At 70.1% G+C, this 45,019-nt stretch carries 39 protein-coding genes and 1 tRNA gene; 30 read left to right on the forward strand and 10 right to left on the reverse strand.

From position 1 onward, the window contains the following. Positions 1 to 197: 197 nt before the first annotated feature. Positions 198 to 692, reverse strand: a complete 495-nt coding sequence (locus tag ACTOWY_RS42470; protein WP_441315252.1) for a hypothetical protein — start codon at positions 690 to 692, stop codon at positions 198 to 200. A 108-nt stretch (positions 693 to 800) separates the two neighbouring features. Next, positions 801 to 1,307 carry a hypothetical protein gene (locus tag ACTOWY_RS42475; protein ID WP_441315253.1) on the reverse strand — a complete coding sequence of 169 codons (507 nt, stop codon included), beginning with the start codon at positions 1,305 to 1,307 and terminating at the stop codon, positions 801 to 803. 303 nt (positions 1,308 to 1,610) lie between these two features. Between ACTOWY_RS42475 and ACTOWY_RS42480 the strand changes: the two genes are divergently transcribed. The 3 genes from ACTOWY_RS42480 to ACTOWY_RS42490 all read left to right on the forward strand — a co-directional run bounded on the left by ACTOWY_RS42480 (position 1,611) and on the right by ACTOWY_RS42490 (position 4,626). Next, a complete protein-coding gene (locus ACTOWY_RS42480; protein ID WP_441315254.1) occupies positions 1,611 to 2,621 on the forward strand; it encodes an ATP-binding cassette domain-containing protein in 1,011 nt (336 codons plus the stop codon). Next, positions 2,618 to 3,421, forward strand: a complete 804-nt coding sequence (locus ACTOWY_RS42485; RefSeq protein ID WP_247758987.1) for an ABC transporter permease — start codon at positions 2,618 to 2,620, stop codon at positions 3,419 to 3,421. Before ACTOWY_RS42480 ends, ACTOWY_RS42485 begins: the two co-directional genes overlap by 4 nt. A gap of 62 nt (positions 3,422 to 3,483) precedes the next feature. Continuing rightward, complete coding sequence (locus tag ACTOWY_RS42490) at positions 3,484 to 4,626, forward strand: glycosyltransferase (RefSeq protein ID WP_441315255.1); 1,143 nt, start codon at positions 3,484 to 3,486, stop codon at positions 4,624 to 4,626. A 68-nt stretch (positions 4,627 to 4,694) separates the two neighbouring features. Here the strand turns inward: ACTOWY_RS42490 and ACTOWY_RS42495 are convergent, their stop codons facing one another. Together ACTOWY_RS42495 and ACTOWY_RS42500 are read right to left on the reverse strand one after the other, a co-directional pair. Next, complete coding sequence (locus ACTOWY_RS42495; protein WP_441315256.1) at positions 4,695 to 5,813, reverse strand: DegT/DnrJ/EryC1/StrS family aminotransferase; 1,119 nt, start codon at positions 5,811 to 5,813, stop codon at positions 4,695 to 4,697. Between the two features lies 1 nt (position 5,814). Beyond that, the gene (locus tag ACTOWY_RS42500) at positions 5,815 to 6,777 is read right to left on the reverse strand and encodes an NAD-dependent epimerase/dehydratase family protein (protein WP_247758990.1); all 963 of its coding nucleotides are present in this window, start codon (positions 6,775 to 6,777) and stop codon (positions 5,815 to 5,817) included. Positions 6,778 to 6,960: 183 nt separating this feature from the next. Between ACTOWY_RS42500 and ACTOWY_RS42505 the strand changes: the two genes are divergently transcribed. From ACTOWY_RS42505 to ACTOWY_RS42540, 8 genes are all read left to right on the forward strand, one after another. Next, positions 6,961 to 7,611 (forward strand): FMN-dependent NADH-azoreductase, encoded by a 651-nt coding sequence (locus tag ACTOWY_RS42505; RefSeq protein WP_441315257.1) that lies wholly within the window; start codon positions 6,961 to 6,963, stop codon positions 7,609 to 7,611. A gap of 71 nt (positions 7,612 to 7,682) precedes the next feature. Further along, positions 7,683 to 8,504 (forward strand): NAD(P)H-binding protein, encoded by an 822-nt coding sequence (locus tag ACTOWY_RS42510; RefSeq protein ID WP_441315258.1) that lies wholly within the window; start codon positions 7,683 to 7,685, stop codon positions 8,502 to 8,504. Positions 8,505 to 8,759: 255 nt separating this feature from the next. Next, complete coding sequence (locus tag ACTOWY_RS42515) at positions 8,760 to 10,211, forward strand: NDP-hexose 2,3-dehydratase family protein (protein ID WP_441315259.1); 1,452 nt, start codon at positions 8,760 to 8,762, stop codon at positions 10,209 to 10,211. Positions 10,212 to 10,287: 76 nt separating this feature from the next. Beyond that, positions 10,288 to 10,590, forward strand: a complete 303-nt coding sequence (locus ACTOWY_RS42520) for an antibiotic biosynthesis monooxygenase family protein (RefSeq protein ID WP_441315260.1) — start codon at positions 10,288 to 10,290, stop codon at positions 10,588 to 10,590. An 85-nt stretch (positions 10,591 to 10,675) separates the two neighbouring features. Then, complete coding sequence (locus ACTOWY_RS42525; RefSeq protein WP_441315261.1) at positions 10,676 to 12,937, forward strand: ATP-binding cassette domain-containing protein; 2,262 nt, start codon at positions 10,676 to 10,678, stop codon at positions 12,935 to 12,937. A gap of 105 nt (positions 12,938 to 13,042) precedes the next feature. Then, positions 13,043 to 14,233: a cytochrome P450 gene (locus ACTOWY_RS42530; RefSeq protein WP_441315262.1), complete on the forward strand. Its 1,191-nt coding sequence runs from the start codon at positions 13,043 to 13,045 to the stop codon at positions 14,231 to 14,233. Between the two features lie 30 nt (positions 14,234 to 14,263). Continuing rightward, complete coding sequence (locus tag ACTOWY_RS42535) at positions 14,264 to 15,307, forward strand: ketoacyl-ACP synthase III family protein (protein ID WP_441315263.1); 1,044 nt, start codon at positions 14,264 to 14,266, stop codon at positions 15,305 to 15,307. 69 nt (positions 15,308 to 15,376) lie between these two features. Continuing rightward, positions 15,377 to 24,544, forward strand: a complete 9,168-nt coding sequence (locus ACTOWY_RS42540; RefSeq protein ID WP_441315264.1) for a type I polyketide synthase — start codon at positions 15,377 to 15,379, stop codon at positions 24,542 to 24,544. 503 nt (positions 24,545 to 25,047) lie between these two features. On the opposite strand, the gene ACTOWY_RS42545 is transcribed toward ACTOWY_RS42540, so the two are convergent. After that, entirely contained in the window at positions 25,048 to 25,485 is a 438-nt protein-coding gene (locus ACTOWY_RS42545; protein ID WP_441315265.1) for a hypothetical protein, read from the reverse strand. Between the two features lie 81 nt (positions 25,486 to 25,566). Here ACTOWY_RS42545 and ACTOWY_RS42550 point away from each other — a divergent pair, with 81 nt between their 5' ends. Genes ACTOWY_RS42550 through ACTOWY_RS42560 form a run of 3 tightly spaced genes read left to right on the forward strand, consistent with a single transcriptional unit; the run spans position 25,567 to position 28,404 of the window. Beyond that, complete coding sequence (locus ACTOWY_RS42550; protein ID WP_441315266.1) at positions 25,567 to 26,538, forward strand: alpha/beta hydrolase; 972 nt, start codon at positions 25,567 to 25,569, stop codon at positions 26,536 to 26,538. Between the two features lie 28 nt (positions 26,539 to 26,566). Beyond that, a complete protein-coding gene (locus ACTOWY_RS42555) occupies positions 26,567 to 27,514 on the forward strand; it encodes an NAD-dependent epimerase/dehydratase family protein (protein ID WP_441315267.1) in 948 nt (315 codons plus the stop codon). A gap of 47 nt (positions 27,515 to 27,561) precedes the next feature. After that, positions 27,562 to 28,404: an alpha/beta fold hydrolase gene (locus ACTOWY_RS42560; RefSeq protein WP_441315268.1), complete on the forward strand. Its 843-nt coding sequence runs from the start codon at positions 27,562 to 27,564 to the stop codon at positions 28,402 to 28,404. Between the two features lie 95 nt (positions 28,405 to 28,499). On the opposite strand, the gene ACTOWY_RS42565 is transcribed toward ACTOWY_RS42560, so the two are convergent. After that, positions 28,500 to 29,129, reverse strand: a complete 630-nt coding sequence (locus ACTOWY_RS42565; RefSeq protein WP_441315269.1) for a GntR family transcriptional regulator — start codon at positions 29,127 to 29,129, stop codon at positions 28,500 to 28,502. 10 nt (positions 29,130 to 29,139) lie between these two features. Continuing rightward, positions 29,140 to 30,156 carry an asparaginase gene (locus tag ACTOWY_RS42570; RefSeq protein ID WP_441315270.1) on the reverse strand — a complete coding sequence of 339 codons (1,017 nt, stop codon included), beginning with the start codon at positions 30,154 to 30,156 and terminating at the stop codon, positions 29,140 to 29,142. A gap of 46 nt (positions 30,157 to 30,202) precedes the next feature. On the opposite strand from ACTOWY_RS42570, the gene ACTOWY_RS42575 reads away from it, so the two are divergent. Beyond that, on the forward strand, positions 30,203 to 31,525 hold the full coding sequence (locus ACTOWY_RS42575) for an MFS transporter (RefSeq protein WP_441315271.1): 1,323 nt from the start codon (positions 30,203 to 30,205) through the stop codon (positions 31,523 to 31,525). Positions 31,526 to 32,509: 984 nt separating this feature from the next. Here ACTOWY_RS42575 and ACTOWY_RS42580 read toward each other — a convergent pair. Together ACTOWY_RS42580 and ACTOWY_RS42585 are read right to left on the reverse strand one after the other, a co-directional pair. Further along, positions 32,510 to 33,175: a YdcF family protein gene (locus ACTOWY_RS42580; RefSeq protein ID WP_441315272.1), complete on the reverse strand. Its 666-nt coding sequence runs from the start codon at positions 33,173 to 33,175 to the stop codon at positions 32,510 to 32,512. Positions 33,176 to 33,187: 12 nt separating this feature from the next. Continuing rightward, positions 33,188 to 33,952: a GntR family transcriptional regulator gene (locus ACTOWY_RS42585; RefSeq protein WP_441315273.1), complete on the reverse strand. Its 765-nt coding sequence runs from the start codon at positions 33,950 to 33,952 to the stop codon at positions 33,188 to 33,190. A 138-nt stretch (positions 33,953 to 34,090) separates the two neighbouring features. Between ACTOWY_RS42585 and ACTOWY_RS42590 the strand changes: the two genes are divergently transcribed. The 14 genes from ACTOWY_RS42590 (at position 34,091) to ACTOWY_RS42655 (ending at position 43,213) form a co-directional block, all read left to right on the forward strand. Further along, positions 34,091 to 34,447, forward strand: a complete 357-nt coding sequence (locus tag ACTOWY_RS42590; protein ID WP_441315274.1) for a hypothetical protein — start codon at positions 34,091 to 34,093, stop codon at positions 34,445 to 34,447. A gap of 500 nt (positions 34,448 to 34,947) precedes the next feature. Continuing rightward, the gene (locus ACTOWY_RS42595) at positions 34,948 to 35,361 is read left to right on the forward strand and encodes a hypothetical protein (RefSeq protein WP_441315275.1); all 414 of its coding nucleotides are present in this window, start codon (positions 34,948 to 34,950) and stop codon (positions 35,359 to 35,361) included. Between the two features lie 18 nt (positions 35,362 to 35,379). Continuing rightward, positions 35,380 to 35,646 (forward strand): hypothetical protein, encoded by a 267-nt coding sequence (locus ACTOWY_RS42600; protein WP_441315276.1) that lies wholly within the window; start codon positions 35,380 to 35,382, stop codon positions 35,644 to 35,646. A 3-nt stretch (positions 35,647 to 35,649) separates the two neighbouring features. Then, complete coding sequence (locus ACTOWY_RS42605) at positions 35,650 to 35,835, forward strand: hypothetical protein (RefSeq protein ID WP_441315277.1); 186 nt, start codon at positions 35,650 to 35,652, stop codon at positions 35,833 to 35,835. Between the two features lie 105 nt (positions 35,836 to 35,940). Next, positions 35,941 to 36,099, forward strand: a complete 159-nt coding sequence (locus ACTOWY_RS42610; protein WP_441315278.1) for a hypothetical protein — start codon at positions 35,941 to 35,943, stop codon at positions 36,097 to 36,099. Between the two features lie 6 nt (positions 36,100 to 36,105). Next, the gene (locus ACTOWY_RS42615) at positions 36,106 to 37,485 is read left to right on the forward strand and encodes an FtsK/SpoIIIE domain-containing protein (protein ID WP_441315279.1); all 1,380 of its coding nucleotides are present in this window, start codon (positions 36,106 to 36,108) and stop codon (positions 37,483 to 37,485) included. A gap of 159 nt (positions 37,486 to 37,644) precedes the next feature. Beyond that, complete coding sequence (locus tag ACTOWY_RS42620; RefSeq protein WP_441315280.1) at positions 37,645 to 38,130, forward strand: hypothetical protein; 486 nt, start codon at positions 37,645 to 37,647, stop codon at positions 38,128 to 38,130. Then, positions 38,127 to 38,462, forward strand: a complete 336-nt coding sequence (locus ACTOWY_RS42625) for a WhiB family transcriptional regulator (protein WP_441315281.1) — start codon at positions 38,127 to 38,129, stop codon at positions 38,460 to 38,462. The genes ACTOWY_RS42620 and ACTOWY_RS42625 overlap by 4 nt, the downstream gene beginning before the upstream one ends. A 367-nt stretch (positions 38,463 to 38,829) precedes the next feature. Beyond that, on the forward strand, positions 38,830 to 39,258 hold the full coding sequence (locus ACTOWY_RS42630; RefSeq protein WP_441315282.1) for a hypothetical protein: 429 nt from the start codon (positions 38,830 to 38,832) through the stop codon (positions 39,256 to 39,258). A gap of 36 nt (positions 39,259 to 39,294) precedes the next feature. Then, positions 39,295 to 39,477: a hypothetical protein gene (locus ACTOWY_RS42635; protein ID WP_441315283.1), complete on the forward strand. Its 183-nt coding sequence runs from the start codon at positions 39,295 to 39,297 to the stop codon at positions 39,475 to 39,477. 40 nt (positions 39,478 to 39,517) lie between these two features. Next, complete coding sequence (locus ACTOWY_RS42640) at positions 39,518 to 40,393, forward strand: hypothetical protein (protein WP_441315284.1); 876 nt, start codon at positions 39,518 to 39,520, stop codon at positions 40,391 to 40,393. Positions 40,394 to 40,498: 105 nt separating this feature from the next. Further along, positions 40,499 to 41,869: a replication initiator gene (locus tag ACTOWY_RS42645; protein ID WP_441315285.1), complete on the forward strand. Its 1,371-nt coding sequence runs from the start codon at positions 40,499 to 40,501 to the stop codon at positions 41,867 to 41,869. Further along, positions 41,847 to 42,026 (forward strand): helix-turn-helix domain-containing protein, encoded by a 180-nt coding sequence (locus ACTOWY_RS42650; protein WP_441315287.1) that lies wholly within the window; start codon positions 41,847 to 41,849, stop codon positions 42,024 to 42,026. The genes ACTOWY_RS42645 and ACTOWY_RS42650 overlap by 23 nt, the downstream gene beginning before the upstream one ends. After that, positions 42,026 to 43,213 (forward strand): tyrosine-type recombinase/integrase, encoded by a 1,188-nt coding sequence (locus ACTOWY_RS42655; RefSeq protein ID WP_441315288.1) that lies wholly within the window; start codon positions 42,026 to 42,028, stop codon positions 43,211 to 43,213. The genes ACTOWY_RS42650 and ACTOWY_RS42655 overlap by 1 nt, the downstream gene beginning before the upstream one ends. 63 nt (positions 43,214 to 43,276) lie before the next feature. Here ACTOWY_RS42655 and ACTOWY_RS42660 read toward each other — a convergent pair. After that, positions 43,277 to 43,352, reverse strand: a tRNA-Lys gene (locus ACTOWY_RS42660). Positions 43,353 to 43,647: 295 nt separating this feature from the next. On the opposite strand from ACTOWY_RS42660, the gene ACTOWY_RS42665 reads away from it, so the two are divergent. Next, positions 43,648 to 44,862 (forward strand): Ig-like domain-containing protein, encoded by a 1,215-nt coding sequence (locus ACTOWY_RS42665; protein ID WP_441315289.1) that lies wholly within the window; start codon positions 43,648 to 43,650, stop codon positions 44,860 to 44,862. Positions 44,863 to 45,019: the final 157 nt, after the last annotated feature.

Consider the following 45,019-nt stretch of genomic DNA (forward strand, 5'->3'; position numbering starts at 1 on the left):
AGTTGGACAACCTCGGCTTTCAGCTCTGCCGAGTATCTCTGCGCCTTCTTTGCCACGTCTCGTTCCCTCCGGACTCTCCGTCAATTCTACTTGGAGACGTGTCCGGAAAACTCGGGGCACCTCATACGCCGGTTCGGCCAACACACCGTCCAGAACGGCCAACACACCGTACGACAACGGCCAACACGGTGGCTTGCTCAGGATGGGCAGGGGGCTGGGAGCAGCGACTGGCGGTTGAGCTGGGCGGAGATGGGGACGGTGTCCTGCTTGTTCCCCTTCGCGTCGTAGAACGTCGCGCTGCCCTGGGAGACGAAGGTGGTCAGGCCCTGGTAGTTCGCGGCCATGGCGAAGGTCAGCGAGCCGGTGGTGGCCCCGCTGCTGTCGAAGAACCGCTCGATCCCTTTGAGGTCAAAGGAAGTCAGCCCGGTGAGCCGCCAGCGGCCCTTGCCCTCCACCCCGTCTTCCGGCTTGGTGAGGTAGCACAGCGTGCCGTTGAGGTGGAAGGAGAGTTTGGCATCGACCTGCATCGACGGAAAGGTGATCTTGCCGGTCCACACGCCGACCGGCGGCCCGATCGCCTCCCGTGCCGAGCCGGGCGCGTTGCCCTGCGCCGCGGCGGAAACCGTTGCGGGGACCAGCATGGTGGCGGCGACCGCCACCGCGGTGGCGATCGTGCGCAGTGTCCTTCTCATCGTCGGTCATCCTTTTCCGGCCCTGGGCGGGCCTGTTCGGCGGGACAAGCAACCGGCGCCGGCCGCCGGCCGCGGCCTGGGAACTCAGGCCGCGGCCGGGGCGCGGGGCTACTGGCAGTTCACCGGAACCAGCGAGATCCGCTTGAAGCGGGACGTGGTGGGGATGGTGCCCAGGTTGTTGCCCTGCGCGTCGAACAGCGTCGCCGTGCCGTCGGCGACGAAGTTGGTCAGCCCCTGGTAGTCGGCGTTCATGTCGAAGGTCAGCGAGCCGGTGGTCGCGCCCGAGCCGTCGAAGTAACGCTCCCTGCCGTTGAAGTTGAAGGAGTTCGGGTCGGTCAGCCGCCAGCGGCCCGAACCCTCGATGCCACCGCCCGGGTCGGGCGGCGGCGCGATTAAGCACAGGGTTCCGTTGAGACGGAAGGAGAGTTTGATATCGACCGCACCATCCGGGAAGCTGATCTTTCCGTCCCACACCCCGATCGGCGGGCCGAGCACGTCCAGGGCCGAGCCGGGCGCGTTGTCCTGCGCCGCGGCGGAAACCGTTGCGGGGACAAGCATCGCGGAGACGACGACGGCCGTTGCCGCGGCCATCGTGCGCAGTGTCCTTCTGAACATCCGTCATCCATTTCCGGCCCGGTCCGGGCCTGTCCAACAAGACAAGTGACCAGCACCCGGCAGCGCGACGGCCCGTACCCATGCCACCGCCCCCCGGATGTGGTGCTGCCACGCTGGCGACGAGCGCTAAGGGAGGGCTGGATTTCCCCTTGACCGCAAGGGATCCGGCTGCATTCGACCGGAGGTCCAGCGAGTGGACCGACACTGGGCTCGCCTCGACGACGAGCCCAACCGTGACAGCACGAACCACCGACCGGTGGTCTGCCTACGCGATCACACGTTTCGCAAGGTGATGGAGGAGTGATGACGGACGCGATCGTCGCCGAGGGCTTGAGAAGGCGCTTCGGCTCGACCGTCGCACTGGACGGGATCGACCTGGCCGTCCAGGAAGGCACGGTGATGGGTTTGCTGGGGCCCAACGGTTCTGGCAAGACCACGATGGTGCGGGTGTTGTCCACCCTGCTCCGTCCCGACTCCGGCCGGGCCACGGTGGCCGGGCTGGACGTGGTGGCCGACGCGGTCAAGGTGCGCCGCCGGATCGGATTGTCCGGCCAGTACGCCGCGGTGGACGAGGACCTCACCGCCAGGGAGAACCTCCAGATGATCGGCCGCCTCTACCACCTCGGTGGTCCGGCGGCCAAGCGGCGGGCCGACGAGCTGGTGGAGCGGTTCAACCTGAGCAAGGCGGCCGACCGGCAGGTCAAGGGTTACTCCGGCGGGATGCGCCGCCGGGTCGACCTGGCCTGCGCGGTGGTGGCCAAGCCCGAGGTGCTGTTCCTGGACGAGCCGACCACCGGCCTGGACGTGCAGAACCGGATGGCGCTCTGGGAGGTGATCGCCGAGCTGGTCCGGGAGGGCACCACGCTGTTGCTGACCACCCAGTACCTGGAGGAGGCCGACCAGCTGGCCGACCTGATCACCTTGGTGCACCACGGAAAGGTGATCGAGCAGGGCACGCCGGCCGCGCTCAAGGCCAAGGTCGGCGGCGAGCGGCTGGAACTGGCCGTGGCCAGTGCGGCCGACCTGCCTGCCGCGCGGCAGGCGCTGGCCGGCCTGGCCCAGGGCGAGATCACGGTGGACGAGCAGGCCAGCCACGTGATCGTGCCGGTGAGCAGCGGCTCGGAGGCGCTGATCGCCAGCATCCGGTTGCTGGACAACGCGCACGTGGCCCTGGTCGGCGCGAACGTGCGCAGGCCCACCCTGGATGAGGCGTTCCTCGCCCTGACCGGGGAGAGCGGGACCGAGGAGTACGAGTCCGGCAAGTCCAGCACTGGCGACGAGGTCGGCGGCAAGGTGAAGGAGCAGGTCCAGTGAACGTGGTCACCAGCGCGATCAGCGATGGCCTCACGCTGAGCAAGCGCAGCTTCCTCAAGAGCCTGCGCAACCCGGACATCGTGGTGTTCTCCAGTGCGGCGCCGATCGCCTTCGCCCTGCTGTTCGGGTTCGTCTTCGGCAGCGCGATCGACATGAAGGGGGCGAACTACCGGGAGTTCATGATCGTCGGCATCCTGGCCCAGACCATGTTGATGACCGCCTCCAACACCGGGGCGGGCATCGCCTATGACATGAAACAGGGCCTGGTGGACCGGTTCCGCTCGCTGCCCATCTCGCAGGCGGCGGTGCTGGTCGGCCGGACCAACGGCGACGCGATCAACAACGTGATCGTGATGATCCTGATGTCCATCACCGGCCTGCTGATGGGCTGGCGGATCCGCGGTTCCTTCCTGGACGCGGTGCTGGGCTACCTGCTGCTGTTCCTGTTCGCCTACGCGGCGTCCTGGATCACCGCGGCGATCGGCCTGACCATCAAATCGCCCGAGGTGCTGGGCAACATCATGCTGATGGTGCTGCTGCCGCTGACCTTCATCTCCAACTCCTTCGTGCCCAGCGAGGTCCTGCCGCCCGCACTGCGGGTGGTCGCGGACTGGAACCCGGTCTCGGCCGTGGTCGAGGCATGTCGGCAGCTCTTCGGCAACATCCCGCCCGGCCGGGTGGCGCCCGAAGTGCTGCCGCTGCAGTACCCGATCGCCGCCTCCCTGCTCTGGGTGGCGCTGATTCTGGCGATCTTCGTCCCGCTGGCCATCCGCCGGTACACGAAGGCCGTCAGCAAGTAGCTGGTGGACCGCTGGGCGCGGTGCGGCCGTGGCTCCCGGTCCCTGATGCACAAGGAGAAACTGTGCGATTCCTGTTCATCACCGGGGGCGGCTCGGCTCCCGTCCACGCCGGCATCCCGCTGGCGTGGACGGCCCGCACCGCGGGGCACGAAGTGATCGTCGCCTGCCCCGAGGAGAACCGCGACCTCATCGCCCACGTCGGCCTGCCAGCCTACGCGGTGACCCCGGTGGGCATCGCGGACGCGATGCTCAAGGACCGGGCGGGCGATCCGCTGCCCATCCCGGAGGACTTCACCGCCCAGCTGGACTTCATCGGCCGCGGCTTCGGCAGGCTTTCCGCGGCGGCCCACCAGGAAACCCTGGCCCTGGCCAAGACCTGGAAGCCGGATGTCATCATCGGCGGCGAGTACAACCACCACGCCCAGCTGGTGGCGCACCAGCTCGGCCTGCCGCTGGTGAGCCACACCTACGCCCTCTACGACCGGGCCGAGGCCGACTGGCAGGGCGCCACCGACGAACTGGCCCCGGAGCTGTCCGCGCTGAGCCTGTCCGCGCTGCCGGAGGCCGAGCTGTTCGTGGACATCACCCCGCCCAGCCTGCGGCCCGATGACGCGGTGCCCGCGCGGCTGATGCGCTGGACGCCGGGCAACCAGCAGGTCGGGCTGGAGCGGTGGATGTGCGCCAAGGGGGACAAGCCGCGGGTGGTGATCACCTCCGGTTCGCGCAGCAAGTTCGTGCCCGCGCTGGGCGCGGACTTCTTCCGTCCGCTGCTGGCCAACCCCGCGCTCAGTGACGGTTCGGTCGAGGTGGTCATCGCGACCACCGAGCCGGTGGCCCAGCAGCTGCGCGCGGAGTTCCCGGACATCAAGGCGGGCTGGGTGCCGCTGGACGTGGTCGCGCCGACCGCGGACCTGGTGGTGCACCACGGCGGCGGGGTCACCGTGATGACCCTGCTCAACGCCGGGGTGCCGCAGGTGGTGCTGCCGGAGATCCCCACCTCCGCGGTGTCCGTGCGCCGGGTCGACGAGCGTGGCGCGGCGATCACCCTGGACGGCAACAACCCGCCGGTGGCCGAGGTGGCCGGGGCCATCACCAAGATCCTGGGCGATTCCGGCTACCGGGCCAGCGCGCAGGAGATCTCCCGGGAGATCGCCGGGCTGACCCCCTCGGCCGAGATCGTCAAGGAGATCGAGAAGCTGGTCTGAGAAACCCGCTCCCCGCAACGGAAAGGGCCACCCGGTCGGCGCCGGGTGGCCCTTTCCACTGTGCGCGTTCACAGCGCGAGCAGCACCTCACGCACCGCCGAGATCACCTTGTCCTGCAGGTCCTCCGGCAGCGCCGGGTACATCGGCAGCGAGAAGATCTGCTCGGCCAGCCGCTCGGTCACCGGCAGCGAACCCTTGGCGTAGCCCAGGTGCGCGAAGCCGGACATGGTGTGCACCGGCCACGGGTAGCTGATGTTCAACGAGATGTCGTACTGCTTGAGCGCCTCGATGATCCGGTCCCGCTCCGGGTGCCGGACCACGTAGACGTAGTAGACGTGCTCGTTGCCCGGATTCGTGCTGGGCAGCACCAGACCGCGCCCGGCCAGTTCGCCAAGGCCCTCCTCATACCGCCGGGCCACCGCGCGCCTGCCCGCGATGTACTCGTCCAGCCTGCCCAGCTTGCGGCGCAGGATCTCCGCCTGGATCTCGTCCAGCCGGGCGTTGTGCGCGGGCGTCTGCACCACGTAGTAGGTCTTCTCCATGCCGTAGTAGCGCAGCCGCCGCATCCGCTCGTCGATGGCGGGATCCGCGGTGAGCACCGCGCCGCCGTCGCCGTAGGCGCCGAGCACCTTGGTGGGGTAGAAGGAGAACGCGGCGGCATCGCCCATCGTGCCCGCCAGCTCGCCGTGGTGGCTGGCGCCGTGCGCCTGCGCGCAGTCCTCCAGGATGGCCAGGCCGTGCTTGGCCGCGAGTTCCCGCAGCGGGGCCATGTCCACGCACTGGCCGTAGAGGTGCACCGGCAGCAAAGCCTTGGTGCGCGGGGTGATCGCCGCGGCCACCTGGTCGACGTCCATCAGGTAGTCCTGCTCGCGGATGTCCACGAACACCGGGGTGGCCCCGGTCCCGACGATGGCCACCACGGTCGGCGCGGCGGTGTTGGACACGGTGATCACCTCATCGCCCGCGCCGACGCCGAGCGCTTCCAGGCCGAGCTTGACCGCGTTGGTGCCGTTGTCCACCCCGGTGCAGAGGGACCGGCCGTGGTAGGCGGCGAACTCCTGCTCGAAGCCACTGACGCTGGGCCCGAGGACCAGCTTGCCGGAGCGGAACACCGTCTCCACCGCGTCGAGCAGGTCCGCCCGCTCGGCCTCGTACTCGGGCAGGTAGTCCCACACGTAGGTAGTCATGTCAGACCGCACTCCATTTCGCGTTTGTCTTGCCCTGTCGCTGGACGAACTCGTGCCAGAACGCCTCCACCGCCTCGGTCAGCGAGCGGTGCGGCCGCCAGCCGAGCAACCGCTCGGCCGGTTCGATGTCCACCTGGGACCACTCCTCGGTGGAGTGCCGGATCGCCGATCCCGGCCGCTCCACGATCACCGCGGGCAACCCGCTGCAAGTGATCAACATTTCCACCAGGGTGCGCACCGGGAAGCTCTGGCCACGCCCGATGTCCACCAGCCTGCCGGACACCGGGGACAGCGCCGCGGCCGCGACCGCGTCGGCGACATCGCGCACGTCCACGTAATCCCGGTGCGCCAGCAACGGATCCAGCTCGATCACCGCCCGCTGCCCCTGCGCGCCCAGCAGCAGGCGGGCCACCCGGCCGAGCAGGCTGACCTCCGGGCTGCCGGGGCCGGCCAGGTTGGCGATGCGCAGCACCATGCCGGCCAGCCGACCGGTGCGGGTCTGGCTCAGCACCGCCTGGGTGGTGGCCAGTTTGGCCATGCCGTAGGCGCCGGTCGGCCGGGCCACCGTGCCCGCGCCGACCGTGGTGCCAGCCTGCACCTGGCCGTACTCCAGCACCGAACCGAGCTGCACCAGCCGGGGCCGCTCGGCCAGCAGCGCCAGCGCGTCCAGCAACCGGAACGTCGGCGGCGCCACCGCCGCCCACATCTGCTCCTCGGTGCGGCCCCAGCTGCTGCCCGCCGCGTTGACGATCACCCTCGGACCGATCACCTCCAGTTCCCGCGCCAGCTCCTCGGCAGGCGACTGGCCGAGGTCGAGGGCCAGAAATCGGCCTGGTGGCTCGTAATCGGGCGGTTTCCGGGCCACGACGACGACGTCGAAGCCTCGGCGGCGCAACTCCGCGCACACGTGCCGTCCGGCGAATCCCGTACCGCCCAGGACCACCGCGCTGCCGTTAGCGGACATGGCGTCCTTCCTCCGCTGCGAATGGGCACTTCGGCCGCATCGTGGACGGGGGCGGTCACGGCTGACTCAAGTCCCGCCCGACGCCAAGCCGGGCTCCGACGTGGTTCGAGCGGAACCGGAGAGGGTCGCACGGCCAGGAGCGCGCCGTCCGGTGCGTGCCCGCCCGTACCTGAGAGGTGCCCAGTGGCCAAGCTGCTGCATATCGACTCGTCCAGCTCCGTGCATTCGGTCTCGCGCAAGCTGGCCGCGGAATTCCGTGCGGTGTGGGAGAAGGAGCACCCGGAGGGCACGGTGGCCTACCGGGATCTCGCCGCCGATCCGGTGCCACACCCCGACCACGACGCGGTGCTCACCCTGATGTCGCCGCCGCGGACCGAGCGCCAGCAGGCCGCGGCCACGCTGCACGAGGAGCTGGTGGCCGAGCTGCTGGCCGCGGACGCGCTGCTGATCAGCGCGCCGATGTACAACTGGACCATCCCGTCGACGCTGAAGGCGTGGCTGGACCAGTCGCTGGTGCTGGGCCGCACCCTGCCCTTCGATCCGAGCCACCAGCCGCTCGGCGGCCGCCCGGCCACCGTGCTGCTGGCCTACGGCGGCAGCTACGGCGCGGACTCGCCGGATGCCGACATGGACCACTGCGCGCCGTACCTGCGCACCGTGCTGGGCAAGGTGCTGGGCTACGAGCTGGAGCTGATCACCGTCGAGCACACGCTGGCCGCCTTCACCGCGAAGGACCCGGCCGAGCAGGCCAAGGGCTTCGCCTCGCTGCGGTCGGCCGAGGCCGCGGTGGCCGAGCGCGCCCAGCGGGTCGCCGAGAGCCTGGTGCAGGCCTGACCGGACGCCATTCCGGGTCCGGATTTTCCGTTGTTTCCCATGGTTTCCAAATAACTGGAGAAGGGTAATCCATGACCATTTTCGTGTCCGGCGCCACCGGCAACGTCGGTCGTCCGCTTGTTGAGGAGTTGCTGGCGGCTGGACACCAGGTTCGCGCGCTCACCCGCAATCCGGCGAAGGCGAATCTGCCCGCGGGTGTCGAGGTGGTGGCAGGCAACCTGGACAACACCGACAGCCTGGCCGGGGTGTTCACCGGTGTCACCGCCGCGCACCTGATCAGCTTCGGCGACAACTACGTGCCGCTGTTCAACGGCGAGGAGATCATGGCGCTGGTCAAGCAGGCAGGCGTGCGCAAGGTGACCGTGCTGCGGGGCGATGTGGAGCCCAGCGCGCTGGACGCGGCGGTGGCGGCGGCCGGGCTGGACCACACCTACCTGGGGCCGGTGGAGTTCATGTCCAACACCCTGGAGTGGGCCGAGTCGATCAGCAAGGACGGCCTCGTCCGGGAGGGCTTCTCCGGTGTCCGGAGCGCCGTGGTGCACGACGCGGACATCGCCTCGGTGGCCGCGGCCGTGCTGACCAGCGACGGTCACACCGGCAAGGAGTACTGGCTGACCGGCCCGGAGGCGCTCACCCCGCCGGAGAAGGTGCGGATCATCGCCGAGGTGCTCGGCCGGGAGATCGGCTACGTCGACCTGACCGAGGCCGAGGTCATCGAGCAGTGGCGCGCGCAGGGCTACTCCGCCGAGGACATCGGGTTCTTCCTTGGCATGCGGCAGAACCCGCCGGAGCTGGGCGCCACCGTGCAGCCCACGGTCGAGCAGGTCACCGGCAGGCCGGGGCGGACCTTCGCCCAGTGGGTGCGGGAGAACGCGGCGGCCTTCGGCGGCTGAGCGCGGCGGGGCCAGGGCCCCGGTGTCCCGATGGCTGACCGCCGCCGGGCGCCGGGGCTCTTTTTCATTGCCAGGGCACGGCATCGATTTGACGGGCATTTCTACGGCAATTTTTTGTCATACGTTTGACGTGTGGGATTCGAGTGCGAATACAGGCGGTGTTGAGTCCGGGAATTGAACATATGAGCCGCGCAACACGATGTGGCTTGCGGGCTGCGTGTCTTTCCCTGCGACCAGAGCCATCTGGAGGCCGCTTTGACCACTTACTCCCGGACCGCCCTACCGGTCGGGACCGCACTGACCGATGAGCCCGCCGAGCTGATCGCGCGTTCCGTGCTGGCCCGCTCCGGCCGCATCGCCGAACTGGAGCACTTCCACCGCTGGATGGCCGATGAGAAGCGGCGCTCGCACATGGACGTCCGCGCCGTGCCGCTGCAGAGCCTGAGCGGCTGGCGGGTCGACGGGCAGACCGGCAACATCGGCCACGACTCCGGGAAGTTCTTCTCCATCGAGGGTCTGGACGTCGTGGTGCCCGGCGGCCCGGTGACCTGGTGGCAGCAGCCGATCATCAACCAGCCCGAGGTGGGCATCCTCGGCATCCTGGTCACCCGCTTCGCCGGCGTGCTGCACTGCCTGATGCAGGCCAAGATCGAGCCCGGCAACTGCAACGGCCTGCAGCTCTCGCCGACCGTGCAGGCCACCCGCAGCAACTACACCCGGGTGCACCAGGGTTCGGCCGTGCCCTACCTGGAGTACTTCCGGGACACCGAAGGCCACCGGGTGCTCGCCGACGTCCGGCAGTCCGAGCAGGGTTCCTGGTTCCACCGCAAGCGCAACCGCAACATGGTGGTGGAGGTGACCGAGGAGGTGGAGCTGCTGGAGGGGTTCTGCTGGCTCACCCTCGGCCAGCTGCACCAGCTGCTCGCGGTGGACGACCTGGTGAACATGGACGCGCGCACCGTGTTGTCCTGCATGCCTTTCGCCGGCCGCGACCTGCTGCCGCTGTTCCAGGACGTGCGCACCGAGTTCACCGCGGCGCTCATCCGCTCCTACTCGGTGGAGTCCGCCACCCGGCACAGCATGGCCGAGGTGCTCAGCTGGATCACCGAGGTGCGCAGTCAGCAGCTCTGCCAGGTCGAGCTGATCCCGCTGCGCGAGGTCAGCGACTGGCGGCAGGAGGACGGCCGGATCCGGCACGACAGCGGGCTGTACTTCAACGTGATCGGGGTCAGCGTCACCGCGGCGGGCCGTGAGGTGCGGGCGTGGAGTCAGCCCATGATCGAGCCCTGCGACGAGGGCGTGGTGGCCTTCCTGGCCAAGCGGATCGACGGGGTGCTGCACCTGCTGGCACAGGCCAAGACCGAGCCGGGCTACGTGGACGTGATCGAGCTGGCGCCGACCGTGCAGTGCTCGGTGTCCAACTACGACGCGCTGCCGCCGCAGGCCCGGCCGCCGTTCCTGGACACCGTGCTGGCCGCGGACTACCAGCAGATCCGCTTCGACGCGGTGCACTCGGAGGAGGGCGGCCGGTTCTTCCACGCCCGCAACCGGTACCTGGTGGTGGAGGTGGCCGAGGACTTCGAGCCCGAGCACCCCGGCTACCGCTGGCTGACCCTGGCCCAGCTGGTGGACCTGTTGCGGCACAGCAACTACATCAACATGCAGGCGCGCAGCCTGATCGCCTGCCTGCACGGGCTGTCCGGCTGAGTTCGATCCGGGTTCGAGGGCGCGACCGCAGACTCCTTTTTCGCCAGGCACCATCCGCACTCCCATGGAGATCGACATGAGCAACGGTGGCGTGACCTTCGTGAACCGGTTCACGGCCAAGGGCGACCCGGAGGAGTTCGAGCGCGCCTTCGCCCAGGTCGCGAAGTTCATGGCGGACCAGCCGGGGATCAAGGGCTACACCCTGTCCCGGCACAGCGAGGACCCGCAGCAGTACGTCAACATCGCGCTCTGGGAGGACGCCGGGGCCTTGCGCGCGGCGGTCTCGCACCCGGAGTTCGGCTCGCACGTGGGCGCGCTGCGCCAGCTCGCGGTGAGCACCTCCGACCTCTACCAGGACCGCCACCGCGTCCAGGGCTGAGGCGGTCGGACCGGCGGTCGCGGGCGCACGGCTATCCCACAGGCAGCTCAAGTGCGGCTTGAGCGGCAGGCACTACCGTGCGCGCGTGACCGATCATGACGACATCCGCATCGTCGGCGCGTGCGAGCACAACCTCAAGGACGTCTCGCTGCGCATTCCGAAGAACAAGATCACGGTGTTCACCGGCGTCTCCGGTTCGGGGAAGTCCTCGATCGTGTTCGACACCCTGGCGGTGGAGGCCCGGCGCCAGCTCTACGGCACGTTCAACTGGTTCATCCGCAACCAGCTGCCGAAGTACCAGCGACCGCACGTCGAGGCCATCGAGAACCTGACTACGCCGGTGGTGGTGGACCAGAAGCCGGTGGGCGGCAACGCCCGCTCCACCGTGGGCACCATGACCGACATCTACTCGGTCCTGCGGGTGCTGTTCTCCCGGCACGCCACGCCGTCGCACCCGCCGTTCATGTTCTCCTTCAACGCCCCGCAGGGCATGTGCCCGGCCTGCGAGGGCCTCGGCCAGCAGCGGCAGGCCGACGCGGACCGCATGGTGGACCGGACCAAGTCGCTGGACGAGGGCGCCATCCAGCTGCCCAATCACAAGGTGGGCAGCCTGGACTGGCAGCAGTACGCCAACTCCGGGCACTTCGACACCGCGAAGAAGCTGAGCGACTACACCGAGGCCGAATGGCAGATGTTGTTGCACGGCAGCGGCGGCAAGGTCACCGTGCGCACCACCAACAGCTCCAGCTCGCTGAGCTACGAAGGCCTGGTGGACCGCTTCGTGCGGACCAACCTCAACCGGGACCTCAGCTCGCTCGGTGAGCGCAAGCGGGCCGCCCTGGAACAGTTCATCCACCTCGGCGAGTGCACTGCCTGCGGAGGCGCCCGGCTGAACCCGGAGGCACTGGCCGCCACCATCGACGGCCGCAGCATCGTGGACCTCGCGCGGATGGAGGTCAGCGAGCTGATCCAGGTGCTCGGCGCCATCGACGACCCGGTGGCCACGCCGATCGCGCGCAGCGTGTGCACCTCGCTGGAGCGGATCGCCTCGATCGGCCTCGGCTACCTCTCGCTGGACCGGGCGACCTCCTCGCTCTCCGGCGGCGAGGCGCAGCGGCTGAAGATGGTGCGCCACCTCAGCAGCAGCCTGACCGGGATGACCTTCATCTTCGACGAGCCCAGCACCGGCCTGCACCCGGCGGATGTGGGCAGGCTCAACGACCTGCTGCGTGCGTTGCGGGACAAGGGCAACACCGTGGTCGTGGTCGAGCACGACCCGGATGTGATGGAGATCGCCGACCACCTCGTGGACGTCGGCCCCGGCGCGGGCGTGCACGGCGGCGAGATCGTCTTCGCCGGTCCCTTCGACGCGCTGCGCGAGTCCGGCACCCGCACCGGCGCCGCGCTGCGCCGCGGCGGTTCGATCAAGGACACCTTCCGCGCGCCCACCGGGAAACTGCCGGTGGACAACGTCTCGCTGCACAACCTCCAGGACGTCTCGGTCAGCTTCCCCACCGGGGTGCTCACCGCGGTCACCGGGGTAGCGGGTGCGGGCAAGTCCTCGCTGGTGGCCGAGGCGTTCGTGCAGGCGTACCCGGGCACGATCTTCGTCGACCAGTCCGCGATCACCGCCTCCTCCCGGTCCACCCCGGCCAGCTACCTGGACGTGATGGACCCGATCCGCAAGCTGTTCACCAAGGCCAGCGGCGCGCCGGCCGGACTGTTCAGCTTCAACTCGGCGGGGGCCTGCGAGGAGTGCAAGGGCCGCGGCGAGCTGATCACCGAACTGGCCTACATGGACCCGGTGCGGATGCACTGCGAGTCCTGCGACGGCCGCCGGTTCAAGCCGGAGGTGCTGGCGCACCGGTTGCGCGGCAAGTCCATCGCCGATGTGCTGGAGCTGACCGCCGAGGACGCGGTGCAATTCTTCACCGAGCCGGAGATCGCGGGCAGGCTGGCCGGGCTGCTCGACGTCGGGCTGGCCTACATCAGCCTGGGGCAGGCGCTGAGCACGCTCTCCGGTGGTGAGCGGCAGCGGTTGAAGCTGGCCGGTCAGCTGGCCGGGACCAGCAACATCTACGTGCTGGACGAGCCGACCACCGGCCTGCATCTGTCCGATGTGGACACCATCGTGGCGCTGATGAACCGGCTGGTGGACCGGGGCAACACGGTGATCGTGATCGAGCACAACCTGGACATCGTGCGCCAGGCCGACTGGGTGGTCGACCTGGGGCCGGGCGGCGGCAAGCACGGCGGCCGGGTGGTGTTCACCGGCACCCCGCGGGAGTTGTTGTCCGCCAACGGCTCGGCCACCGGCGAGCACCTGCGCAGGTATCTCGCGGACTGATCGAGCCGGGGGAGGGGAACCGCTCTAGTTCGGTTCCAGCCGCCTCCAAGGTGCCCCGGGGAGGCTTCGGCCCGATCCAGGACCCAAGCCGATCCGGGGGCACCGATGGCCGCAGAAACCTTTCCCTACGAGCGGAAATGCCCGTTCTCGCCGCCAGCGCAGTACGAGGAGATCATCGGCGTCACACCGGTGTCGAAGGTGCGGCTGGCCACCGGACTGGACGCCTGGCTGGTCTCCGGCTTCGCCGAGGCCAGGCAGCTGCTCACCGATTCGCGGGTCAGCGCCTCGCGCAAGCACCCCGGCTACCCGTTCTACTTCGAGGCGCCGCCGGAGTTCCGCAGCGACACCTCCTTCATCGCCTACGACCCGCCGCAGCACACCAACTCCCGCCGCAAGGTCGCCGCCTCCTTCACCCACCGCCGGGTGCGGCAGCTGCGCGGCGCGCTGGAGCGCAACACCGACGAGTGCATCGAACAACTGCTGGCCGCTGGCCCCGGCGCGGACCTGCACCAGCTGGTCTCGCTGCCCGCGCCGATGATCATGATCTGCGAGCTGCTCGGCGTGCCCCGCGAGGACCAGGGCTTCCTGCAGAAGCACGGCGAGAACCTCTTCGGCGGCAGCTCCTCGCACGCCGAACGCCAGGCCGCCATGGTCGAGGTCGCCCAGTACCTGGACACGTTGGTGCGCCAGAAGATGGCCACCCCTGGCGATGACCTGATCAGCCGCGCCATCGCCGAGCACCGCGCCGAGGACGAGGACTTCGACGTCGCCTCGCTGGTGCACATGTGCCGGATGCTGATCAACGGCGGCCACGAGACCACCGCCAACCACATCACCATGGGGGTGGCCGCGTTGCTGTCCCACCCCGACCAGCTGGCCAAACTCCGCGCGGAGCCTGCGCTGCTCAAGCCGGCGATCGAGGAGCTGGTGCGCTGGCTCAGTCTTGGCGACCTCGCGGTGCCGCGGGTCGCGCTGGCCGACATCGAACTCGGCGGCGAGGTGATCCGCGCGGGCGAGGGCATCCTGTGCCTGCTGCAGGCGGCCAACCGCGATCCCGGCGAGTTCGACCGCCCGGCGGAGTTCGACATCACCCGCGGCAGCCGCAGGCACATCGGCTTCGGCTATGGCGCGCACCTGTGCATCGGCGCGGACCTGGCCCGGCTGGAGCTGGAGGTCGTGCTGTCCCGGCTCTTCGAGCGGATTCCCACCCTGCGGCTGGTGGACCCGGTCGAGCGGATCCCGGCCAAGGAGCGCGCGATCGTCTACGGCCTGTGGGAACTCAAGGTCACCTGGTGAACCCGTCAGCCAACCGGCCGGAGGTGCCCGGTGCGATTTGACGACATTTTCCTGCGCGGCACCGGATCCTGGCTGCCGCCCCGGCGAACGCTGGCCGAGGCGGTGGCCGCAGGGGAGTGCCCGGCGATGCTGCCCGAGCGCACCGGCATGGACGCGGTGGCGGTCTCGGCGGGCGAGTCCGCGCCCGAGATGGCCGTGCTGGCCGCGCGAACCGCCCTGGCCACCGCCGGGTCCGGACCCGGTGATGTGGACCTGATCCTGCACGCCGACACCTACTACCAGGGCCACGACGTCTGGGCGGTGGCCTCCTACATCCAGCGCGAGACCGTCGGCAACCAGTGCCCGGCGATCGAGATCCGGCAGATGTCCAACGGCGGCCTGGCCGCACTGGACCTGGCCGCCTCCTACCTGCTCGCCGCGCCCGGCCGCCGGGACGCCCTGCTCACCACCGGCGACCGGTACTGCCCGCCCGGTTTCGACCGCTGGCGCGCCGATCCCGGCACGCCGTACGGGGACGGCGGCGCGGCGGTGGTGCTGTCCCGGCGCGGCGGGTTCGCCCGGCTCCGGTCGCTGGCCACCTTCGCCGACCCCGAGCTGGAACCCTCGCACCGCGGCGAGGACCCCTTCGGCGACGCGCCGCTGTCACACCGCAGCCCGATCGGCTTCGAGGAGGTGACCAAGTCGTTCAACCGCAAGCACGGGATGTCCTTCGCGCTGCGGCGGGTGGCGCAGGGACAGACCACCGTGCTCAAACACGCGCTGGCCGAGGCCGAACTCGAACTCGCCGAGGCGGACTGGGTGATCCTGCCCAACTTCGGCCGGATCCGGCTGGAATCGCTGTACTACGACCGGTTCGGCATCGAGCAGGCGCGCACCGCCTGGGACTGGGGCCGCACCGTGGGACACCTGGGCGCGGGCGATCAGTTCGCCGGTCTGGACCACCTGGTGCGCACCGGCGCGGTCCAGCCGGGCGAGAAGTGCGTGCTGGTCAGCGTCGGCGCAGGCTACAGCTGGGGCTGCGCTGTAGTGGAAATCGAGGAACCCATGCCCTCGCTGGGGATCAGTGGTTCTTGAGCCGGAGTCCGGCCGGGGTTTTTACCGTCGCCACAACGGCTTTTCCCCCGCCACTGTGGAGACACCAATATGGATGGCATCGCCGTCGTCGGCATTTCCTGTCGCTTCCCCGGGGCCGCGGCACCGGGTGAGTTCTGGCGGCTGCTCCGCGCCGGGCAGCACACCATCGGTGCGGTGCCGGCCCGGCGGTGGCGGGCCGAAGGCCAGTTCGGCTCGTTCCTGGACGAGATCGACACCTTCGACCCTGCCTTCTTCCGCATCTCCCCGCGCGAGGCCGCCGCGATGGACCCGCAGCAGCGGCTGATGCTGGAACTGGGCTGGGAAGCCCTGGAGGACGCCGGGATCGTGCCCGGCACGATCGCGGGCAGCAAGCTCGGCGTGTTCGTCGGCGCCATCTGGGACGACTACGCCCAGCTGTCCTACCGCAACGCCGCGGAAGCCGCGCAGCACACCACCACCGGCATCCACCGCAGCATCCTGGCCAACCGGCTGTCCTACTTCCTCGGTGTGCACGGGCCGAGCATGGCGGTGGACAGCGGGCAGTCCTCCTCGCTGGTCGCGGTGCACCTGGCCTGCGAGAGCCTGCGGCACGGTGAGTCCGAACTGGCCATCGCGGGCGGGGTGAACCTGGCCCTGCTGGCCGAGACCGCGGCCATCTCGGCCGCCTGGGGCGGACTGTCCCCGGACGGCCGCTGCTACACCTTCGACGCCAGGGCCAACGGTTACGTGCGCGGCGAGGGCGGCGGCGCGGTGCTGCTGAAGCCACTGGAACGAGCGGTCGCCGACGGGGACGACATCTACTGCGTGATCCGCGGCAGCGCGGTGAACAACGGCGCGGGCAACGGCCTGACCGTGCCAAGCGAACAGGCCCAGGGCGAGGTGCTGCGCGCCGCCTACGCCTACACCGGCCTGGAACCCGGTGCGGCCCAGTACGTCGAGCTGCACGGCACCGGCACCAAGGCGGGCGATCCGGTGGAGGCGGCCGCGCTGGGCGCGGTGCTCGGCGCCCAGCGGGCCGGGCCGCCGCTGCAGGTCGGCTCGGTCAAGACCAACATCGGCCACCTCGAAGGCGCGGCAGGCATCGCCGGGCTGATCAAGGTGGCGCTGAGCGTGCGGCACCGGGGCATCCCGGCCAGCCTGAACTACCGCGAACCCAACCCCGCCATCGACCTGGACCGGCTGAACCTGGCCGTGCGGCAGGACTTCGGCGACTGGCCGGCCCCGGACCGGCCGCTGGTGGCCGGGGTCAGCTCCTTCGGCATGGGCGGCACCAACTGCCACCTGGTCGTCACCGACTGGCCACAACCGGAAACCCTGGTGGGCCAAGGCGATCCGGGCGGACCGTGGGTGCTGTCCGGGCGGACCGAGGCCGCGCTGGCCGCCCAGGCCGGGCGGCTGCGCGAGTTCGTGCTCGCCGACCCGGAACTGGACCCGGCCGCGATCGGCCGGACACTGGTCGGCGCCCGCACCCTGTTCGAGCACCGCGCGGTGGTGCTGGGCGAGGACCGGGACGAGCTGCTCGCCGGCCTGGCCGAGCTGGCCGAGGGCAGGCCCGCGCCCGGTGTGCTGCGCGGTCAGTTCACCGAGGGCGTGCCCGCGGTGCTGTTCACCGGTCAGGGCGCGCACCGGCCAGGCATGGGAAGCGAGCTGTACCAGGCATTCCCCGAGTTCGCCGCGGCCTTCGACCAGGTGTGCGCGGAGCTGGACCCGCTGCTGGGCCGCCCGCTGCGCGAAGTGATCAACTCCGGCGAGGGACTGGACCGGGCCGAATTCGCCCAGCCCGCGGTGTTCGCGCTGGAGGTCGCGCTGTTCCGGCTGGCCCGCGCACGCGGGTTCGAACCGGCCTACCTGGCCGGGCACTCCATTGGCGAGCTGGCCGCCGCGCACGTGGCCGGGGTGCTGTCGCTGCCCGATGCCTGCACGCTGGTGGCCGCGCGCGGCAGGCTCATGGGCGCGCTGCCGCCCGGTGGCGCGATGGTCGCGGTCTTCGCCCCGGAGGCCGAGGTCCTGCCACTGCTGGCCGGACAGGAGGAGCGGCTGGGCATCGCCGCGGTCAACGGCCCGAACGCGGTGGTGCTCTCCGGCGCCGAGACCGCGGTGGCCGCGGTGGTCGAACAACTGCGCTCGCGCGGGCACCGGGCCCGGCCGCTGCGGGTCAGCCACGCCTTCCACTCGCCGCTGATGGAGCCGATGCTGGCCGAGTTCCGCGCGGTCTGCGCCGGACTGACCCACTACCCGCCACGGCTGCCGATCATCTCCACGGTGACCGGGCGGCCGGTGGCCCCCGACGCCGAGTACTGGGTGCGGCACGTGCGCGAACCGGTCCGCTTCCTGGACGCGGTGCTCGCGCTGCGGGCCGCGGGTGCGGGAACCTTCCTGGAACTGGGCCCGGACGCCGTGCTGGCCCCGATGGCCGCGCGCTGCCTGCCCGAGTCCGGAGTCACGGCCGCCGTGCTGCGCAAGGGAAAGCCGGAACGGGAGAGCTTCCTGGCCGCGCTCGGGCAGGTCTTCGTCCGCGGCGCGGCGGTGGACTGGCACAGCTTCAGCGCGGGCGCGGGCCACCGGGTCAAGCTGCCCACCTACGCCTTCCAGCGGGACCGGCACTGGCTGGACACCGCCGAGACGGCGCCCACCCCCGTCGAGACCGGGTTCGCCGGACGACTCGCCGGTCTGTCCACTGTGGAGCGTCAGCAGGCGGTGACCGGCCTGGTCTCGGCGCAGGTCGCGGTGGCACTGGGCCTGGCCGGTGGCACACCGGTCCAGCTGCGCGCGCCATTCACCGAACTGGGCTTCGACTCGATGATGTCGGTGGGCCTGAGCGAGGCACTGGCCGCGGCCACCGGACTGCGCCTGCCCACCGGCCTGGTCTATGACTTCCCGACCCCGCACGACCTCGCCGCGCACCTGCTGGCCGCGCTGACCGGTACCGCGGCGAGCGCCGCCCCGGCCCGCACCGCCGAGGTGGACGAGCCGGTGGCGATCGTGGGCATGGCCTGCCGGTTCCCCGGCGGGGTGAGTTCGCCCGCGGAACTGTGGCGACTGGTCGCCGACGAGGTGGACGCGATCTCCGGCTTCCCGGACAACCGCGGCTGGCCCGCGGACCTCTTCGACGCCGATCCGGCCCAGGCCGGGAAATCCGCGGTGCGCCAGGGCGGATTCCTGCACCAGGCCGACGAGTTCGACCCCGCCTTCTTCGGGTTGTCCCCCCGGGAGGCCCTGGCCATGGACCCGCAGCAGCGGCTGCTGCTGGAAACCGCCTGGGAGACCGTGGAACACGCGGGCATCGACCCGGAATCGTTGCGCGGCAGCGACACCGGGGTCTTCGCCGGACTGATGTACCACGACTACGGGCCGGCCTACGACCGGATGCCGGAGAACCTGGAAGGGCTGCTCTACACCGGGAACCTGGGCAGTGTGGCCTCCGGCCGGGTGGCCTACCAGTTCGGCTTCACCGGACCCGCGGTGACCGTGGACACGGCCTGCTCCTCCTCCCTGGTAGCCCTGCACAACGCGGTGCGCTCGGTGCGCTCGGGGGAGTGCTCCCTCGCGCTGGCCGGTGGCGTCACGGTGATGTCCTCACCGGGGGCGTTCCTGGAGTTCAGCCGGTTGCGCGGACTGTCCCCGACCGGCCGCTGCCGGGCCTTCGACGCGGCCGCGGACGGCACCGGCTGGGCCGAGGGCGTGGGCCTGGTGCTGCTGGAACGGCTGTCCGAGGCCCGCCGCAACGGACACCGCATCCTGGCCGTGGTGCGGGGATCCGCGGTGAACCAGGACGGCGCCTCCAACGGCCTGACCGCACCCAGCGGCGCGGCCCAGCAGGCGGTGATCCGCCGGGCCCTCGCCGACGGCGGACTGTCCACTGTGGACGTCGACGTGGTGGAGGCACACGGCACCGGCACCAAGGTGGGCGATCCGATCGAGGTGGACGCGCTGCTGGCCACCTACGGCCGCGACCGGCCAGGGGACCGGCCGCTGTGGCTGGGCTCGCTGAAGTCCAACATCGGCCACGCCCAGGCCGCCGCCGGGATCGGCGGTGTGATCAAGATGGTGCAGGCGATGCGGGCCGGGGTGCTGCCGCGCACCCTGCACGTCACCGAGCCGACCCCGCTGGTGGACTGGTCCGGCGGTGGCATCCGGCTGCTGACGCAGGCCCAGCCCTGGCCGCGCCAGGAAGCCCCTCGGCGGGCCGGGGTGTCCTCCTTCGGGATCAGCGGCACCAACGCGCACGTCGTGCTGGAGGAGACCCCCGAACCCGAAGTCCCGGTCACCGACGATGAACCCGCGGTGCTGCCTTGGGTGCTGTCTGCCCGCAGCCCGGAAGCCTTGCGGGCACAGGCGGAACGACTGCACGCCACGGTGACCGATCTGTCCACTGTGGACATTGGTTGGTCGCTGGCCTCGGGCCGAGCGGTGTTCGAGCACCGCGCGGTCCTGCTCGGCGATCGCACCCGGCTGACCGAAGGCCTGGCCGCACTCGCCACCGGCGCCCCGGCCACCGGCCTGGTCACCGCGGACACCGCTGCCAAGCGGCGCAAGGTGGTGTTCGTCTTCCCCGGCCAGGGATCCCAGTGGGCCGGGATGGCCAGGGAACTACTGACTTCCTCGCCGGTGTTCGCCACCGCGATGGCCGAATGCGAACAGGCACTCGCCCCACACCTGGACTGGTCACTGCACGCCGTGGTCCGCGGTGAGCCTGGCGCGCCCGAACTGGACCGGGTGGACGTCGTCCAGCCCGCGCTGTTCGCGATGATGGTGTCCCTGGCCGCGCTCTGGCGGGCACACGGGGTGGAACCCGCCGCCGTGCTGGGCCACTCCCAGGGCGAGATCGCCGCCGCGCACGTGGCCGGCACGCTCTCCCTCGCCGACGCGGCCCGGATCGTGGCCCTGCGCAGCAAGGCCCTGCTCGCACTGGCGGGCAAGGGTGGCATGGTCTCCATCCCCTTGCCCCGCGACGACGTTGACCAGCGACTGTCCACCTGGGACGGTCGGATCTCGGTGGCCGCGGTCAACGGACCGTCCTCCACCGTGGTCTCCGGCGACGCCGCCGCACTCGACGAACTCTTCGCCGAACTGACCGTGGCCGGTGTGCAGGCCCGCCGGATCCCGGTCGACTACGCCTCCCATTCCGCGCACGTCGAGCTGGTCCGCGACGAACTGGCCGACCTGCTCGCGCCGATCGAACCGCGTCGGATGCGGGTGCCGCTGCTGTCCACGGTGACGGGGGAGTACCTCGGCGACCACGAGGCCGACGCCGGGTACTGGTACCGGAACCTGCGCCAGACCGTGCGGCTGGAGGAGGCCACCAGGGCACTGCTCGCCGAGCAGTACGACGCGTTCCTGGAGATGAGCCCGCATCCGGTGCTCACCGTGGGCATCCAGGAAACCGTCGAGGACGTCGGCGCGGACGCCCTGGTCACCGGCACGCTGCGGCGCGATCAGGGTGGCCTCGACCAGCTGCTGACCGCGTTCGCCACCGCCTTCACCCAGGGCGTCCCGGTTGACTGGACCGCGGTGTTCGCCGGCACCGGCGCCCGCCCGGCCGAACTGCCCGGCTACGCCTTCCAGCGCGAGAGCTACTGGCTCACCGCCAGATCCGGTGCGGGCGACCTCGCCGGCGCCGGGCTGAGCACCGCCGACCACCCACTGCTCGGCGCCACCGTGGACAGCGCGACCGGCGGCGACACCCTGCTCACCGGCAGGCTCTCCCAGCACACCCACCCCTGGCTGGCCGACCACCGGGTCCTCGACGCGGTGATCCTGCCCGGGGCCGCGCTGCTGGACCTGGCGCTGCGCGCGGGGGAGCGGACCAGCAGCCCCCGGGTGGACGAACTGACCCTCCTGGAGCCGCTGATCCTGCCCGAACAGGGCGGCGCCGACGTCCAGGTCGTGGTCGGCCCACCAGACGAGTCCGGCCGCCGCACACTGAGCGTGCACTCCCGTCCGGACACCGAGCAGCCCTGGACCCGGCACGCCGCCGGGGTGCTCTCGGCCACCACCGCGCCGGTCACCACACCCGACTGGCCCACCGGCAGCGGCCCGGACATCGACCTGACCGAGTTCTACGCCCGGCTCACCGAACAGGGCTACGCCTACGGTCCGGCCTTCCGCGGCCTGCGCCGGTTGTCCCGCCAGGGCACGGACCTGCTCGCCGAGGTCGAGCTGCCGCCACGACGCGGCCTGACCGGCGAGTTCGTGCTCGACCCCGCGCTGCTGGACGCCGCCCTGCACCCGCTGCTGCTCGGCGTGGCCGAGGGCACCCACCCTGCCGTGCTGCCCTTCGCCTGGTCCGGCGTCACCGTGCACGCGGCCGGCGCCAGGGCGGCCAGGGTGTTGCTGCGCCTGGACACCGGGTCCACCGACTCGGTCTCGGCCGCGCTCACCGTGCTCGACAGCGCGGGCGGCCTGATCGCCACCGTGGACTCGCTGCTGCTGCGCCCCATCACCGCCACCGGCCTGCGCCCGGCCCGCCCGGAGGGCCTGTACCGCCTGGACTGGCCCGCCATCCCCGCCGCCGACCTGACCAGCACCACCGAGACCTGGGCCCTCCTCGGCCAGGACGAGTCACTCACCCCGGCCACCCTCCGCCGGAAGATCACCACCCACCCGGACCTCACCGCACTGGCCACCGCGAACCCCGTCCCCGCAACGGTCCTGCTGCCCATCACCGGCAGCGACACCAACCCGGTCGAGCACACCGCGACCGTGCTGCGCGACCTGCTGACCACCCTGCGGCACTGGCTCAGCGAGGAGCGCTTCGCCGCCTCCCGCCTGGTGGTGCTGACCCGCAAGGCCGTGCCCACCACCGAGGCCGAGCAGGTGAGCCCAGCGGTGGCGGCCGTGTGGGGCCTGCTCCGCAGCGCCCAGACCGAGAACCCGGACCGCCTGGTCCTGCTGGACACCGACGGCCGGGAGTCCTCGACCCGCGCCCTGCCCGGCGCACTGGCCACCGCCGAAGCTCAACTCGCCCTGCGCGACGGCGTGATCCAGGTGCCCAGACTGGCCCCCGCGGCCACCGACACCCTCACCCCGCCCGCCACCGGGCACTGGCGACTGGTCCCGGTGGCACACACCGCCCCCGACGACCTCGCACTGGTGGAAGTACCGCGCGAACCCCTTGGCGCGGGCCAGGTCCGGCTCGCGGTGCGCGCCGCGGGCCTGAACTTCCGGGACGTGCTCATCGCCCTCGGCATGGTCCCGGAGCGGAACGTGACCATGGGCGCCGAGGGCGCGGGCGTGGTCCTGGAAACCGGCCCCGGGGTAACCGGCCTGGCCCCCGGCGACCGGGTCATGGGCTACTTCGACGGCGCCTTCGGCCCGGAAGCCGTGGCCGACCGCCGATTGCTGGCCCCCATCCCCGACGGCTGGACCTTCGCCCAGGCCGCCGCCGTCCCGCTGGTCTACCTGACCGCCTACTACGGCCTGGTCGACCTCGCCCAGCTGCAATCAGGCGAATCGGTGCTGATCCACGCCGCCGCCGGCGGAGTCGGCACCGCCGCGGTGCAACTGGCCCGCCACCTCGGCGCCGAGGTCTACGCCACCGCCAGCCCCGCCAAGTGGGACACCCTGCGTGCCCTCGGCGTCCCCGCCGACCACATCGCCAGCTCCCGCACCCTGGAGTTCCGCGACCGGTTCCACCCCGGCGTCGACGTGGTGCTCAACTCCCTCGCCGCGGAGTTCATCGACGCCTCCCTGGCCCTGCTCACCCCCGGCGGCCGCTTCCTGGAAATGGGCAAGACCGACCTCCGCGAGACCGCCGAGGTCGAAGCCGCCCACCCCGGCGTGACCTACCGGGTCTTCGACCTCACCACCCTGGCCCGCCCCGAACCGGACTTCCCCGGCGCCGACCCGGACCGCCTGCGCGACATCCTCGCCGAGGTGCTCGCCCTCTTCGACAAGGGCGTCCTGCAACCGGCGCCGCTGACCACCTGGGACATCCGCCGGGCCAAGGCAGCCTTCCGGCACCTGGCCCAGGCCAAGGGCGTCGGCAAGGTCGTGCTCACCATCCCGCCCACCAGCCACGGCACCGCCCTGATCACCGGCGGCACCGGCGTGCTCGGCGCCCGGATAGCCCGCCACCTGGCCACCCAGCACCCAGGCATCCACCTGCTCCTGGCCAGCCGCAGCGGCCCCGAAGCCCCCGGCGCCACCGATCTGTCCACCGCTCTCCGCGACCTCGGCGCCAAGGTCACCATCACCGCCTGCGACCTGTCCGACCGCGACGCCCTGAGCACCCTGCTGGCCGCCATCCCACCCAGCCACCCACTCACCGACATCGTGCACGCCGCGGGCGTCCTGGACGACGGCGTGGTCACCGCCCTGACCCCGGCCCAACTCGACAACGTGTTGCGCCCCAAGGCAAACGCCGCCTGGCACCTACACGAACTGACCCAGCACCTGGACCTCACCTCATTCGTGCTGTTCTCCTCCATCGCCGGCATCAGCGGCACCCCCGGCCAGGCCAACTACGCCGCCGCCAACACCTTCCTGGACGCCCTGGCCCAGCACCGCCACCGCCAAGGCTGGGTCGCCACCAGCCTCGCCTGGGGTCTGTGGTCCGAAGCCACCGGCATGACCAGCCATCTCACCCAGTCCGACCTGGACCGCATGACCCGCAACGGCCTGATCCCCATCACCCCCGAAACAGGCCTGATCCTCTTCACCGCGGCCCAATCCCTGGCCGAACCAGTAGTCATCACCACCCCCCTCGACAGGTCCGCCCTGCAAGCCCAAACCGCCCTCCCCGCCCTCTACCGCGGCCTGATCACCCCCACCCCGCACCGCCGCACCGCCACCCCCCAGCCCCCATCCGAAGCCACCCTGCCCGAACGCCTGCTCCCCCTCCCCACCCCCGACCGCAAAAACCTGCTCACCGACCTGGTCCGCACCCACCTGGCCGCCGTACTCGGCCACGACACCCCAACCGACATCACCCCCGACCGCCCCTTCGACGACCTGGGCCTGGACTCCCTCACCTCGGTCGAACTCCGCAACCGCCTCAACGCAGCTACCACCCTGCGCCTGCCCACCGCGATCGCCTTCGAACACCCCTCAGCCGCGGAACTGGCCGACCACCTACTCACCCAACTCGCCATCCCCGAACCAGACCCCGACGCCCCGGTACTGGCCGCCATCGACCACCTCCGCCAACTCCTCACCACCGCAGCGGCGTCCAACCACTCCCTGGCCCACCTCACGGACCGCCTCGCGGGTCTGCTGGCACAGGCCCAAACAGGCTGAGCCCCCGGTGCCCCGGGCCGGATCGCACTGCCCGAACCAGCGCGATCCGGCCCGCCCCTGGCGAGGTGGCCGCACAGCCAGGCCGGTCGCGCTGAGGTTCGTAGCCGATCAGCGGTGCGGTCGACCAAGGGCTGCCACGGCGGCGATCCGACGGTCGCGGTCGGCTTCTTGCCCAGGCGGGCACGAGGATGAAGCGGGCGGGTTGGCGCCGCTCGGTGACCGCACCCGAGTGGATTGGCGCCGCTCGGTGACCGCACCCGAGTGGATCCCGCCCGGATGCCCAAACTCTGTTGTGCCCCAGCCGATCCAGCCGAAGCCCGCCCCACCCTCGCGGCTCGGCAAACACCGCACCGCCGCCGAGTCAACCCATCTTCGCCTGCCACGCAACGTCCGCAGCGAACGCGCCTGCCCTCGCCCAAGTAGCCGGTTCCGGCCACCACCACCGGTTGACACCGCCAAGTGTGAGTGGTTAATTACTCCTCAACGAAAGAGTGAGTGGTCCATCACTCACTACCGAGAGGACGCGTCATGATCGCCGTCAAGTTGGTGGCCGCCGCACTCGCCACCGCGGTGCTCGCCCCCATGCCCGCCGCGACCGCGGCCGCGGCGTCAGCCCCGGCCTCCGCCCTGAGCCCGAAGCCGGCGCCGATTGCCTGGCAGCCCTGCGCCGAGCCGGACTTCAAGGGCATGGACTGCGGCACCATCCGCGTCCCCGTCGACTGGTCCCGCCCCCGGACGGGCGAGATCTCCCTGTCGCTGATCCGGCGCAAGGCCGACGAGCCTGCGCGGCGGATCGGCAGCCTGCTGCTCAACAACGGCGCCGGCGGGTCAAGCATCGAGCAGCTGCGGTACGCGATCCGGTTCGGGTTCGTCTCGCAGTTGCCCGTGGGCAAGCGGTTCGACCTGGTCGCGGTGGATCCGCGCGGCGTCGGCCACAGCACCCCGACGACCTGCGCGAACCGCCCGGAGCGCGCCCCCGGCGTGACCTACTTCCCGCCGACGAACAGCAGTACCGCGCGCTGGTGGCGAACAACCGCGCGCTGGCCGCGGCCTGCGAGAACCAGCAGCTGCTGGCCAACGTGGACCTCGCCAGCACCGCCCGCGACATGGAAGCGGTGCGCATCGGGCTCGGCGAGAAACAGCTCAACTGGTACGGCATCCACTACAGCACCCTGCTCGGCAAGACCTACGCCCAGCTCTTCCCCGGCCGGCTGCGCACCCTGTTCGCCGACAGCGTGCTGGACGACGGCCAGTCCCCGGTCGCCCGCCTGGCCGCCGAGATCAGCACCGCCGAGCAGTCGTTCAACCGATTCGCCGACTGGTGCCGCACCGACTCCCAGTGCGTGCTGTCCGGACAGGATGTCGCGGGGCTGTTCGACCGGCTCGTCGCCGACGCCGACCGGCGGCCGATTCCCACCAAGGACCCCCGGCGATCGCTGACCGGCGAGGACATCCGCTCGGCCATGCAGGACTTCCTCAACATCAAGTTCCCGCAGTGGCCGGAGACCGCCAAGGCGATCAAGCAGGCCGTCGACGGTGACGGGACCGCCTTCACCGTGGTGCAGGACAAGACCCTCAACCGGGTCCAGGCACTGACCCGCGCCTGCCTGGACACCGCGCCCGCCGCCACCGGCTATGCCGAACTCGCCCAGCTGGCGCGGATGGCCAAACAGCTCTCGCCGCACCTCGGCGGCGCCGTGCAGGGCTGGAGCCACCTGGCAGGCTGCCAGGGCTGGCCGGTGCGGACCAAGCAGCCGGTGACCGCGCCGTTGCGCGACCTGCCGCCCGCCCTGATCGTCCAGTCCACCCACCAGTCCTCGGCCGCCTACCAGTGGGGCTTCGGCCTCTCGGCGCGACTGCCCGGCAGCGTCGTGCTCTCCCGCGAGGGCGAGGACTACTCGATGATCCTGTTCTCCGACTGCGTCCGCGAGGCCATGGACACCTACCTCACCGAACGGCGACTGCCCGCGCCCGGCGCCCTCTGCGCCAACTGAATTTCCTTACCAGCAAAGGACATCAGGCATGAACGCCGACCGTGAAACGCACATCGTCTTCGGCACCGGCCCCGCCGGGCTGACCCTGATCGACGAACTGCTCACCCGGGGCCACCACGTCCGCGCGGTCAACCGGAGCGGCTCCGCCCCGGTCCCGCCCGGGGTCGAACTGCTCGCCGCCGACGTCACCGACCTCGACGCCATGCGCTCGATCTGCGCCGGCGCCACGACCATCTACCACTGCGCGCACGCCCCCTACGAACTCTGGGCCGACCTGCTTTTCCGCTTCCAGGCCGGTTTCCTGGCCGGCGCGGCCAGCAGCGGCGCCCGTCTCGTGGTCACCGACACGCTCTATATGTACGGCCCCACCGGCGGCGCCCCGATGACTGAGCAAACCCCGCACCGCGCCACCTCGCGCAAGGGCAAGCTCCGCGCCGAGATCGCCGAGGGCTACCTGGCCGCCCACGCCAACGGCGAGGCCACGGTGACCATCGCCCGCGCCGCCGACTTCTACGGCCCCCGCGTCCTCAACTCCGCACTCGGCGGCGCCACCTTCATCCCCGCCCTGAAGGGAGAACCGGTCATCGCCTTCGGTGACCTCGACCAGCCGCACGCCTACAGCTACATCGGCGACGTCGCCGCCGCACTGGCCACCCTCGGCGAACACCCCGACGCACCGGGCCGCGCCTGGCACGTCCCCACCACATCCACCCACACCACCCGCGAGGTGCACCACCTCATCGGCGAACGCCTCGGCCACCGGCTCACGCTGGAAATCCTGTCCGCACCAACAGATCAGGCCTGGGGCCCCTTCGACGCCACCCTCATGCGCGAGTACGCCGAGCTGTTCTACCAATACCTGGAACCGCAGATCGTGGACTGCCAGGCCATCGCCGACACCTTCGGCCTGCACCCAACCCCGATCGAGAAAGCCCTGGACACCACCCTTTCCTGGTACCGCAGGCTCCTCGCCTGATGCGCGGTAGCGTGGCCGCGCTCCCGCAGCCGCCCTGGAGGTCGACGATGCACTCGTTCCGCACACCCGAAGGCGTCACGCTCGGGGTCGAGCACTTCGGCGACGCGGCCGCGCCACTGGTGCTGCTCGCGGGTGGCACGACCATGCTGTCCTGGCCCGACGCGCTCTGCGAGTCGCTCGCCCGCGGCGGACGTCATGTGGTGCGCTACGACCTGCGCGACTCCGGCGCGTCGACCACCCTCGACCCCGAGGCGCCGGCCTACACGCTGCGCGACCTCGCCGCCGACGCGGCCGCGCTCGCCCGTGGGCTCGACGACCGGCCCGCGCACCTGGCGGGCATCGGCGTCGGCGGGATGGTCGCCCAGGTCGCCGCGCTCGACCACCCGGACGCGTTCTCGGCGCTGACCCTCGCCGGGACGCGCTCGCTCGCACCGGGCCCGGTCGACGAGGACCTGCCCGACCACGACAAGGCGGTGATGCGGCGACGGTTCGCGCTCCCGATGCCCGACTGGTCCGACCGGGCGGCGGTGGCCGGGTTCGCCGCCGCCGGAGCCGAGATCCTCGGCGACGATCCCGGCGCGGCACGGGCCAGGGCCGAGCGGATCTTCGACCGCACGCCGGGCACGGAGCCCGCGGTCCAGCTGGCCAACCAGCTCGGCATGGTCTTTTCCAGGCTCGACTGCACGCCACGCTGGCGCGAGCGCCTGCCGGAACTCGCCTTGCCGACGCTCGTGGTGCACGGTCGCCGCGACCCGTTCTTCCCGGTGGGCAACGGCGAGGCGCTCGCCCGCGAGATCCCCGGTGCGCGGCTGCTGGTGCTCGACCAGGCCGCGATCGCGATCCCCGACACGGCCGCCGACGAGGTCGCCGCGGCGATGCTCGCCCTCTAGTCAGTGACAACCCACCCGCGGCCGCCCAGTTGGCCAAAGTCGTACGCCCGGTTGGCCAAAGTCGTACGCCGGGTTGGGCAAAGTCGTACGCCGGGTCAGTTTGATTCGATGATGCGCAGGGTGGCCGCGAGGTGGCGGCGGGTGAGTTCGGCGGCGGCCTCGAGGTCGCCGGCCCGCAGCAGGGTGAGCAGCTCGGCGTGTTCGGCGTTGCTGTCCGCGCGCTGGCTCGGTTCACGCAGGGACAGCGCGACGAACGGGGTGGCGCTGTCCCGCAGGCCTGCCACGATCCCGGCCAGCCTGCTGCCGTCGGCGGGGGAGAGCAGCGTGGCGTGGAACTTCCGGTTCAGCTCGGCCCAGCGGGACAGGTCGGTCTCCTCGGCCATCCGCCGCCGCAGCTCCTCCGCCCGGACCAGCAGGTCGGCGCCGATCCCGCCCGCGGCCTGCCGCAGCAGCATCGGCTCCAGCAGGATCCGCAGCTCGTAGATCTCGCGGACCTCGGCCAGGGACAGCTCCCGCACGAACGCGCCGCGATGCGGATCGAGCAGAACGAGCCCCTCGCGGGCCAGATCCTGCAACGCCTCGCGCACCGGCGTGGTGGACAGCTCCAGCCGGGCGGCCAGTTCGGTCTGGATGAGCTTGGCCCCCGGCGCGAGCCTGCCGTCCAGGATGTCCGCCCGCAGTTGCTGCCGGGCGAATTCGTAGTTGGTGCGGGGGCGGGTGGTCATCGCGGGGAATCTAGCCGAGGTCGCCGCGCAGGCGGAACTCGCGCTCGATCTCCGCCCGGCTCGCACCGGTGGCCAGCAGGATGTGCAGCAGCACCCTGGCCTTGCGCGGGCACAGCCAGCCCGCCATCGTCGCGCCCATCGCGAGCAGGCTCGACTCCGAACCGGGAAAGCCATAGGTGGCACGGAAGGTGGTGCCGGCGCCGGTACGGGAGGCGATCACGACCGGGATCTCCGGCAGTACCCGCTCGATCACCTCGGCGCACCCGCTGGAGACGTGCCCGACCCCGCCCGCGGCCACCACCACACCCCGCGCGCCCGCCTCGACCAGGGCGGCCAGCATCGCCCCGTCCTCGGCGAGCCCGGCCTCCAGCACCGGAACCCGCCCGGCGAAGTCCGCCTCCAGTACCGGCAGCGCCGGTGGGCGGGCCGCGGCCGGGTGGAAGTAGTGCACCGCGCCCTCAGCGAGCAGCCCGAGTGGACCCGCGGGCGCGGAGGAGAACGCCTCCAGGTGGCTGGCGTGGGCCTTGCGCACCCAGCGCGCCTGATGCACATCGTCGTTGAAGGCGACCAGCGCGCCCCGCCCCCGGCCACGCGGATCCGCGGCCACGGTCAGCGCGCCCAGCAGGTTCGCCGGGCCGTCCGAGCTGGCCTGGCCCGGGTCCCGCATCGCGCCGGTGACCACCACCGGCGCCTCGCGCGGCCAGGTCGCCTCGAAGAAGTAGGCCGTCTCCTCCAGCGTGTCGGTGCCCTGCACGATCACCAGTCCGGCCGCGCCGTCCTCGACCTGTCGCAGTCCCCAGGCCCGGCAGCGCAGCAGCGTCGGGAAGTCCAGCGAGGCGCCGGGCAGGCCGGCGAGGGTCTCGGCACGCACCTCCATCGGCAGGTCCGCGCCGAGCCCGCCGAGCAGGTCCGCCGCGCTGAGCCGGGGGACCACCCCGCCACCCGCGGCGGGCCGGGCCATCGCGATGGTCCCGCCGAGCGCGGCGACCGCGACGACGGGACGATCGCGCTGAGGGTTGCTTTGCATACTGTGCACTTTATAAAGTCTGCGCACGCCGAGGCAAGGAGCTGGCATGCGCACTCCCCGATACCGCTATGTGGTCTTCGGCCTGCTGGTCGTGGTCGCGCTGGTCAACTACATCGACCGGGGCGCCCTGTCCTACGCGGCGGGTCCGGTGATCGCCGAGTTCGGCTTCTCCACCGGGGAGTGGGGCCAGATCCTCGGTTTCTTCGGCTACGGCTACATGTTCGGCGCCCTGATCGGCGGCTGGGCGGCCGACCGGCTGGGCGCCCGCCGGGTGTGGCTGTGGGCGGGGGCGGCGTGGTCGGCGCTGGAGGTGGCCTCGGCCTTCGCCGGGGAGATCGGCATCGGCCTGTTCGGCGGGTCGGCGCTGGCCGGGTTCGCCGTGGTGCGGGTGCTCTTCGGCTTCGCCGAGGGCCCGGCCTACTCCACCATCAACCGCACCATGGCCGACTGGGCGGCGCCACGGGAACGCGGGTTCGCGGTCTCCGTCGGCCTGCTCAGCACCCCGCTGGGTGCGCTGCTGACCGCGCCGGTCTCGGTCGGCCTGCTCACCCTCACCGGCAACTGGCGGGTCACCTTCATCGTGCTCGGCGTGGCGGGCTTCGCGCTGTTGCTGGTGTTCTACCGCCTGTTCCGGGACAAGCCCGAGCAGCATCCCCTGGTGAGTCCGGCGGAACTGGCGCACATCCGCGCCGAGTCCGGCCCGGAGGCGCCTGCCGGGCAGCCGATCCCGGTCCGCGCGTTCTTCACCAGCCGGACCCTGTTGCTCAACGCGGTGGGCTACTTCGCCTTCATGTTCGTCAACTTCACCATCCAGACCTGGGTGCCGAAGTACCTCCAGGACCAGTTCCAGTTCTCCCTCGGCTCGCTCTGGTACCTCGGCATGATCCCGTGGATCGGCGCCTGCGTGACCATCCTGCTCGGCGGCCGCATCACCGACGCGCTGCGCAGGCGCACCGGGAACCTGCGCATCGCCCGCAACCTGTTCGCGGTACTGGCCATGGCGGCGACCTCGGTGTGCTTCCTGCTCATCCCACTGATGCCGGACGCGACCAGCGTGCTCGCCCTGATGGCGCTGGGCAACGCGCTGAACTCGTTGCCCAACGCGGTGTTCTGGGCCGTCATCATCGACACCGCACCCGCCCGCGCGGGCACCTTCGGCGGCTTCACCCACTTCATCGCCAACATCGCCGCGGTCGCCGCACCCACCCTGGCCGGCTACCTGGCCGCGACCTACGGCTACGGCTCGATCTTCGTCGCCGCCGGGGCAGCCACCGCGGTCGGCATGTGCGCGATGGCCTTCCTGCGCCCAGGCCGGCTCGGCCGAGCCGGACAGCGGGACGACGCGACCAGAGCGCCTGCCACGACCTGACCCGAACACAACAGCTCGCGTGGTGTTGTCGTTGCGCCACAACGGCAACACCACGCGAGCGAGCACCCGTCGACGGAATCCGCCCCACCATGGCTCCACTGTGGACGGTCCAAAACAAACAACCCCACCAGCCGAAGCCGATGGGGTCGATCTCTGTGGTGCGCCGCCAGGGACTTGAACCCCGAACCCGCTGTTCAGCGATCCACACTTGCCGTCGCTTGTGGACAGTGCCTGAAAGCCATCGTGAGCTGCTGAGATGCCCGCCAAGACTTCGAAGATTCCGGCTGTTGATCACGGTCTTTTGTCGTCATTTGTGCGGGGTAAGTGCGGGGAATGATCTTGTCCTTGCCTGCACCTGCTGATCAACATCCCCGCCGTTTCGAGGGCAAGCCTGTGGGCTGGTCGTAGCCGCTAGGCGGAGAGCTGTCCATGGGCGCGGCAGCCGAGCGCCCCAACCACCCGGTCAACCAGGCACCCGGCGCTCGTACTCCCTCGCCACTCTCGGCACCCGGTTCTTCCCCTCCCCCAAGGAGGGGGGCTCGCGTCCTCCCGTCGACCTGGCTAGCCCCAACCACGCGGGTCAAGGGGGCTCCTGCCCACCTCGATGGGCGCCAGGCTGGAATCGCCCCCTTGATGCGTGTGGTTGCCCTCGGGGAGGTCGACGGGAGGACGCGAACCCCGGACCACCCACCTCGCCGCGGCTTCGGCGGCTCCCCGTCCTCCTGGAGACCTGCCCGTCCGGCGAGGACATCTCGTGTTCTGCGGTTCCTGTGGGGCTGCGCGGGGTCGTTCCCGTGGGTGCGGCGGCCGGCACTCCGCTACCTCGGCGGAGCGCCCGCGGGCCGCAGGTCCGCTTGGGCGCTCCGCACTACTGCGCGGAGTGCCGGCCGCCGTGCCCTCGGGTGACAGCACGGCCCCGCGCGGCCCCGCAGGGGCCGCCTTGAACAAGAGAAGAAACTTTGAACACCTGCTCGGCCGGGACGGTCAGGCAGGGTCCTTGATGACGCGCTTGTCGTAGCCAGCGGCCACCAAGCGCTCGTACGCGGCCCAGACCTCGGTGGGCATCTCCTGGGGCAGAGCCACACCCTGTTCGCCGTGCAGCACGATGCGCTGCGTGTCGGCGGTGATGGTGTTGATCACCTTGGCGTCGTCGCCCATGCTGCGGAGGTAGTCGACCAACTCGACCTGCTGCGCCGAACACAGCACGTCGACCTCGGGCCACATCTTGCGGCAGAGCGCGTACGCCCGGCGTTGCTGGTACGGGCGACAGACGACCATCACGGACGCCACCTCGACCCCGCGAGACTCCAGCAAAGCTCGGGACAGCTCGAAGTTCTCCCCGGTGTACCGGGCCTTGGGCTCCACCAGGATCGCCTCGTCGGGCACGCCGAGTTCGATGGCGCGTTCCCGGTAGTGCACGGCCTCGCCGCGCGGGAAGCGGTCGACCGTAGTGGGAGCGTTGGCCCCGGTGAACACGATCAGCGGGAGGTAGCCAGCGTGGTACAGCTCGGCCGCGTGGTCGGCGACGCCGAGATCATGGCTCCCCAGGCCGATTCCGACGTCACAGCGGCGAGGCTGGTCGTCGATCCGGTTGTAGTCCCACAGGATCCGGACGTCTTCAAGGATGTCCTGGGGCAGTGCGTCGGGCACGGCGGTGCTCTCCTAGTCAGGGATGGGGAAGTTGTACGTCCACGCGAAGCGGCTTGCGGCGTGGACACCGCGGGCGAACTCGATGGGCACGCCGTCCTTGGTCACGGTGCGCCGCTTGAGCACCACGACGGGCTCTCCGGCGGGCAGATTCAGCGTCTCAGCCTCGTCCGGGGTCGGCATGCGGGCGCTCACGGTCTCGGTGATCGCATCGGGCTCGAACCCCTGCATGGTCAGCACGGCGAAGCCTCCGCCTCGACCCGCCGGACCGGGCGTGGGGTCAACGAGCGGCGTGCCGTCGACGTGTTCGGGGCGGTAGTAGCTCGTCAGGGTGTGCGTCGGGTTGCCGCCGTCTTTGACCAGCCGGACACGCTCGTACACGTCGCTGCCGGGCTCGATCCCCAGTGCCTCGGCGATCTCCTCGTCAGCCGTGGTCTTCCGGACCGTGTTGGTCTGGTCTCCGGCCTTCCACTCCCGGCCGGACGCCTCACGGTCGGCGGCGAAGGCCACCAAGCCGAACTTCCACTTGCTCTTGGCGTAACGCTCGGCCCCCAGCCGCTTCATGACGGGGCGCTCGCGCACGACGGTGCCCTTGCGGCGGACCGGCGTCACGAGGCCCTCGGCCTCAAGCACGGCAACAGCCTTCCGCACGGTGTTGATGTTCACCCCGTGAGCTGCGGCTAGCTCCTCCTGTTTGGGCAGGGTGGCCCCCGGCAGGTAGTCGCCTCGGTTGATCGCCGCCCGCAGGATGTCGGCGAGTTCCCGGTAGCCAGTACTCACGAAGCCTCCCTTGATCGAAATAAGCCTATCTCTACTGCCTCTGACCAGCGAAAACAGGTAATAGAGATAGCTCTATTGACACGAAGCAGCCTAGCCTGTTCAATAGAGATAGTTCTAACGAGCAGCTAGGAGCACACGATGCGCAACCTCCCGGTCAACCTCTCCGGCTACCGCTTCATGATCACTGAGTCCATCGCCGTCAAGATGGTCACCGACGACAAGACTGGCCAGACCAAGCCCGCCCTTAACTTCGACGGCACCACCCAGTTCAGCGTGGCCCTGTTCGCCAAGCAGCGCACCGCCCCGGGCGAACGCCCCGCCAAGGGCGAAGAGATCAGGGTCACCCTGACTGCCGACCCCGGCGAGTTCGAGGAAGGCCAGTACGTCGAGCTGATCAACCCGGTGGTCAGCTCCTGGTCCCGTGACGGCAAGGGCGGCATGAGCATGAAGGCCGAGGGCCTCAAGCCCGCCGCGCCTGTCCGCGCGGCCGCCTGAGCTACCCCTTCTTCGCCCTGCCCGGTGAGGCCGGTCGCCCGTTCGAGTCGGGCCAAGGGCACAGCGATTCGTGTTCGCCCAGTGGATTGGTCTGCTGTCCGTTCGAGTCGGACTTGAACACGCAATCTCGTTCTTTGTGAACTCCATAGTGAGTCGAGCCATGCCCAAATCCGGTGCCATTGAGAGCACTGGAATCCAGGTGACCCCCGGTTCAACAAAGCAAACTTTTCGCAGAGAACAGGAGGAGGCATGCACGAAGGATATTCGACAGAGCGCGATCATGAGGCGGATCTTCACCGGGATGTCGCAGTGTCTTTCGCACTCGGCTACCTCAGAGGCACTGTGCGTCTCATGGTGACCGAGTGGCAGGAATCGACCACGGAGGGGCGAAACTCCTACTTCGGCAGGCACTTGACGACCCTGTCGGAGATCGTAGAACTCCCACTCGATCAGCTTATCGAGTGGTCCAACCGGAAACAGGCTGAACGGATCGAGAAGCCATGAGCGAACTCGACCTGTTCGGCAACCCCGTACAGGAGAACCCGGCACCGGCGCAGACCCGTCCCGGGCGTCCGGTCCTCAACGACATGGACGCGGTCACGGCGGTCCTGGAACGAGCATCCAGCGACCGCCGCTACCTCCTGGTCGGGCTGGCCGAGCGGGTCTACCGCCTCGCTGACCCAACCGACAAGGAGCGCGTCCAGCCGGTCACGCACTGGGAAGCCGACACGGTTCACCAGCTGCTGAAGTCCCGGCACCTCACCATCGGGGGCGGCAGACACGAGGTGGTCTCCGGTGCGATGCGCACCACGGCTACCGCGGTCTTGGTCCCCCGTGCCACCCGCAACCAGTTGATCCACTGGAAGACGCTGGCCCGCCCTGACGGGTGGACCTCCAGCAAGTACCCGGCTTAGCCGGGAGAAAGGCACATCGTGCAGATCACGGTCATCAACGAACACGCCCGCCAGAAGTACGGCGAATACGTCGGCGCACTCGATTTCGCATTCGGAATGCTGACGGAACTGAAGAAGCTCATCGACAAGATGGACGAGCAGAAAACCCCCGCCGGTGCCTGGCAGATCACCCCGCCGGAAGAGCTGAAGAAGCAGTACCTGCGGGTTCTCGACCAGTTGTCCGCCCTGCGGAACAAGAGCATGAAGTACGAGAGCGAACTTATCTCCCGGAATTGGAGGGTCTGACCCATGTCGCGTCAGCTTGACCGTGTCTTCGCCGACCTGGACAAGGCCATGGCGGGGCTGCGCACCGCCGTCAAGGGCATCCCCGTCCGACGGGAGAAGCTCAAGCCGCTTCACGACGAGTTCGCCCGCGGCGTCGCCGCACTGCTCACTGACGTCTCCTACTCCCGCTCCCAGCTGCCCGACAGCTGAGCACCCACCACCGATCCGGCGGCATGGCTGACAACACCAGCAGCCATGCCGCCGCCGTCGTTGTCAGCCGTACCCGCCGGACACGACACCGAAAGGCACACCGTCATGTCCGAGCGCTCGGGCGTCAACCTCGCCCTCGCCCTGCTCTTCGCCGCGCTGACCGCCTCGCTGTTCCACCCGATCCTCGGCCTGCTGGCCGTGCTCGTGCTGGTCGTCCAGCTGTTCCGCTCCCTCACCCGCTCCGCCCGGCCCTGGAAGGGGTGAACCACCGTGTCCAAGAAGACCGACAACACCAAACGCACCCAGGGCGCTGAGTTCCGCGCCCTGGTCTGGGCCGCCCGGCACCCCGGCCTCTCCGCAGTGCCCCTGAGCATCTCGGCCAGCCTCTACCAGTTCGGCGGCTCGGCCACCCTCACCACAGCGGGCTACCTCCTCGGCGGCACCGCGGCCGTGGTCGGGGGCTGGTCCCGGGCACACCCGGGCACCTTCGACGCCTTCGCCGCTCCGGTGCTGCGCGCGGCCCGCCGCCGCTGGGTCGGCCCCTACCTTGGGCGCCGGTGGCGGGACCTGATGGACGCCGCTGATCTGGTGGTGGAGCACCGTCGCACCGGGGCGGTCCACTACCCGCGCATCCTGCGGGTGGCCGCGGCTTCCCCGCACCTGGACGTGGTGGAGGTCAAGCTGCCGCGTGGGCTGGCCTACAGCAAGGTCCGGGACGCCGCTGAAGTGCTGGCGGACTCCCTGCGGGTGCACCGCGTGGCCACAGACCGCACCAAGCCCGGCCGGGTTGCGCTGATCATCCAGCGTGGGGAGCCCTTCACCCACGTCATTCCGGCTCCGGACATGCCTGCCACTGCCGCCGAGGTCGACCTCAAGGCGGTCTACGTGGGCGAGGATGAGTACGGCAACGACTGGCACCGCCGTCTTGACGGCACGCACACCTTTGTGGCCGGTGCTACCGGGGCGGGCAAGAACAGCTTCGTCACCGCCACGCTGCGCTCCATCGCCCCGCTGATCCGGGACGGCCTGGTGCGCCTGTGGGTCTGTGACCCCAAGCAGCTGGAGTTCGCGTGGTTGCGTGCGCTGGTCGGCCCCGGCCGCTACGGCGACGACCCGGAGTCCTGTCTGGAGGTCATCAAGGGCTTCGCCGAGGACATGGCCAAGGCACAGAAACGCATGCAGCGGAACAAGACCCGCTCCGTGCCGATCAGCCCGGAGTTCCCGCTCAACTGGCTGATCGTGGACGAGATCGGGATGCTGCTGGCCTACAACCCCTTGTGCGCCAGGGAGATCGTGGGCTACCTCGGTCAGGTCACCTCGACCGGCCGGGCCACCCACCACTCGGTGGATGCCTTCGTGCAGGAACCGGCCAAGGACATCGTGCCCATCCGGGACCTGTTCCCCACCCGGCTGTGCCTGCGGGTGGCCTCGGCCACCCACCCCGACATGACCCTCGGCGAGGGCTGCCGGGCTCAGGGCGCGATCGCCGATGAGATCCCCGACCTGCCGGAAACCGCAGGGATCGGCTTCCTCAAGCAGCAGCGCTCGCGCCGGATCGTGCGAGTGCGCTGTGCCTACACCGATGACGCCGAACTGGACGAACTCGTCGAGTTCATCCGCGGCGGGACCAAGCTGCGGGCGGTGTCCTGATGGCCACCTGCGCCCACTGCGCCGCCGAGTCCTCCGCGGTGATCTGCCCGGCCTGCGGAGCGCGCGACCGCTTCTGAACCTGCGTCCCGCCTGACCCGGCACCCCATGCCGGCGCTTTTCCGCCCCCGCTTACCGACCTCGATGCGAGGAGGCTTTGCCATGCCCGCCAATGGGTTCAACCAGACCCGGAGCTTGGACCGGATGCTACGTCAGCTCCGGTCCTTGCTCCGCTCCCACCGACTGCCCCGACCGGACCGCCTGGTCCTGTCCACGGTGTCCCGCTCGGTCACCATGCAGTTCATCACCGGCACCGGCCCGGACCGGCTGGCCGCGGTCCTGCTGTGGGCGCACCTGCTCCAGGGCGTCACCCTGGCCTGGGGCCACACGAACCCGGGCCAACTGACCGTGGCGCTGACCGGCCGCACCAGCTCCGGACTGTCGATCTCCGCCGGTGCCGAAGTCGAGCTGACCGAACTCGCCGGGCACCTGCACGCCGACCGCCCCGACCTGCCGACCGCGCACCTGGCCAACGGGCTGTACCTGCCGCTGGGCGTGGTCGAGCCGGTCTCCTACGAGGAACTGGCCGCGGTCATCCACGCCGCCCGGACCACCGTTCCGCTGCCTCGGGTGGAGGTGGCGGCGTGAACAACCCGCAGATCGACCACCCCGGCTACCACGGGTACCGGGCGCTGCTGCGAGTCCTGTTCGGACCTGCCCAGCACCGTCCGGACTGGCAGCAGCACGCGGCCTGCGCCGGTCAGGACACCGCCGCGTTCTTCACTGCGGAGCAGGCCGACACCGCCCGCCGGGTCTGCGCCGGTTGCCCGGTGCTCACCGAATGCCGCGTCGACCAGCTCACCTGGGAGAGCCGGGTCAGCCAGTTCCGCGCCTACCCGGCCGGAATGGTCGGCGGGCTCAGCGCCCAGCAGCGCCGCGCCCTTCACCGAGCCAACGCAACTGCCAAGGAGGTGGCCTGATGAACCCCGACCAGATCGCTGAGGCTGCCCGCCTGGCGGTGGGGGTGCAGCTCTGGACACCTGTCCCGGTGCGCTGGAGCTGCCACTGCAACTGGCAGTGCTGGCACGGACACCGCTGCGAGGGCTGCGATATTGGACGGTTTCAGCACTTCTCCCGCAGCCCGCTACCGCTGTGCGCTGGAGACTTCACCCTCTGGGAGGAGCACTACCGCTGTCTCAACCCCAACTGCTACCCCGACAAGACCTACCGTCGCGTCGACATCGCTGAGCGGCCGTGGGGCTATACCGCTCTGGATGGCAGGCCCCAGATGTTCCGCGGCCTGTGGTGTCCCGGCGTCCCGCGCAGACAACCCCGGTGGGGGTCGTGATGGCCACCCGGACCGGCGCCCAGGCCGAGACAGCCGTGGCCATGCAGCGGTGGGAACCGACCGCAGCCCGATGGGAATGCTCCTGCACCGGCCGGTGCCTGCACGGGGAGACCTGCCGGGACTGCCGTGTCGGCAGGCTGGTGCACATCGCCCGCGCGCCCAACGGCCCGCTGAATGAGTTCCTGTGGCAGGAACATCACCGCTGCGACAGCCCGTACTGCGACTCGGGCACGTGGTTCTACACCGCCGAGTACCGCGACCAGCCCTGGGGACACCGCCCCAACGGCACCGACCTCGTGCCTCTGCCCGGGGTGCACTACCCCGGCTTCGCCCGCCAGCTGGCCAACCGGCTCCGCCAGGAAGCCGAGATCAACGCTGGAACCTACGACTACGGCGAGGAGTTCCACCCCGACGGCTACACCCTCTGACCCCGCTCGATCCCTTCTCCCGCAAAGGAAACCGTCATGCGCACACTGCTTGTCATGCCCCTGTCGGCCAAGACCCTCAAGGGCCTGGCCCTGACCGCCCTCGTGGTCCTGGGCGCGATCGCGGCCACCTACTTCGTCTTCGGCCTGGCCACCGCGGTCGTCATGGCCCTGCTGATCGTCTACGTCATCCACGCCGTGATCAAGGCCGCCCGGTCCTAGCCAGACAGTCCACAACGGATGAGAACAGGAGGTGATCACCTTGTCCACCAACGACAACACCACCAACGGCACCGGTGGCCAGACCGAACCCCAGCGCGCCGACACACGGCGGGTCCGCAAGCTGCGCGACCAGCTCACCGAGTCCGGCCAGCTGCACGCACTCACCGCCGATCCGCACCTCAACGCCGTGAAGATCGAGCGCCTGCGGGTCTCGGTGACCCGGTGCATGTGGCTGTTCCTGGCTGTCGGGCTGGGGTTCACCACCACCGGCGTGCACGCCTTCCTCGCCGGACACCTCACCATGGCCGATCCGCTGTGGTGGGGTGCCTGGCTGGCCGAACCCGCCCTCGCCGGAATCCTGATCACCCTGCTGCGCTGGGAATCAGAGATGCTCTCCCGCGGCGTGGAGGTCGCCGACAAGCCCGTCCGGCACCTCAAACGCCTGCTGCTGGGGGCCACGCTGGTCATGAACGTCTGGTCGGCGGTCTTTCCCGCCAAGGGCACGGTGACCGGCGGGAACCTCCTGCTGCACGTGGTCATCCCGGTGGTGGTCTACCTCGTGGCCGAGGTCATGCCCGTCATCCAGCGCACCTGTGCCGCGGCCAAGGACCGCGCTACCACGGCGGCTCTCGCCGCTGAACGCACCGGCACGGACATGCCTGCCGAACCCGCTCCGGGACCGGCACCCACTCCAGCCCGACCGGCCCCGTCAGCACCGCGCACCGCTTCCGCTCTGCGGCTGCCAGCCGAGATGGCCGCCAGCCTGGACCGGCTGCACACCCAGGCCCGCCAACAGGGCCGTCCACTCACCCCGGCCGACGTTCAAACCGCGCTGCGCGTCCCCGCGGACTTCGCCGCCCGGCTGGCCGCCGAGTACCACCCGCCCACCACCAACGGGCACCCCGTCACCACCTGAACCACCCGCAGGGCTCGACATCCAGCCGTCGCGCCCTGCCCACCCGCCGGACGCCGCATGGCTGGATGTCGAGCCCCTTCGACTGAGTTGAAGGGAGTACACGCCATGCAACTCGCCCCCACCCTGGAAGACCGGCTGGCCGCCCGCGTGCAGGCCACGGACTGGACGTCCTGGCGCAGCAAGGTCACCGCCACCGGCGGCTGCGCCCACCCGATCCACCTCGCCGGACGCTGGAACGTCACCCACAACACCACCGGCGCGACCCTGGCCGAACGCGCCGGGCACATCCTCGTCCCCTGCGGCACCCGCCGCGCCGCGCTGTGCCAGCCCTGCGCCGACCGCTACGCCGCCGACGCCTTCCACCTCGTCCGCGCCGGACTCGCCGGAGACACCGACAAGGGCATCCCGGCCAGCGTCACCGACCGCGCCCGGGTCTTCGCCACCCTCACCGCCCCCGGATTCGGCACCGTCCACACCGGCCGCAAAGCCCGCTCCGGCAAGACCATCCCGTGTGCCTGCGGCGGCTACCACCACCCCGAACACCCCAGCGTCGGCACCGCCGTGGACCCCGAGGGCTACGACTACGACGGCGCGGTGCTGTGGAACAACCACGCCGGGCAGCTCTGGCACCGCTTCGTCACCACCGTGCGCCGCAAGCTGGCCTACGCCGGCGGTTTTCCCGCCGCGCACTTCGCCCGGCACGCCCGCCTGTCCTACGCCAAGGTCGCCGAGTACCAGCGGCGCGGGCTGCTGCACTTCCACGCCGTACTCCGCGTCGACGGCCCCGACGGCGCGAACGACCCGGCCCCGGCCTGGGCCACCCCCGAAGTCCTCACCGACGCCGTACACGCCGCCGCGGCTGCTTCGCGTCTGGAGATCCCGCGTCCCTGCGGCGCGGTCCTCACCCTGGCATGGGGCTCCCAGGTGGACACCCGCACCATCCGCGCCACCTCGGCCGGAGAGTTCGAGGACGGCGACGGCCACATCAGCGAAGCCCGCCTATCGGGCTACATCGCCAAGTACGCCACCAAATCCACCGGCGCCCGCGAAACCGTGGACCGGCCAATCCACTCCGAACTCGCGATCACCCACCTGACCGGCATCTCACCGCACCACCGGCGAATGATCGCCACCGCCTGGGAGCTGGGCGGGCACCCCTTCTACGACGGGCTCAACCTGCGCCGCTGGGCGCACATGCTCGGCTTCCGCGGCCACTTCCTCACCAAGTCCCGCCGCTACTCCACCACGTTCAAGGACATCCGCGGCGCACAGCGCGCCTACCGCGCGACCGAAGCACTCGCCCAGCTCGGCGTCACCGAGGACGAGGTCACGGTGATCAATCACTGGGACTTCCTCGCCGTGGGCCACCGCACCGACGCAGAACGCGAACTCGCCGCAGGCATCGCCGAACGGATCAAGACCACCCGACAGACGCACAGGAAGGAGCAGGGCCATGGGCAAACTGTGGAGCGTTGAGGACCTCTCCGAGTTCCTGGGCATCCCGGTCAACACCCTCTACCAGTGGCGGACCAAGAAGTACGGGCCGCCCGGCCGCCGGGTCGGCAAGCATGTGAAGTACGACCCGGATGAGGTCCGCGCCTGGTTCCTCAACCAGCCACAGGCGGTGGCGTAGTGGCACGCCCGCGTCTCGCCCTGGGGACCTACGGGAAGATCAAGGTCTACGAATCTTCACCCGGCACGTTTCGGGCGAGGTGCCGCTACCGCGACTTCAACGGCGAGGTCTACGAGGTCGAGCGGTACGCCTCGACTGGGCCACGGGCGGAGAGGCGGCTCAAGGAAGCCATCCGGGACTGGGTCGCGCCAGTCGCGGAAGGGCAGATCAACGCGCAGACCAAGTTCGCGGTCGTTGCCGCCCAGTGGCTCAAGGACTTCGAGCGTGAGGCCGAGCAGGGACACCGGTCCTGGGGGTCGGTGGACACTTACCGCAGCCGCTTGGAAGGGATCGTGCTACCTGCTGTCCAGGCTCTGAGCATGTTCGAGGTCACAACCCCTGTCTGCGACACCCTCTGCCGCAAGGTGCGTGACGCGTCCAGCGCGAGTTCCGCCAAGACGGTCCGGGCGATCTTGTCCGGGGTGTGCCAACTGGCGGTTCGCCACGGTGCCCTGGATGCCAATCCAGTGCGCGAGATCAGCCGCTTGGAGAGCAAGAAGGCCCGTAACCGGCCTACCGCGTCCCGTGCACTTACCGGTGCCGAGGTGCTCGACCTGCTCGGCAAACTGGACGTGGATGAGCAAGCCATCGCTGACGACCTGCCGGACTTGGTGCGGTTCTTCCTGGCCACGGGTGAGCGCACCGGGGAAGCGCTGGGGGCGCACTGGCCGGACTTCGATGAGAAGGCCAAGGTCATCCAGATGTCCGGCAACGTCATCCGGGGGCGCGGCCGAGGGAAGATCATCAACCGGGGCAAGACCGAGAACGCGGAACGTCCGATCCCCTTGCCAGACTGGGGTACCGCGATGCTGGTTGAGCGGAGGGTGACCGTGTTCAACCTGGCAGGCCCGATCTTCCCGAGCACGACCGGCACCATCCGTGAGGCCAGCAATGTCCGCAACCGGGCGTGGAAGCCCTTCATCAAGCGCGCGGGCTACGAGTGGGTGACGTTCAGGACCTTCCGCAAGACTGTGGCGACGCTGCTCGACGAGGCAGGGCTGACAGCTCGCGAGATCGCTGACATCCTGGGGCACTCCCGGCCGTCGATGACGCAGGATGTGTACATGGGCCGCCGTTCCGCGAGTCGCGCGGGTGCTGACGCACTCCAAACCAGACTGTCCACTTCGGACGGAAGGTCGGCGGGATAAACGCGGGGTAAGTGCGGGGTTTGATGTTGAAAGCAAAACCCCCAGGCCGATGACCTGGGGGATTGGTGCGCCGCCAGGGACTTGAACCCCGAACCCGCTGATTAAGAGTCAGCTGCTCTGCCAATTGAGCTAGCGGCGCCAGTCTTTCCGTGTCTTCCGGGGGCTCCCCGTCCGACGTGGAGAACATTAGCACAGGGATTTCGCAGACTAGAAATCGGCTGGTCATGACGTTGGGGCTACTCCGTTCAGGGGATCTTGGGGTGATCATGGAAAGTGGGCAACCCGGTGCGGTGCCCTGGCGTCCTTTGGGGTAGAAGAGAGTGATCCGTCCGATCTGGACTCCTCGTCCGAGGTCTACGGTTTCTCCACGCACGGTGCGCCCATGTAGGACACTGTGTTCCGCCTCTGAATGACTTCGAACGGACGGATCGACCATGGTGGTGTTCGGTAGCCCCGCGGTTCGCCGCACGCCTCGCGCGCTGCTCGTGGCGACGCTGGGCCTGGCAGCCGTGCTGGTTGCTGGTTGCACGGGCAGCGCGCCCGCGGAGACGCAGCCGAAGCAGGCCGCCGACACCTCGACAGCCGCGCCCAAGCCGCCGATCAACCTGGCGCTCACGCCCGCGGACGCGGCGGCCAACGTCGCTCCCGGTGAGCCGGTGACGGTGGTGGCGAGCAACGGCACGCTCGGCGAGATCGCGCTGGCCAACGCCGAGGGCAAGCAGGTCCCCGGTGAGTTCACCCCGGACAAGACCAAGTGGACCTCGACCGAGGCGCTCGGTTACGACAAGAAGTACACGCTCTCCGCCGCGGGCAAGGGCGCCGACGGCAAGGACGCCACCGCGAAGTCGGCGTTCAGCACGGTGAAGCCGGGCAAGCAGATCGCCATCAACGTGTTCAACCCCAAGAACGGGGAGACCGTCGGCGTCGGCATGCCGCTGCAGTTCGGCTTCTCCAGCGCGCCGCCGGACAAGAAGGCCGCCGAGCGGGCGATCCAGGTCACCACCGAGCCCAAGACCGAGGGCGCCTTCTACTGGTTCTCCGACAAGGAGGTCCGCTGGCGCCCCGAGCACTACTGGAAGCCCGGTACCAAGATCAACGTGAACGCCGCCATTTACGGCAAGAGCCTGGGCGGCAACACCTTCGGCATGGAGGACCGCAAGGCCGCGGTCACCGTGGGCGATGAGTTCGTGGCCGAGGCCGACGGCAAGTCGCACCAGATGATCATCAAGGTCAACGGCCAGGTGGTGAAGGAAATGCCCATCTCCATGGGCCGCCCCGCCTTCCCCTCCAACAACGGCACCCACGTCGTGACCGAACGCCACGCCAGCAAGCTGATGGACTCCACCACCTACGGCCTCTCCCTCGACCAGGGCGGCTACAAAACCCCGGTCAAGTGGGCCACCCGCATCAGCAACGGCGGCATCTTCATCCACGGCGCCCCCTGGTCAGTCCGGGACCAAGGCCGCCGCAACGTAAGCCACGGCTGCCTCAACGCCTCCCTCGACAACGCCAAGTGGTTCTACGACAACGCCAAAAAGGGCGACATCGTCGTAGTGACCAACACCGGAGGCCCCACCCTCCAGCCCTGGGACGGCTTCGGCGACTGGCAAATCCCCTGGGTCGAATGGCTCAAGGGCGGCAAGAAGTAACCAGAGACACAGCAGAAGGGCCCCGCGCCAGGCGGTTTCAAGGGGTCGTTGCAACACCGCTGTGGTTTAGGCGGTGAGTAGATCACGCAGACGCTCGGCTGGGGTGGCCCAGCCGAGCGTTTTGCGTGGACGGCCGTTGAGTTCCTGAGCGACGTGC

The sequence above is a fragment of the Crossiella sp. CA198 genome, assembly GCF_052078295.1.
Lineage (GTDB): Bacteria > Actinomycetota > Actinomycetes > Mycobacteriales > Pseudonocardiaceae > Crossiella.

What these genes read in the sequence shown, in the direction of transcription:
- ACTOWY_RS42470 (WP_441315252.1), bottom strand. Translation starts at nt 692, where the DNA reads ATGAGAAGGACACTGCGCACGATCGCCACCGCGGTGGCGGTCGCCGCC.
- ACTOWY_RS42475 (WP_441315253.1), bottom strand. Translation starts at nt 1,307, where the DNA reads ATGTTCAGAAGGACACTGCGCACGATGGCCGCGGCAACGGCCGTCGTC.
- ACTOWY_RS42480 (WP_441315254.1), top strand. Translation starts at nt 1,611, where the DNA reads ATGACGGACGCGATCGTCGCCGAGGGCTTGAGAAGGCGCTTCGGCTCG.
- ACTOWY_RS42495 (WP_441315256.1), bottom strand. Translation starts at nt 5,813, where the DNA reads ATGACTACCTACGTGTGGGACTACCTGCCCGAGTACGAGGCCGAGCGG.
- ACTOWY_RS42500 (WP_247758990.1), bottom strand. Translation starts at nt 6,777, where the DNA reads ATGTCCGCTAACGGCAGCGCGGTGGTCCTGGGCGGTACGGGATTCGCC.
- ACTOWY_RS42510 (WP_441315258.1), top strand. Translation starts at nt 7,683, where the DNA reads ATGACCATTTTCGTGTCCGGCGCCACCGGCAACGTCGGTCGTCCGCTT.
- ACTOWY_RS42520 (WP_441315260.1), top strand. Translation starts at nt 10,288, where the DNA reads ATGAGCAACGGTGGCGTGACCTTCGTGAACCGGTTCACGGCCAAGGGC.
- ACTOWY_RS42530 (WP_441315262.1), top strand. Translation starts at nt 13,043, where the DNA reads ATGGCCGCAGAAACCTTTCCCTACGAGCGGAAATGCCCGTTCTCGCCG.
- ACTOWY_RS42540 (WP_441315264.1), top strand. Translation starts at nt 15,377, where the DNA reads ATGGATGGCATCGCCGTCGTCGGCATTTCCTGTCGCTTCCCCGGGGCC.
- ACTOWY_RS42555 (WP_441315267.1), top strand. Translation starts at nt 26,567, where the DNA reads ATGAACGCCGACCGTGAAACGCACATCGTCTTCGGCACCGGCCCCGCC.
- ACTOWY_RS42560 (WP_441315268.1), top strand. Translation starts at nt 27,562, where the DNA reads ATGCACTCGTTCCGCACACCCGAAGGCGTCACGCTCGGGGTCGAGCAC.
- ACTOWY_RS42565 (WP_441315269.1), bottom strand. Translation starts at nt 29,129, where the DNA reads ATGACCACCCGCCCCCGCACCAACTACGAATTCGCCCGGCAGCAACTG.
- ACTOWY_RS42570 (WP_441315270.1), bottom strand. Translation starts at nt 30,156, where the DNA reads ATGCAAAGCAACCCTCAGCGCGATCGTCCCGTCGTCGCGGTCGCCGCG.
- ACTOWY_RS42575 (WP_441315271.1), top strand. Translation starts at nt 30,203, where the DNA reads ATGCGCACTCCCCGATACCGCTATGTGGTCTTCGGCCTGCTGGTCGTG.
- ACTOWY_RS42590 (WP_441315274.1), top strand. Translation starts at nt 34,091, where the DNA reads ATGCGCAACCTCCCGGTCAACCTCTCCGGCTACCGCTTCATGATCACT.
- ACTOWY_RS42595 (WP_441315275.1), top strand. Translation starts at nt 34,948, where the DNA reads ATGAGCGAACTCGACCTGTTCGGCAACCCCGTACAGGAGAACCCGGCA.
- ACTOWY_RS42605 (WP_441315277.1), top strand. Translation starts at nt 35,650, where the DNA reads ATGTCGCGTCAGCTTGACCGTGTCTTCGCCGACCTGGACAAGGCCATG.
- ACTOWY_RS42610 (WP_441315278.1), top strand. Translation starts at nt 35,941, where the DNA reads ATGTCCGAGCGCTCGGGCGTCAACCTCGCCCTCGCCCTGCTCTTCGCC.
- ACTOWY_RS42620 (WP_441315280.1), top strand. Translation starts at nt 37,645, where the DNA reads ATGCCCGCCAATGGGTTCAACCAGACCCGGAGCTTGGACCGGATGCTA.
- ACTOWY_RS42630 (WP_441315282.1), top strand. Translation starts at nt 38,830, where the DNA reads ATGGCCACCCGGACCGGCGCCCAGGCCGAGACAGCCGTGGCCATGCAG.
- ACTOWY_RS42635 (WP_441315283.1), top strand. Translation starts at nt 39,295, where the DNA reads ATGCGCACACTGCTTGTCATGCCCCTGTCGGCCAAGACCCTCAAGGGC.
- ACTOWY_RS42645 (WP_441315285.1), top strand. Translation starts at nt 40,499, where the DNA reads ATGCAACTCGCCCCCACCCTGGAAGACCGGCTGGCCGCCCGCGTGCAG.
- ACTOWY_RS42650 (WP_441315287.1), top strand. Translation starts at nt 41,847, where the DNA reads ATGGGCAAACTGTGGAGCGTTGAGGACCTCTCCGAGTTCCTGGGCATC.
- ACTOWY_RS42665 (WP_441315289.1), top strand. Translation starts at nt 43,648, where the DNA reads ATGGTGGTGTTCGGTAGCCCCGCGGTTCGCCGCACGCCTCGCGCGCTG.